The following is a 45,607-nucleotide window of genomic DNA, read 5'->3' on the forward strand; positions in this document are numbered from 1 at the left end:
GTTGTGGTTTGATGTAAAACAGCTAAGACTTACAACACAAGAGACAAAACTGGCAATCGAGTGGTTGTTGTGGTTTGATGTAAAACAGCTAAGACTTACAACCGAAGGACAGCCACCATAATTCCAGCAGTAGTTGTGGTTTGATGTAAAGCAGCTAACGCTTACAACTAAATCAGTGCAATTGGTGAAAGCTTGCGGGTTGTGGTTTGATGTAAAACAGCTAACGCTTACAACGCTCGGAGCAGTTTATCAATCAAGCTGTGAGTTGTGGTTTGATGTAAAACAGCTAACGCTTACAACAGGGATATTTTGCAGTCAATACTTTCGGATAAATCTGAGGTCAACACCTCGCGGGCGATGGGGACATGGAAGGCTGGAATACCAGCGAAAGTATTTGATCAACCCGCAAAAGACCGGTCAAAAGCCGGTCTTTTTATATTATACCACTCAAACTTTAGTACGATCGATTAATGGCTCACCGGTCCTTGATGGTGTTGCGCCCCGTTGCATTCAAACTGCAGGGTAATGTGTTCAATGCCGAATTCATCTTTCAGAATATGTGTCAACTCCTGATTGATGGCTTCGGTTTCCGACAGTTTCAGGTCGTGCTGAATGACCACATGCCCTTCAAAGTGAATGGTTTTATCGGTTAGCCGCCAAATATGGATATGATACACCCGCTCCACAGCCTGCTGCCGGGTCAGCCGGGCAGCAATCTCCGCAGGCACAAGATGGTCCGGCGCAAACTGCATCAAAATTTCGGTTGATTCTTTCAGTAGCTTATAGGTATGAAACAGCAGGTAGAGGCTAATCATCAAGGTCACCGTTGGGTCAATCCAATACCAATCCCACAGCCAAATGCAGACTGATCCGGCAATAACTGCCAGCGAGGTTAAGGCATCCCCCATCAGGTGGAGGTAGGCTGCACGAATATTTAAATTCCGGTGCTGGTCGGCATGCAGCAGGAAAACCGAAAAGCCATTGGCCACCAAACCCAGCATTCCCATCCAAAACATCCACCGAAAATCAATCACATGCGGATCGACATAACGTTTAATGGCTTCAACCATCAGGTAAAAGGAAATGGCAATCAGGATGAGTGCATTGATAAAGGCTGCCAGAATTTCAGCTCGTTTAAAGCCAAAGGTGCTTTTAGCCGTTCGTTCCCGATGTCCCAAGCGATCGGCAACATAGGCCAGTACCACCGCAACACCATCACTCAGATTGTGCAGGGCATCCGAAATCAGCGCCAAACTCCCCGAAATTAACCCACCAATGACCTGCGCTAAGGTAATGATCACGTTCAGGGCAATCGTAATTCCCAGTCGTTGGTGCGTATGCATATGATTATGAGCCATAATTCCTTGATTAAAATAAAGTTTATACCTTTAATAGCGTATTCTTTTAAAGGATGAACCTCAATGAACGTATAAAAATACAAAGCAATAACTACAAACCAGAACAAATAAACCCATAAGCCGATGAAACTTTTCTTACAGTTTACCTTGATTCTTTTGGGCATGCTAGCCACACCAACCGCCTTCGCACAAAAAACCATCATTGATTTATACGAATTGTATAAAGGAAGAAATCACCTTGAACCAGCAAATCGTGAGCAAAGCTATGCGGATGTTGCCGGTTCACCCTACGCTCAGCAAGATTTTGTTATCGGCTCCGTGGTGCTAAAAAACGGCGATACCTACGAGGACGTTCCGTTGCGCTACAACACCTATGAAGACCAAATTGAATTTAAACATCCCAATGGCGTTGTGTTAAATCTGAATAATCCGAATAAGCTGAAGCTCATTGCAATTGGGCAACAGCAATACACCTACTTCGAAAAAGAAGAGACGCCCCCCGACGGACTTACCGGCTATTTCGAATTGTTGGAAAACGGCGAGATTCAGCTGTTAAAAAGACAAAATATTATCCTTAAAAAAACATCTCCGGCGAAAGCCTATCAAGATCCCAAACCAGCACGTTTTAAAGAACGCCCCACCGATTATTATATCCACTACCAGAACCAACTGTTTAAAATAAACAGTGAAAAGCAGCTATTCAATACATTTCCAAGCCTGGAGAAAGATTTAAAACCTTTCATTAAAAAGCAAAAACTCAAGTTCCGAAAGGAGGAAGATCTCCGTCGGATCATTGCCCATGCCAACCAGCTCTAGCAAACCGCTTAGCCAAGCTTGCTTTTAAGCTCAATACCATTATTTTTGCATCCCATCAGCAACTAAGCGAAGTCGCTGATTCAGGGCAATATTCAGCGGCATCGTGCCTTTTGCAAAAATATTTTAGCAGGAATGTGCTCTTTTGATGCAACAAATTAATTTCGGCTGCCGTCTTTCAATCAGAAACAGCAATAACATTGGAAGCACTTTACCAAAATATCCATCAAGATGTGATTGACCGCTGCAGAGCAGGCGAACGAGATGCTCAATTCCAGTTGTATAAATTGTATTATAAATCGATGTACAACACCAGTTTGCGCATAGCTGGCAATGCCACCGATGCTGAAGATATTATGCAGGAAGCTTTTTTAAGTGCTTTCAAGAAAATGGACACTTACTCCGGACAAGTAAGTTTTGGAGCCTGGCTCAAAAAAATTGTTGTGAACCGTTCTTTGGACCATCTGAAAAAAAAGAAAGTTCATTTTGAAGAACTGGATGAACGCGTAACTGAAGAAGTTGAAAATCCGCTGATGGAAATTCGTGAAGTGGATATCAGTAAAATAAAAGAAGCCATTTTCCAACTTCCGGAAGGTTACCGGGTAGTCCTTAGCCTCTACCTGCTTGAAGGTTACGACCACGATGAGATTTCAGAAATACTGAACATCAGCAATTCCTCGTCCCGATCGCAACTGTTGCGGGCCAAACGTAAATTACGCGAACGTTTATTAAAAGATGAAGTTTTTTCAATCAACTAAATACCGGATATTATGAACGATTTATTGGAGAAGACAATTCGGGAAAACAAGCAAGCTTTGGAAGAAGATGCCCCCATGGGACACTTCGAGCGATTTGAAGCCAAACTCGATCAGGAGTTACACCATAAAAAGCAATTCAACAGGAAGATTTACCTGCAAATAGCTGCCGCTGTGATCTTTGTTCTGTTACTCGGCAACCAGCTTCGCATGTATTTCTCAACAGAAAAAGAATTAGCTCCAGTAACCTTGGCCTCCGTATCGGAAGAATATGGCGAAGTGGAATTCTATTTCACCTCATCGATCGACCAAAGCATGCAACAATGGGAAAAACTGATTGCCGATGGTTATATATCAGAAGCCAACCAGCAAATGATGGAAAAGGAAATGAAGGAGTTCGACCAAATGGAAGCACAACTTCAAGAAGAGCTTCAGGCCAATCCCGACGATGAGCGGGTGATCAATGCCATGCTGGAATATTACCAGGCTAAACTAAGCGTAATTACGCTGATTATAGACAAATTAAAAGAAGTGAAACAACAAAAAATGACCGATAATGAAACTCAAGTTTAAGTTACTATTCATGCTGGCGATGGTATTTTCGCTGGCTGCCAACGCCCAGGAGTACACCCGGGAAGAACACAGTGCCTTTTTGAAATCACAAATTCAGGCGCTCGATGTCACCAATAAATTTGGAACCATTACCATTAACGATTTTGGAGGTGACTCAGTTGTTGTAGACGTGCGCATTACCGTAGAACACACCGTTGAGAAAAAAGCAGAGTTTCTGCTTGATCAGATCAAGATTAGCACTCGTCGCGTAGGACAAGAGCTGCAGGTAGAAACGGTCATCAACGACAATTTCAAAACCAAACGGAATTTCTCCATTGACTATACGATCAACATTCCTGCCGACCGCGACCTGCAAGTGACCAACAAGTTTGGACATGTGGTTTTAAATAACCTGGCCGCAAACGGAAGCTTTAACCTTAGCTATGGCAACCTAAGTGCCAATGACTTAGCGGCTCCGGCTGGCAATAAAATCAGGCTTAATCTTGACTATGGGAAAGCCGATATCGAATCGGTCAACCACCTGGTTACTGAAATTAAGTACTCCAAACTATTCATTGGCAAGGCAGGGACCGTACAAGCGGAGACCAAATACTCCGGCCTCAACATCGAAGAAGCCGATGAGCTCGATCTGGAGTCGAAATACGATGGGGTAAATATCGAAGAAATAAAAAGCTTAAGAGCAAACTCCAAGTACACCAACTATGACATTGAAGAGCTAGGACAGAGCTTAATGCTTGACACTCAATACGGCTCCGTGAGAGTTGATGAGGTTGGTGAAAACTTTGAACACATTGAAATCACCAATAGCTACGGTGGGCTCGAAATTGGCCTGGATGATGCGGACTATTACCTCGATGCGAACTGCGATTACTGCGATATCAGATATCCGGAAGATCGTTTCTCGGGCAATCGGGAGAAACGCGACCACAGCATTAATTTGCAGGGAGAAGTTGGAGAAAATTCCAATCGCCGGGTGATTATCAAAAGTCGCTATGGAGGAATCAAGCTGAAATAGGCTGAAACTGCTGAAAAAACAGAGACCGTAAGTTTTAAACTTGCGGTTTTTTTTTACTTTTAATGTTTGCATGAAACGGACAGGATTAAGGGAATTCGTTCCGAATGTGTTTTACAATTGTTTTAATCGTGGAAGTTCCATCCAAAACCCAAAAAAATCAAAAATGAACGGATGAATAAAAAGCTGCATATCGTTAGTTTCAACGTGCCGTACCCTCCCAACTATGGAGGCGTTATTGATGTTTTTTACAAGCTGAAATACCTTGCTGCAATGAAGATTGATATCATTCTTCATTGTTTTCATTATGGACGAGACGAAGCTGAAGAGCTGGAGCAAATCTGTTACCAGGTTCATTACTACAAACGAAAACAAGGGCCTCTTTACTTGCTATCGCGATTGCCGTATATTATAAACACCCGCAGTTCGAAGGAGCTACTGCAAAACCTACAGAAAGAGATAGCCCCCATTCTGTTCGAAGGGCTTCACACTTGCTTTTACCTGAACCATCCTTTGTTGGGAGCTTATCAGAAAATTGTACGCACACACAACATTGAGCACCATTATTATCATCACCTAAGCCTTTCAGAAAAGAACCTGTTTAAACGCTATTATTTCTCGCAGGAAGCATTAAAACTGCGCTGCTTTGAGAAACGACTAAAGATGGCTTCTTCCATTTTGAGTATTTCTCCTGCCGATACGCACTATTTTAAAACGAAATACCGAAAAGGAATTTTCATTCCGGCGTTTCATCCTTTTGAGCAGGTAGAAACAAAAGTAGGTATGGGCGAGTATGTGCTGTTTCATGGGAACCTGAGTGTAGCTGAAAATCAAAAAGCCGTTGATTATCTAATCGATCGGATTTTTTCTGAAATCACCATCCCTTTTATGGTTGCCGGAAAGAATCCGCCCGACTACCTTGTTCGCAAAATCGCCGATATTCCTCATGTTAACCTGGTCGCCAATCCGGACAAAGAAACCATGGACTACCTAATCCAGGAAGCACAAATCAACCTGATTCCAACCTTCCAACCCACCGGGTTGAAGCTAAAACTGCTGGCTTCCCTATTTCTTGGTCGTTATTGCGTTACCAACAGCCCCATGGTTGCCAATACCGGGCTGGAACACTTGTGCTATGTTGCTGACAACGCCCAAAGCATGATTCAACTTATTCAAGATAAGTTTGAAAAAGAAATAACACGCGATGAGATCCAACAACGAAAAGAAGTTCTCGAAACCCAGTTCTCAAATCAACACAATGCCGAAAAAATATACGCGCTTATTTAGCTTACTGCTTGCACTGCTTCCTTGGCTGGCCGTTGCACAGACCTCCTCCATTGAAATTCACCTACCCCACCAAGCCAACGATACGGTGGTTTTGGGACACTATTTTAACAGTAAAATTTACGCCAACGACACGCTGATTCTGAATTCAACAGGGCAAGGACACTTTCACTCAAAACAACCCTTACCTCAAGGGATTTACGTGCTTTATCTCGATAAAAACACCTTCTTTGATTTCTTGCTTGGAGAAGACCAGCAATTGTCAATCTCTCAGAATAAGGGGCCCATTCAGCTTAGCGGGGCTAAGGAAAGCCAATGGTTTCAAGACTTCCGAAACTACATGGCGCATCAACAAGCCCAAAGCAACCAATTACGGCAAAAGCTCCAAAAAGCTCAAGTGCTTGATTCCATCCAATCAATCCAACAACAACTCCGTCAACTCGATGAGCAGGTCCTTAGCTTTTGGAAAACTGAAATAAGCCGGACACAAGGCAGTTTTTATGCGACATTTGTAAGCACCAACCTCCCTCCTTCAACCCCCAAAACCTTTCCGGATTCAATCCACCATAACGATAGCTTGAAGGCAGCCTATTTGTACAATTATCGGAAAGTACATTATTGGGATCACTTTGATTTGTATGATATCCGCCTGTGGAGAACGCCGATCATTGAAGCCCGACTAAAAGAATTTTTCAACGAGGTTTTAATTCAGCATCCTGATTCTGTTTTGCCAAGCGCCATTCAATTGATTGAAGGTAGCAAAGCACAGCCCGAGGTTTTCCAAAACCTCACTTCTCTCATTCTCAACAACAGTGCTCGATCCAAGTGCATGGGCATGGAGAACGTATTTGTTGCGCTTGCTCAAAAGTATTACCTGAATGGCGAAGCATTTTGGATTAGCGATAAAACGAAAGAAAACATTGCCCGTGAAGTTCATTTCCGGAAAAACAATTTACTCGGCAACCGGGCAAAAGAACTCCTTCTAGAAGATGAAAATGGCCAATACCAAAGTCTTCTTCAACAAGGCACCAATTATACGGTCATTGTATTTTGGGAACCTGATTGTGGTCACTGCAAGCAACAAATCCCGCAGCTTTTCAATGAAGTGTTTTTAGCGGCCGATCCTTCTGATTTGAGTGTTTTCGCTGTATTCACCGGTACGGATAAACAAGCTTGGACTGACTTTTTGAAACAACACGAGCTGAATGATTGGCTGAATGTTTGGGATCCGCAGCAAACCAGCAACTTTCGAGTAAACTACAATGTTCGGTCAACCCCAATGATTTACCTGCTGGATGCCAATAAAACAATCCTGGGGAAACAGCTTACCATCGAACAGCTGAAAGCTTTCTTTGGAGCAAATCGCTGATTGCCTAGTTTCAATTTTGCTATTCCCGCCAATCATCAATAGCTTTCAGAGTGCCTCTTTGCCCTTTGCTCTAGGCCCTCTGCATTCATCAATCAACAGCTACTCATTTAGGTACATCACGCGGGCATGGTAACGTTTTTTACGTTCCACAATTTTGATGAAATAGTTTCCAGCAACCTGACCAGTAAAATCAAAGCGCAACCATCGGTCGCCCGGCTGATCATACTTCACTTTTACCTGCCGTCCCATCAAGTCAAAAACTTGAATGATGTATGGGTCTATTTCATGCTTAAACTTGATCATTAAAGGTTCTCCGGCAGTTACCGGGTTTGGAAAAACTTCAAACTCCAACTTTTCATTTTTCAAGGTATCATCCGACACCAAGGTATCCACATTGCAAAGCACCACTTCCATCAACAAAGCTGATCCTTCACTGTTGGTCGTTTTTTCCTGGTAGGTGTACCATTCTTGGCCATCCTTGATGTAAAATGAATTCAGTGGCTCCACCTCCCGATCTGCCAAATAAACAGCAAAAGTATCGGCCTCTTCCAGCAATTCCACAGAATAAGCGATAAAGAAAGGCCCCTCTGTCGGCACTTTTTCATAAAATTCAAGGTAGTTCATCACTCCCTCATCCAAGTTTTTCAAGCTAAAATCCTGGCTGTAAAGCAAGGCTTGAGGAAGTTCATCCCCTTCATACACCGAAACCCGAATTTTCCCCTCCGAAAACCTGTTGCCCAATACCGCCTTGCTTACTCCAAGCGAAACTCCGGCAACCTCCGAGCTTACTGTTTTCTCATAACGCTCAGCAAATTCTTCAAAGCCATAATTGTTGGTTCCGCTCCAATAGCCTTGTTTTAATCCACCTTCAACAATGGCGAGCGCCGCATGATCATCTTCATCGCGGAAGTTGGTAAAAGCACCGCACACTTCCTCGCTGGGGTATGGGGAAAGACCATCCCACACCTGCGCATTTGAATTCGCAGGGTCAAGCCATTTTTTGAGTTGTTTATTGTCCTCGTCATAATGATCCCAAGCATGATGAAACATGGCAAAATAATCCCGAAACGGGCTCTCGCACGATGCAGCTCCACCTGTTAAAGAACCAATAATTCGTTTTTTCGAATTGATCAAAGGCCCTCCGGAAGAGCCTCCTTCAGTTGTTCCTTCCTCCCAACCTCCAATAAAAAAGAAGGCATCTTTTATATACTTTTGACTGTAGGACTTAATTTGCGGCGAATGGCGATCAATCGAAATCTTTTTTACATCGCCTGATGGATGATGAATGCTAACACTTGAATCGGGAATTGTTGAGGTTCGGTCCCAACCCAAATAATATGGGCGGTAATTGGCTGGTGGAACAACATTGAGCTCGACCAAACTAAAGTCCAGACTATCTGATGCTGCCCTCAACGAGCTGCCACTAAGCGAATGGCTGGCATCTCCATCAATCTCTCCACAGTAAGGAGACTCATAGTTAAAAAGGAAAACTGACTCCCGGGCATCCTTATCCGTATTAATACAATGAGCGGCTGTGTATAGGTATGGGGTTCCATCATTTCGCGTATTGTTAATCAAGCTTCCTGTGCAGAGATCGATTCCACTTACAATAATACGACAGATACCCTCTGCTGACTGAGCATATTCATCTGCAACATCACAATTGATATTTACATTGCAAGCCCCTGAGGGTATTCCCAAGGGACGCCGATCCGATCGCAACGACTTGATCCCAACAAAATCATGATTCACCTGTGCAATGGAAAGCTCCCCCTGAAATTCCGCATTCAACGGCTCTTCATACTGAATAACCAAGTGGTCGCCAGCAACTGGCGATGTTGCAAAAACTCCCGTTTCTCGATTATTCGCCTTTGTAAATGCTCCAAGCAGGTCAGACTGATCCGGAGAAAACAAAAAGAGCCGGGCATCCTCCGGCAAGTGATAGCGATCAAAAATTAAATTAAGCGATTTGGCTTCCGATGAAACCAACACCAATTGCCAAACACGATAGTTTCCCACTTCACTCCAGCTTCCCGAATTTAATGTACTTAAATCAACCTCAATCGGCTCAGCAAAACGAAATGGTTTAAGCTTGTTCTCTCCCGCCGAAGTCCTGCTCTTTCTTAATAAAGCAGCATTATCTTGTCGCGGCAAGCGTACTACGGTTTGACTTTTTAAAGAGGTGGTATAGCTTAAATCAATCGGCCTCCCTCCTGCTGATTGCTGGCTCCACACGGGAAGGGCACAAGCAATCAGGACTATAAGAATTATCAGTCTTTCTCTCATTTACAACATGCTATTTCGATCAAAAATAGAAAATTATACCTAGACTTTCTCAAAACTCAGGCATTTCAAAATTAAGATGATAATTTTGGAAGACAGAAATACCCCAGAAAAAGTTTATTATGAAAGTTTTGGTTATGTACGTTAACGAGTTCAGTTACACTCCTGCTGAGAAGAACCTGGAGGAAGCTGAAACGATTACTGAAGGAAATTCATTTAAGGATAGTATTCTGGCTTTTATACAAGTGGAAGAACAGGACGAAGAAAAAGACGTTAAAAGTCGAGAGAAAAAGCTAGTCAATCATTTAAAGTGGACAGCTCGCAAAAACGATTGCAAGCGTGTCATCCTCCACTCCTTTGCACACCTTTCCGAATCAAAAGCCAGTGTTGAATTCACCCAAGAACTATTCAACCAAGCAGAACAACGCTTGAAAAATGCAGATTTCGAGACAGCACAAACGCCTTTTGGCTACTTCCTCGATCTGAAAATTGATGCACCGGGCTTCTCGCTGGCTCGTATTTGGGCCAGTTTATAAAGCTGATGAAGAAGTTCGAGGTTCCTGTTATTTCTGGTTGTCCAGTGTTCATAAAGCGCCAAAGTATTTTTAATGGCCTCAAATGGATTGAAAAGTTCGAAATTGTTTGAAATTTTATATTCGGTATTATCCAAAATCTGAGCATCCAACTATCAATATCTTAAAAAGCAAGCCGATGAAATGGGTCAATCTTCATACACATCATCCCTCGGATGAGCAAAGTATCCAGCTGATCAACCAACCGCTGCAACATCCGTTTGCCCCAACCGCTGATGCACTTTACTCCTTAAGTCTTCATCCCTGGGACATTGAAAAAATTAACCTTAACGAGTGCTTGCAGCAGGAAGACCAATTCCTTCGCCACCCTCAAGTCATCGCAATTGGAGAATGTGGACTGGACCGAGTTATCAGCACGCCTCTTGCCACTCAAGAAGCGATATTTTCACAACAGATTGAACTATCTGAAAAAGCATCGAAACCACTGATCATCCATGCAGTCAGAACTTATTCCGATCTTATCCGAATCAAAAAAAGCAGCTCTCCACGTCAAGCCTGGATTTTGCACGGTTACCAAGGGAATAAGCAAACAACGCAACAGCTCTTAAAACACGACTTCTACTTTTCTTTTGGGCCTTCACTTCTTAATAAATCGCCCAAACTGATTGAGTCATTGCTTACTGTTCCTTTTGAAAAACTTTTTTTTGAAACCGATGACAGTGCCGAAAAAGTTGAAACTATTTTTATTTTTGCAGCCAAAATGTTGAAAATATCAGTCGATCAGCTTCAGCAAATGGTTTTTGAAAACTTTCATCGAATATTCAGATATGGCTAAATGGCAGGAACGTACCGCATTGATGTTGGGAGAAGACGGGTTAGAAAAACTAAGGCAATCACATGTTTTGGTGGTTGGCTTAGGCGGTGTTGGAGCTTATGCGGCAGAGCAACTCTGTCGGGCGGGTGTTGGCAAAATGACCATTGTTGATGGTGATGTCGTAGAACAGACAAATCGCAACCGACAGTTGCCAGCCCTCCAAAGCCTGGAAGGTAAACCCAAAGCCGAAGTGCTGGGCGAGCGATTCCTAGATATTAACCCGGAACTGGAACTCCGAATCGTCAATGAATACCTGAAAGATGAACGGATGGTAGAGCTTTTAAATGAAGCTCCATACGATTATGTTGTGGATGCCATTGATACGCTGGCTCCCAAAGTCTTTCTGATTTATCACAGTATCAAAGCCAATCTTCCAATTGTTAGCTCCATGGGAGCGGGAGGAAAATTTGATCCGTCTCAGGTTCAACAAGCTGATATCTCCAAAAGCTACAACTGCAAACTGGCCCGTATGATTCGAAAACGCCTCCATAAACTGGGCATTCATAAAGGTGTCAAAGTTATTTTCTCGCCAGAACAGGTCGATCCTGAACGAGTTCGAATTGAAGAAGGACAAAACAAAAAATCAGCCGTTGGGACCATCTCTTATATGCCTCCATTCTTTGGTTGCTTTTGTGCTTCTGCTGTAATTCGCGATCTTTTGGATAATTAGTTATTTTGGCACTAATTTTGTTCAACTAAGTGCATCTACAAACAGAATAACTACACCATGAAAAAGAAACTCACCCATTTGGGCTATTTGCTGCTTGCCGTTGTTTTAATGCATGCTTGCGCAGCCCCAAAAAGCGTCATTCGTCTTGAACCTGATCGTGAAGATGTAAAGTGGTTGTTTGGCCAATCTTATGTAACAGATTCTCTTTATGGAGTTGTCTTCGAGGTCGCCTTTGACCGTGCCGTACAAAACCAGTACTGGTTTGATTTTAATATCATCAACCACTCCAACATGCCCATACTCATTGATCCGGTTAACTTTACCTATATGGCTTACGATAGCTTAAACAACCGAAAATTGGTTCAACCACTTGCGGCCATCGATCCAGAAGAACAATTGATGTCCATTGATAAGGAACTCTCGCGGAATGATGCAAGAGCCCAAAATCATTTGGGGATTAGCCTGGTTGCTGCGAGCGTTGATATTGCTACCGGCGTAGCAACCTTGAGCGATGATAATCCGAACAACGATTACCTTCGAACCAACATGTACGAAGAAGTACAGAATGAAGCCATTGACAATGAAATAGAAACCCAGAACCTGAATTCCATGCGTGAAGAGTGGTCACAAGGAACCATTCGAAAGACAACGCTAGGAAGCAATTATTCCATGCAAGGAAAAGTTTTCTTTAAGTCCTATCCCACCGCCGACTATATCAAGCTTTTCATTCCCGTAGATGATAGTCGTCTGGAGATTATTTTTAATCAAAGACATCACCGACCTTAAAAATACAAACAGCCTGATTGTGTAACGATGCAACACTCATTTACACAATCAGGTTTTCTTTTCAATCACCTCTCTCTTCTCATTCGTCAACCTCCAAACGATGCAGCTACCGCTGTTTTCCCTGTACTTTAAATATTCCACTCGTTGTTTAAACTTTTTCTAAATAACTTTTGTTTTTTAGAAAAAATATATAGGTTTGCAACATCATAAAAGGCACCAGATGGACAATTATTTCACATACCAGCAACTTTCTTTCACTCATTCCACGAGTAATGCTGTCATGTCTATGCCATCCATGTCTATGTGTATGCGATAGCCTTCATTCAGTATTTTTTATCACATACGGTTTGAAGGCTCACCATTAAGATTTCCCTTTTTTTTCGCTATCATTTTCGTTTAATCAAATTTGCAATTTATGTCTGTTCATGTCATTAGGCTTGGAGGAAATAATATCAGTAAGCCATCAATCATCGAATCATTTTTGTCGATTCTAAATCAAAGTGAAGATCAACATATTCTGGTTATTTCAGCATCGGAAACCATTCAACAAGTTCTGGTTCAAGGAGTCGATCTGTTATGTACTAAAATAAAAACACATACCGATTTGCTGAATGAATTGAAGGAAGAAGCTCATCAGGTTGCTCAATTGAATCAGCTAACACAATTGGCCTCCTTCGAAGCTGCATTAAGCCCGCTTGACCGTTTACTTAGAGGAATTCAATATACCGGAGATTACTCCTTAGCTCTAAGCGACCAAGTCCAGAGCTATGCCGAAATTTTAACGACTGCCTTACTCCAGGATATTTTAACTCAGCATCAGCAAGCAGCAGAGCTTTTGTTACCTGAAAAGCTGGGGCTGATTGTTAGCTCCGACTATGGGAATGCCAGTGTGCTTCGTGAGCCATCAACCGCAAACATCAAATCCTCTCAGTGGGGCAAAGCAACGCTAATTCCGGGCTCCTATGGAAAAACCAAGGATGGGAAAATTGCCCGCTTGGGAAAACGAGCAGCAGACTATACGGCAGCGGCACTAGCCTCAATTTTAGAGGTCGACCAACTTCAGCTTTGGGGAATCAGCAAAGCATTTAAAACAGCCGATAGCGAAATCCTCCCCCAAGCTTCCTACATCGAAAACCTAACTTACGCTGAAGCTTCCGAACTCGCCTACTTCCACCACTCCTCCATCCATCCCCGCATTGTTGAGCCACTTACCGAGCAACACATTCCAATTAAGGTTTACGAATTACATCAAGCTGAAAAGCAACTGCGCACGACGATCAACTCCGCTAATGTTGAGAAAAGCCAACAGATAAAGAGTGTTGCTCACAGCGACAACATTGCCATTTTGAAATTAAATGGGCCAGGCGTTGGGTTCAAACCCGGTATTTTATCCATTCTGACGACCGCTTTTGCGAAACACCAAATCAATATTCGCTCAGTTATTACAGCTCAAACCAGCATCAACATCATTTTTAATAAGCATGATATTGCCAAAGCGCGCCAAATCAGCCAACAAATAGAGCTTCCCTCTGTTAATCAAGTGGAGATTGTTTCTGATATCTCCCTCATTGCCATTGTTGGTCACGGCATGCAACAAAACCACGGGATATCGGCCCAACTTTTTTCAGCCGTTGCCAAGCACAAAATCAATGTGCTAATCAGTGGTTCCGGAGCATCTGACCTGGTTAGCTACCTGGTGGTAAAGGAAGAAGATAAATGCAAAGCGATTCAAGAAATTCATAAGATATTTTTTCATCATTAACACCTAAAAATTAGTACAATGACTACCGAAAAACTAAAATTTGAAACCCTGCAGCAACATGCAGGGCAAGAACCGGACCCGACTACCGGATCGAGGGCAGTGCCCATTCACCAAACCACCTCTTACGTTTTTAAAGATGCTGACCATGCTGCCAACCTTTTTGCATTGAAAGAGTTTGGAAACATCTATACTCGGATCATGAACCCAACTTCCGATGTGTTTGAGCAACGAATTGCCGCCTTAGAAGGAGGAGTTGGCGCTTTAGCAGTTGCCTCAGGGCATGCTGCTCAATTCCTGGTTATTAACACCTTGCTTGACATGGGCGACAACTTTGTAAGCTCTCCCTACCTGTATGGAGGAACATACAACCAATTTACCGTTTCGTTTAAACGCCACGGAATTGATGCTCGTCTAACGGAGGATTTAAAGCCCGAATCATTTGAGAAACTGATTGACGAAAAAACCAAGGCCATTTACCTGGAGACCATTGGAAATCCGGGATTCGTTATTCCTGACTTTGATGCAATCGCTGCTTTGGCAAAAAAATACGATATTCCTTTTATTGTTGATAACACGTTTGCAGGCGGTGGTTACCTTTTCCGTCCAATTGAGCATGGAGCTGACCTGGTTGTTGAGTCGGCAACCAAATGGATTGGCGGTCACGGAACCAGCATTGGCGGTGTTATTGTTGATGCAGGAACTTACAATTGGGGAAATGGCAAATTCCCAGGTTTCACAGAACCTTCACCAGGCTACCATGGCTTAAAATATTGGGACATTTTCAATTTTGACGGGCCATTTGGCAACATTGCTTTCATCATTAAAGCACGTGTTGAAGGACTTCGTGACTTTGGTCCGGCCATTAGCCCATTTAACTCGTTCCTCTTGCTACAGGGGCTGGAAACACTATCTTTGCGGATGGACAGACACGTGGAAAATGCACAAAAGCTAGCTGAATGGTTGGAGAATCATCCAAAGGTGGAAAGCGTTAACTATCCGGGATTAAAAAATAATCCGTCGTATGATTTAGCTAAGAAGTATTTCCCCAAAGGACCAGGAAGTATGCTTTCTTTCATCGTAAAAGGCGATGTTGAAGAAGCAAAAACAGTTGTTAAATCTCTGCAACTGGTAAGCCACTTGGCCAATGTGGGTGATGCCAAAACTCTCATCATTCAGCCTGCTGCAACAACGCACCAGCAACTTTCAGCCGAGGCTCAACTTGCTGCCGGCGTTTATCCTGCTCAATTGCGCGTTTCTGTTGGTCTTGAACACATCGACGATATTATCGCCGATTTTGAGCAAGCACTGAATCAAATTGATTAACCAAGTATAAAACTTTCCGGAGGTAGCGCAACGCTCCTTCGGAAAGGAAAAACAAGAAGTCATGCCATTAAATATACCCGATAAACTACCTGCCATTAAATTGTTACAAGAGGAAAACATCTTTGTAATTGATACGACCAAGGCTTCCCATCAGGATATACGTCCATTGCGAATTGTTATCCTCAACTTAATGCCTTTGAAAGTTTCAACAGAGACCGATTTACTCCGACTCTTGTCCAACACACCTTTGCAGGTTGAAATTGATTTTTTGAAAATCAAAGGTCATAAGCACAAAAATACTTCAGCAGAACACATGCGAACCTTTTACAATAATTTTGAAAAAATCAAGCATAACAAATACGATGGCATGATCATTACTGGAGCCCCCGTTGAACAGCTACCTTTTGAAGAAGTCACCTATTGGGATGAAATGAAGGAAATCATGGACTGGTCAGCACAAAACGTAACCTCTTCCCTTTTTATTTGTTGGGGAGCGCAGGCCAGCTTATACCACTTCTATGGCATTCCAAAATATGATTTAGACAAAAAAATGTTTGGCGTTTTCCAGCAACAAATATCGGATAATAAGCTGCCAATTTTCCGTGGATTTGACGATGAATTCTACGTTCCACATTCACGACATACCGAAATTCGTGCAGAAGATATTAAGCGCATTCCTGACCTTGAGATAATTTCGTCTTCACCCGATTCTGGAGTCAACATGGTGATGGCCAAAAATGGCCGTCAATTCTTTTTAACAGGTCATTCGGAATATTCACGAGGTACACTCGCCAATGAGTATTATCGTGATGTCAAAAAGAAGCTCCCCATTGAGTTGCCTAAAAATTATTTTGCCAATGACGATGACACGCAAAAACCAATCATGAGATGGCGATCGGCTGCTAATTTACTTTTCACCAATTGGCTTAACTATTACGTTTATCAGGAAACACCTTATAATTTGGATGATATTCGCTAAGCATCACTAAATCAATCGCTACTCTTCAAAAGATCCGTATGCGTGCAGTTTTTGGGATAAATCCAGCAATTCATTCTATTTTTGGGGTTGAAGGAAAATCTGTAATTTTAAGGAAACCAAAAAACGCAAGACCATGTCAGAAAAGAAGAAAATAGCTATTGTTTTATCAGGAAATGGTGTTTATGATGGCGCTGAAATTCATGAGGCTACCTTAACCATGCTGGCCATTGCACAACAAGGAGCCAGTTACGAGCTTTTTGCACCCAACGTTGAGCAAGCTCATGTGATCAACCACCTGACAGGCGAAGAAATGCCTGAAAAACGCAATGTCCTAATAGAAGCTGCCCGCATTGCCAGAGGAAATATTGCTGATCTGAATACTTACCAAGCTAGCCAATTTGATGCACTTGTATTCCCCGGGGGTTTCGGAGCTGCCAAAAACTTGTCAACTTTTGCTTTTGAAGGACCAGACTGCACTGTCAATCCAGATGTTGAAAAAGCGGTGAAAGAGACCGTTGCGGCCCAAAAGCCAATTGGCGCTTTGTGTATTTCTCCGGCAGTTATCACCCGAATCTTAAAAGATGTTGAAGTAACGATTGGACAGGATTCAGGCACAGCTGGAGCCATCGAAAAAATGGGAGGGAAACACGTAAACACGACGCACGGCGAAGTTGTGCACGATTCGAAGTACAATGTTTATACGACCCCTTGCTACATGTTGGATGCAAGTATTGATCAGATTGCTGATGGAGCCACCAACATCATTAAGGCCATTCTTAAAGCGATTTAGTTTTTTACCAGAAACTATTTTGCAATAATCTTAAACTCGGTGCGACGGTTTTTTGCTCTTCCCTCACTAGTTTCATTAGAAGCCATGGGAACCGAAAAACCGTAGCCCCGATATTCCAATCGATCCTTATTTACCCCATGCTCTACCAAGTAGCTGTAAACTGACTTTGCCCGGTTTTCAGACAACGACTGATTCATTTCGGCCTCTCCAACCGTATCGGTGTGTCCGCCAATTTCAATTTTCACAAGTGGATTTTTATCCAAAAAGATAATCAGCTTCTCCAACTCAGCTTTGGACTGACTGAGCAAAGCATATTTTCCGGTCTCAAAAAAGATATTACGCAATACGGTTGCACTACCAACCTCAATGGCATTCAGTGGAATATCCAATGAAATCGGATCGCTTGCTTTACGTACCTGTTGTAAGGCAAAATTTTCAGAGTGAAACAAATAGCCCGGATGCGACACATTAAAGGCATATTCTTTCCCCAAGGGTAAACACATCAGGAATTCGCCTTTTTCCCAACAGGATTCCGTTTGTGCAACAAGTGTATTGTTATCGACATCAATCAGTTCAATCTGCGCACACAAGGGGTTACGGTTCGCTTCATCAAAAACTTTCCCCTGAACGTAGGATACTGGTGTAGGACGCATGCCTGCAGCTAACTTAAACTGGTAAATATCCAAGCCCTGTGACCCGGGCCGATCCGAAGAAAAATAGGCTCTTTCTCCAACCGCATCCACAATCAACCCCTGCTCATCTTTATGTGTATTGATTGGAAATCCCATGTTGACTGGTTTGATCCAACATGAGTCATTCACCAGTCTCGAAAAGAAAATGTCAAAGCCCCCTAATCCCATATGCCGATCAGAAGCAAAGTAAAGCGTGCGTCCATCAGCGTGAATAAACGGAGAGGTTTCGTTTCCCGGCGTATTGATCGAATCACCCAAATTTTGAGGCTCACTCCATCTTGGAACTCCCGAGCTGTAAAAGCCGTTCAGCTGGCATCGCCAAATATCCATACCTCCCTTTCCTCCTTTTCGGTTGCTCGCAAAATAAAGATATTCACCATTAGCTGAGATTGATGGTTGAGATTCCCACGCTGCTGAGTTTACTGGCTCACCAGCATTCTGAGGCTTCGACCACACTCCTTTTCGGTTTCGAGCATAGTAAATATCACAACTTCCATAGCCATCAATTTGAGTGCAAGCCGTAAAAAAAAGCAATTTTCCATCAGCAGAAATACTTTGAGCTCCTTCGTTATAGTATGTGTTGATTGAGCTCATTGGGCTAGCTGCCTGCCATTCTCCATCGGCATTATTTGACACAAAAAAGTCTTCTTGAAAATGACGTCGTGCCTGCTGTCCGGTAGCAGGGACCAGCCGGGTATAGATCAGTGTTTTCCCGTCAACAGTCAAGCTCGGCCAATACTCATCATACTCCGAATTTACCATTGCTCCCATATTCTTAGCCTGAGCATTTCCCGACTCTTTTCGCAAGGTAATGGCAAAAAGGCAAAGCTGTTGTTTCGATTCCGCTTTTTCATAAAATGGATGTGAATCGGATGCTCGACTTAGAAAATTTCGAAAGGCAGTTAAAGCGTCCTGGTACTTGCCTAACCGATAGTTTGCATTTCCAAGAACATAATAAGCCTTGGTTTGATGTGTTGAATTCTGTTGGAGTGCTTTCTCCAAATAAATTACTTGAAGACTATCCTCTTTTAGCTCGTTATACACATCAGCCAACATCAACATGGCCTCAACAAAGTTAGCATCTGCATCCAATGCTTTATTCAACTCTTCAATTGCCGACTGAAATTCGTGAAGTTGATAATGCGAATAAGCTGACTGAAAATACTTTTGAGCTTTCCGGCTCGTTGTTGATAGCTCTTGTGCACTCAGACTTAGTGCTAGCAGAAATAGCAGTATCGTTGTTAAGCTCTTCATAAGTTCTGTTTTATTTAACGTCCGGTTTCACGAATCATTATCAACTGGAATCAAAAAAACAGAAATACTAGGGTGAAAGTACAAAATCTTTGTTGCTGGAACAACCCTTTTTAACTCTTCAAAAAATATTCGTCAGAAACCCTGGAATATCTCTATTTTTGCATCCAAAATCAACAGTTGGTGGCAAGCTTACACAAAATATTTCATTTTAACCCTACTTGCGAAATCGCAATTGCAAATGGCTCTCCATTTTATCAAGCTCCGGCTTTGTTACGTAATTTTGAAGAAGAATTGGCTCCAATCCTTCTCTTCTTTACAAGTTCAAACGATTTCGTTCTCAGTTCTCGCACTCCATCTTCACGGGTTGTTGATACTTATAAAGAATTTAAGCTCTCCCAAGGAGAATTAATTACGAAAGAGAAAGCCCTTAAGCAAACAGCCAATTTTCCCGTTCAGCTGTCCCCTTGGGGTTGGAGTCCCGCAGAGCTCAATTACCTTTCAGAATTTCAACAAACGAATGAGCAGCTCCAACAGGTTCAGCGACTGTTACAAAGCGACTTGTTTCAACGGAAACACGCAGTACAGTTTCTTTCTGACTTTTTGAGTAACCACACGGATCCCATTTTCCCAAGAACCAAGGATCTGCCTCGAATTATGCACACAGTTGACGAGGTAGCCAATTTCCTGGAACAGAAACAGCAAATTGTGCTCAAGTCACCATTAAGTTCAAGTGGAAGAGGCCTCCAGGTAATCCGCAAAAATCAGCTCAACACCTCAAACTTACGATGGATAAATACCATCATCAAGCAGCAGCATTATCTCATTGCAGAACCACTATTTGACAAGCAAGTGGATTTATCCTTTCAGTTCGAAATTACCGCTGATCATTCTATTCGCTATCATGGAATCAGCTATTTCGATACCAACTCCAATGGCCAATACCAAGGACATTGGCTTTATCCTTCTCAGGCAAAAGTAAACCCTTTCTTCAATGAAAACGAGCTCAACCAACTCGCATCTGAACTAATAAAACAATTGGAGAACAGTCCATTTTCAACGATCTACAGAGGATTTATTGGAATTGATGCCTTGATCTACCAAGAAGGACAACAGGCCAAAATACATCCCTGTCTGGAAATAAATCCGAGAATGAACATGGGGATTTTGAGTAAATATATGGAGCAAAAAATTCACCCTGAAAGCTCGGGACAATATCGGGTTTACTACAACCCCAAAGTTCCCTTTATTGACTTTATCAAGCAGGCACAACAAAAAAATCCACCGTTTGCGGTGGATCAAAAGCTTTGCAAGGGACTTGTTCCGTTAACAGCCCCCGAACCTCAAAGTAAATTTGGAGCATACCTAAACTTGCGATAAATAACGCTCAAGCATTGCAAATAAATCATTCAAGCGTACAGGTTTGGATAGAAACTCATCACACCCAGCATTGATGCTATCAAGCTCTTCTCCGGCCATCACATAGGCACTTTGAGCAATAACCGGCACATTTGGACGAAGCGCTTTGATCATTTTTGTTGCTTCAAATCCATTTAGTCCCGGCATATTCAAATCCATCAAAACCAAATCAATTTGTTCATTCTCTTGAAATAATCGCACTGCTTCCCGACCATCACCTGCCATAATCACATCTGCCTGCGCCTTCTCCAATGCAACTTTGAAATAAATACGGCTCACCTCATTGTCCTCAACGACGAGAACAGTCCTTCCCGACAAACTTGGCTTAAACATGCTCATAGCCACGCATTTTTAAGCAAATTAGGAAATTTTGGGACCAAATCCCTCATTTTCGTTTAAAGAACATCTATTTGAGCCAATTTTCCTTGATTATCAAGACATATGAACATATCTAATCAACCTTACGTTTAATACCACAACCTATTGGCTTTGTTTCAGCCTGTGCTATTGGTTCTCCTGCAGCCACGCTCTCGATGGCCATTTTCAACCAAGCATTTTCAACGACTGCCTCATCGTCGTAATTGTCATCAATTGCTCCCTTGTAAACCAATGAAAAATCCTTATCGAATAAGAAAACATGAGGGGTCGTTTGTGCACCATACGCATTGGCCAATAAGCTATTTTTGTCAACCAAATACGGGAACTGATAATCGTGCTCTTTCGCATGCTTTTTCATGGCTGCGAAGGAATCGACACCATCCCGGTTACGGTAATTGGAATTCACGACAAGCAAACCAAGCTTGTGCTCATCAGCCCACTGTTTAACTGCATTATAACGACCTTCCCACTTTTTCACAAAGGGACAAGTGTTACTTGAAAAAATTAAGACGACCCCGTTGGCTTTGCGTGCATCATCAAGCGACAACATTTCACCCGAAACACCTTTCATTTTTACGGAAGTGTGAGACGCTTTATCTCCAATTTTTAACTGAGAACCTCCCGCATATGCCAGAAATCCCATCATGACTAAAGTAAAGGAAATTAAGGTTTTCATATCTCTAAACAGTTTGATTCATAAATAATAACAAAACTTTTTTTTGACTTGTTTGTCCATAGTTCTAAACAAATGTAAATGCTAAGAGATATTCGAATTAATTATCAAAAATATCAGCTGGATGAATCATCGCTACCATCCAGCCCTATTGAACTATTCGACGAATGGATGCAGGAAGTAATTAAAAAAGAGGTGACTGAACCTACAGCAATGGTTTTATCAACCTGTTCTGCTGGAGTACCCGACTCGCGAATCGTTCTTTTAAAAGAAGTTGAGAATGGTAATTTCTTATTCTACACGAACTATGCCAGCTCAAAAGCGAACCAGTTAGCAGCCAACGAACATGTGGCCTTAAACTTTTTTTGGCACGAACTTGAGCGCCAAGTGCGAATAAAAGGAGTGGCAAGTAAAGTATCGGAACAACAATCCGCTGACTATTTTCAATCGCGTCCCCGCGAAAGCCAGCTTGGTGCATGGGCCTCGGCACAAAGCCAAGAGGTTGCAAACCGACAGTCTCTGGAAGAAAGCTTTCGGGAAGTGTCTGAACGGTTTAAGGAGCAAGCAATTCCGAAACCTCCACATTGGGGGGGCTTTCAAATCACTCCAACTGAGATTGAGTTTTGGCAGGGCCGTCCGGGACGCTTACATGATCGCATTCGATATTTCCTAGGCGAAAATAACCGATGGAAATTTAAACGATTAGCTCCTTAAGCTTCTGCTTCTTCAACTAATTTTTAAACATCCCAAACTCAACTAATCATGAAATTTGGTAAAGTAGATAACCCCGATCATATTGACTTCACGCTTCCTCCAGACCATCCGGATACGGCAGCTGTTTTGCAAAAACACCAGCAAACAAACCCCTTAAACATTTATGTAGGATGTGCCAAATGGAACCGGCAGGATTTGAAAAAATTCTATCCACGAGGCACTAAAGATGAACTGGCCTATTATTCATCTCAATTTAATTCCATTGAATTGAATGCAACCTTCTACCGGATGTTTGATGCCAAACAAATCCAAAACTGGAAAGAAAAAACGCCTGATGATTTCAAATTCTTTCCCAAGATAAACCAGTCCATCAGTCACATGCGCCGTTTGATCAATGTAGAGCAGCTTACTGAAATCTATTGTGACAACATTGTTCATTTTGAAGAAAAACTTGGAATGGTCTTCTTGCAATTGCACAATAACTTTGGCTATAAAAACTTTGATCGTTTGGCAACTTTTATTGAAAACTTCCCCAAGGCAGTCCCTTTAGCAACTGAAGTCAGGCATCAGGAATGGTTTGGCGATGCGGAAATTGCAAAAGCCTATTACCAGCTTTTGGAACAACACCAGGTAAGCAATATTCTTGTTGATACAGCAGGGCGACGTGATTTACTGCATATGCGCTTAACAACGCCAACAGCTTTTGTTCGCTACGTTGGTGCCAATCATCCAGACAGTGAGTACAAACGGTTGGATGACTGGGTTGACCATTTGGAAAAATGGGTCGATTTAGGGCTTCAGAACATTTACTTTTTTGTTCATCAAAACCTGGAAAAGGAGTCCCCCACGTTGTCGGCCTATTTCATCAAAAAAATCAACGAGCGACTGGGAACGCAGCTTAAAGCTCCAACAGTCCCCGCTGGTACTTTATTTTAGACAAAAAACACAGCGGAAAACCAGAAGAATAAAGTAAGCTCTTCATGATTTCCACTGTAATGATCAACCAGAGGCTTTTAGTTGGATAAACCAGATTCAACCAATTGCCCAAAAGTTTGGTACGATTTATAGATACGTTCGTATTTCTCGACATGTTCGGGAATGGGATGATAAGTATGTTCAAAACCACTGCCCATTTTTTCCTGTGCTTCAGCAACCGAGGAATATTCTCCGGCCACCACTGCAGCCATCATTGCCGCTCCCAAAGCACAAGTTTGCTCAGACCGTGCCACTTTTATTGGCCGGTTAAGCACATCGCAAACAATTTGCATCACCAGAGGCGATTTTTTGGCCACTCCTCCCAAAGCAACCACTTCATCAATTCGCATTTCTGCTTCCAAAAAACGATTCATAATCGCTTTTGAGCCAAAGGCCGTAGCTTCAACAAATGCACGAAAGATACGCGGAGCATCGGTTCCAAGCGACAAGCCGGCCATGGCTCCTTTCACCGTTGGATTGGCATCAGGCGTCCGGCGCCCGTTCATCCAATCCAAAGCCAACACACCACTTTCTTCTATTCCAATCTTATCTGCTTCTTCGGCTAACTCTTTCATCAGTTGATCCGCCATTTCCTGAATTAGCAATTCACGTTGCTCTTCATTCACTATGTTTGTCTTTGCCAAAATGCGCTCAGCAGGCCACATCAATAAGCGTTTAAACCAAGCATAAATATCCCCAAAGGCAGCCTGTCCAGCCTCCAAGCCAAGCATTCCCGGTATTATGGATCCATCCACTTGACCGCAAATTCCTTCAACCACTTTCTCTCCGGCTTCCTCCATCGGAACCACCAACATATCGCAGGTTGACGTTCCCATCACTTTACTCAGTCGATATGGTGCCACCTCACCTCCAACTGCACCAATGTGGGCATCAAAAGCACCAACACCAACCAGCACATCTGTTGACAGCCCCAGCTTCTCCGCCCATTCGTCGGACAACTTTCCTACGGCAACATCACTCGAATAAGTTTCGGAATATAAACGTTCGCGCCATCCTCCAAGCATCGGATCCAGTGCCATCAAAAACTCCTCGGAAGGCAAGCCATTGAATGCTTCATGCCACATGGCTTTATGCCCGGCAGCACATCGGCTCCTTTTTAACTGACGCGGCCTTGTTCGTCCTGTTAATAATCCAGGAATCCAATCACAATGCTCAACCCAGGAATTCGCAGCTCTAAATACAGCAGGATCTTCGCGAAGCACATGCAATAGCTTTGCCCAAAACCATTCAGGAGAGTATATTCCACCTTCATAACGAGTGAAATCGACCTCCCACTTTCGAGCTAACTCGTTAATTTCATTCGCTTCCTGCAATGCTGTATGATCTTTCCACAAGATGAACATCGCATTCGGATTGTCCTCAAACCCATGAGTTAAAGCCAAAGGCACACCTTTTTCATCAACAGCAACAGGAGTCGATCCGGTAGTATCCACCGAAATTCCAACCACCTGATTGGCTACTTCCGCTGAAACCTGCTTTAAAGCTTCGGTAATTGCAAGTTCCAATCCTTCCAAATAATCTTTAGGATGCTGTCGAAACTGATTCTTATTCGCATCGCAATACATACCTTTTTTCCACCGAGGATACTCAAAAACGGCTCCTGCCACTTCTTCTCCCGTTTCCACATTCACGATTAATGAGCGAACCGAGTCTGATCCATAATCGAGACCAATCGTATACATCGTTTCTTTTTTATTCATTCAGCTTAGTATTTTATCATCTAATTTAATGGATGTTAGCTATAGTTTAACAATTCTTTCTTTTGATGTTTCTTCTGATTTCTTCTCGGAATAAGCATATAGAAAAGCTCCTTTTTTAGACCCTTTAGGATCTTTCTTGTCCGATTTCTTTAGAAGACCTAAAGACAATATTTTCTTCCGAAAATTACCAGGATCGAACTCCCGCTGAAAAATGGCTTCATATAAACACCGTAGCTCGGTTAGCGTAAAAAGCTCAGGAAGCAAGGCTGCCCCAATCAAATCGAAACTTGCCTTTTGCTGAAGCTTAAGCAAAGCTGACTGGACCATCTTCGCATGATCAAAGATCAGCTCTGGTAAATCGACAATTGGACACCACTCTGCTCCAAAGTGCTTTAATTGCTCTAGATGATAATCATCGGTACGCACCAAAGCATAATAAGCAACACTGACGACCCGAGCCAGTTCTTCCCTATCTGGTTCTGAGAAAACAGCCACTTCCTCCATAAAAATATCTTCTAAGCCGGTTGTTTTCTTCAAAACCCGCCTGGCTGCCTTTTCAGCGGATTCACTTTCCTGAACAAAGCCTCCCGGTAAAGACCAACTCCCTTTGGCAGGTTCAAAACTGCGAGGATAAATCAATAATTTCAGCTCACCATCCTGGTAACCAAAAATAACACAATCAACGGCTAAATAGTGTTTTGGGTGTTTATACAGCATTTCTTCAGGCTTTCAATATTCGTTTTTGCAGCTTACCAAAATTATAAAAGTATTTTTTACAATTAATTAAGAGTCCTTGCAAGCCTGAATGTTGTACAACACCTCCTAGATAAAACCACTCCGTTTATCAAGTAAATACACTTTTATGGACTGCGGGAAAAACGATCACAAAATGATTTTACTGTAGGGAAACCTGCTAAAAACAGAAATAATTTCGATAAAAAGACCGATGAACCAATCACATTTTTTTTATATTTGCATCGCTTTAAACGAAAAGCCGGACAAGTGTGGAAATTCAAACTCCACCTTCCGAAATACACGTATTGCCCAGATGGCGGAATTGGTAGACGCGTCAGGTTGAGGGCCTGGTGGGAGCTTTTTCCCGTGCAAGTTCGAGTCTTGTTCTGGGCACAATGTAAAAAAGCGCTTGAAGATTAACTTCAGGCGCTTTCTATTTTTAGCCCACTCTCCTCAAAAAAATAAGCTACTTAACTCCAGGTCGACTATGACTTCTCTATACTTTAATTCTTAACCACTTTAATGGATCGCACTACTGCATCAATCGGGCTTCGAACATTTAGGAGGTATAAACCCGAAGGCCATTCAGCAGTATCCAAAATAGTCATAAAATCACGAGAGCTTGTTCCCTGATAGATACAAACTCCTGTTACTGTATAAACTGCAATCTGACTATCACTCTCAACGCCTAAAAGAGTCAGCTGCTCCCTTACAGGGTTTGGATATACTTTTAGTGGTTCATGCTGGAAATCCTGAGCAACAGAAGTACTATTCAATGAATAAATCTTGATATTTTTAAAACGGATTTCATTTTCTGGCCCCCAGCTTACTCCTGAATGTACTTGCAAGCCAAAGTATCCATCATTCTCAAGGCGCAACTGATTATCCGTATATTCATTCACTTTCCAACCATTAATCCAAACATAAATTGTTGGTGGATTTCCTTCAATTCGAATACGAAATTGATTCCAATCATACGGATTCCAAATATACGACCAGGCATTGAGGTCAATCCAAGCAGGGTTCCCTTGAATATGGTATCGGTCTTTAGTTGTGAAGTCCCAAAAAGAACCGCCACCTAGTCCCTGTAAATATACTCCTCCAACCGAATAATCATCGTGATAATCAACGGTCACCTGATAGGCTTTTGCTCCATCTCCTGTTGTTCGCAAAAAAATGCCAGAATCAAAGTTATAATCAGGCCACACATCTAAAACGACTTCAAAATCACCATATTTCTTCTTGGTCAGTAAAATTCCACCTTGGTTGCGATCTTCTGGCAATTTTCCTCCAATAATCCAATCTCCATTTTGCTCCCAACGAGCACCAGTACTTGTCCAGTTGTTCATATTTGGAGACAAACGTTCTCCAACTCGACTTCGCTGAATCTGCAAATTTTCGAAATAATCAGTATGCGTTCGTCCATCCACGGCATTTCCATCCCAACCAGTCCAAACCTTACTGACAAAGTCGAGGTCACCATCCTGCTCCACATCCCCCATCAAAATATCGTGCCCCCCAAGTTTTATATCAAAAAGAACCTCTTCTTCCCATCCCGAAAAGGTTTGGTAATACATATACCATCGTGGATCATGAAGATCTTCTGTCAACATATCTTCTTGGTCAACCGTCAAAATATCAACTAAACCATCCTGGTTAAAATCAGCCACTTGTAAACTATGCAACGAACTTCTGCCACCAGGAGCATTCTGAGGAAGCAACTCCAATTGCCACTCAGATCCATCACCACGAATATTCTTCAGAATTCCAATTTTGGCATAAATCTTATCGCACTCGCTAAAAACAACATCATTATCCCCATCATTATCGATATCAATAACCACACTTCGCATTGACTTACCATAAGGTAGGGCGCCTTGAAACAACTCGTCAAAATACAGGCTGTGCTTAATCCACTCCTGCCCATTTGAACGGTTTTCAAACCACGCATTCGTCCGAAAAATATCAGCATCACCATCTCCGTCCAAATCACCAATTCCATTAGGCGAAAAACCACCATGAACCCGATCCTGGGGATTAGGATACGCTTCTTCTACAGTAACACGTGTCCAGCTATCGGTTGGATCTTCAGGAATTTTATACCAATAAAAACCCGTTTGATCCCCCATACCGGCAATATCCTTTTTCCCATCACCATCCAAATCAGCCGCCACTAAATCATGGAATTCATTCCCTTCAACAAACACCGGATCGTAGACATGCACTGTTGCACTTGTCCCTTGGTTGTTTTGATACCAAACTCCAGCACCAACGATGTCGATCCAGCCATCATGATTGACATCCATCGAAACCGCCCCTAACGATTGAAAAGGAATGTCCGCTAAGCGCTGAGAGCTCCATGAGTCACCTTCATTTTTTAGTAGAAATAAACCATCATACTTAGAACCGATAGTCATATCCATCAATCCATCATTGGTATAATCAGCCAATGTTTGCATGCCGATAAAAATTCCAACTGGCAGCTTACTGCCTATGGAATGATGCTTAAAATTGAAACTCACAACAGGATCTTCTGCTTTTTCAAAAGCAATCCAATCAAAGTCAAAATCGTTGTTGACATTCTTTAATTTTAGAATTCGATTCTCGCCACTTTCCGCAATTCTGACATTTTTAATGACTCGGCTAGTCACTTCATAACTTCCAGTATTGGGAATCTCATAGCGGGTGAGTAACACCTCATCCAGGTAAATCTCCAAATGCTTCCCATTTTGTGGTGTGCCGACCTGAACGGTCACATTGTACATCCCAGCGTCAACGTCAACCGTGTATTCCAACCATTCTCCGTCCTTAAACCAGCCGAGCACACCATCGGCATTGATATCGACCCCCTCATCGACACGGTAGGTACTTCCTCCCGAAACGCCGTTATTTTCAGGATCTACATCGTGGTAGGCCACACCTTCCCCACCTACATCAAAATGTTCAATCTCTATTTTTCCTGGAATTTTACTGTTGGTTTCGTTGTAAGGAGCTTGCTGGGCTTTACCACTAACCAGCAGAAGAGAAAGGAATCCCAACAAAATGCTTTTTTTAATCCAAATTAGTTGATACATGGCTATTGCTTTTCAAGGTGAAAAGTCAACGCTGAGGTATCTTTTTAAACAGAATAGATGCTTTGAAGGTTGCACAAAACGAATTAAAAATAAGTTACTTTTGATCGTAACCCGAAAATATCAGGTGCCTCCAAATCTGTATCAATTTTCAGTAACTAAAACATTGGGAGTTCCAACCACACCATCAATCCCAACTTCATAATTTTTGAGATAATTTACAACAAACAGTCCTCGATTCATGTAACCACCATAACGATTTACCTGATCGAAGTAAAACTCTCCCTGAGTTAAATCAACATGATGGTAAGGCAAGCAGTCTTTAAAATCTTTGCCGTATTGAAACAAAGCTGACATGAAATAGTAAGCAACATCGTAGCCTTGAAAGCTAAACTGCGTTGGTTCTCCCGAAAAGTTTTCACGAAAATCCTGTATAAACCGATTGGTTAGTGGCGCATAATAGTCGATAAAATAGGGGCTTAGCAGGTGTAAATTAGCATGATGAAAATAATCAGGCTGAATACTTTTATACCGCTGAAAATTTGAAAGCCCCACCAAAGTCACCGGAAAATCTTCAGACAATGAATTAATATTGGAAACTGCAACACTCACCTGAGCTTCAGTTTCGGAAGGAATGATAAACACATTCTCGCGCGTTTTACTCAAAATCCGACGTAGGCCCCAATAGCCCTCACGCTTAAAGTTGTATTCGTGGAACCGCACTTCGCGATCTCCTTCTAAAAATCCGGTTGAAAAGAATTTCTCGCGACACAAGTTTACCAAAGTAGCTTCATCTAAATGTTTGTACTCTCCCATTTCAAGTACAATCAAGTTTTTATTGAAATATTCTTCGCCAATATAATCAGCTGTTTGTCTTACCAAATAGTCTTTAGTCGGGTTAACTTTAAAATACCACGGATTGCTACTTTCAAAATTCCCGGCAGAAGATAAAGGTGAAACCATCGGTATTCGATTTTGATGAGCAAAGTCGGCTACCGGTTTCTGTAAATTTGGAAACACCGGCCCAATAATCAAATCCAGTTTGTTGAAAAGATCCAACCGGACCAATGAATCAACGACTGCATATTCCTGATTGGTATCAAACACATGTAGTTCGATCTTCATTCCGGCCTTCTTCAGGCTATCAACAGCCAGCAAAACACCTTCGTAAAACTGAATGAAATTCTCAGACCGAGGATAAACAATCACATCCTCCCTAATTTTAAAAGTATCTTCTGGAAGTTGAGAAGCATCCTCAAATTGACTCATCCAAAGTGAGTCCTGCAACATCTCCTCGCGAGTAACAGGAATCTGATTGACCGTTTCATTCTCTTTCAGATAAAGAGGCAAAAGCAAAGCCACATCATATTTTTCGTAGGCTGCAGTAAAATCAGGCTTACAAACTTCGGGCAATTCCCGGTGAACGACCTGAATGGCATGTCGCAATGGCCTTATTTTCTCAACTGTTTCTGGCTCTTCTACTCTTACCAAGGGTTGATCATTCTCTTTGGGTTGATCCACCGCCACGGCTTCTTGTGGTTGAATAACTTTTGGCACCAAAATAAATTCACCTGCCATTAATCCGCGATACGCCAATACCGGATTGCTTTTCTTCAGATCACTTATTTTTACCTGATAGTGGTTTGATATGCTGTATAAGGTTTCCCCTTTCTTAACCTGATGCTTAACAAAGGCATTGTCATCCACTGGCTCCACCTCAATATCTGGCAACTCTTCCGATACCGGGATTCGGATGCGTAAGCCGGCTTGTAATCCATTAACCAAGGCTGGGTTGTATTTTTCCAGCACATCACGCGCTACATGATACTCACGCTCCAAGGCCCAAAACGTTTCGCCAGTCTCAACCAAGTGAATGAAGAAACCTCGATCTTTCACATCCTCCGCTTTGACTTGTACTTTTTCCTCAGGAATAATTAACTCCATTCCAATGGGCAAGCCATTCTTTGCCTCGGGATTAGCCTCCAAGAGTGCTGCAATTGAACGGTCGTATTTCTTGGCAATCGAGTATAATGTTTCCTCCCCACTAACCCGATGTGTTTTAATTACGGGAGTACTCTTCTTTTCTTTTTGTGCTTTAGCCTGCGCTTGTCGCTGCTTTTGCTCTTCCCGGATACGCTTTAAATCATCGGCATCAGGAATTGCTAATTCCATCCCTCGCTTTAAGCGTTCTTCATTCAAACCCGGATTATATTTTAGGATATCTTCAACTTCAACATGATAACGCTTGGCAATAAAATGTAGTCCATCACGTCGTTTTACCCGATAAGTATGAAACTTAGGAAGTTCTTCTTTTTGGGGTTCAAGTATAGGCTCCTCCTGCGCAGTCTCTTCAACCGGAATGCGCAACTCCTGACCTGTTTTCAAGCCAAAAATCAAGTCGGGATTCGCATTCAGCAATTCCTTCTTATTAAGTTCGTAAGCTTTGCTCAACGAAAAAATTGTTTCTCCTTTTTGAACCACATGAATCAGGTAAGTTTTTCCATTTTCCTGAATGCGACGTTCCTGTGCGTTAAGCTGTAGACTACAGCATATCACCAATAAAAGAAGTACAATGCGATGCTTCATATTTTTTCTATCCTTTTTTTCGAGGGGCAACAAAAACGGCCCAGTTATAAAACCCCAAAAATAGTGTTTCTCTCTGGGGTTCCATCCCAAGAACGTGTTAAAAAGCGTTTAATTGTATTTATCCAGAAGAAGCTAGGAATAGCTCTTTCCTCCAAAATACTTCATGAACTGAGCTCGTTCATAAATCACAACATCCTTTTTCTTGTTGGCCAATTTCCCTTTAAAATCGTTAATTCTGTCGTAGCCTTTTTTATCCATCCAGCTTTTAATCTGCTCATTCATTTTGGCAATATAATCAGGGCCTTCCTGATACAAAACCGAAGCAACCTGCACTACTCCAGCACCAGCCAACAACATCTTAATTGCTGTTTCGGCCGTATGCACTCCGGTAGTCGCTGCCAGCGGACAATCAACCTGGTCAGCCATCAAACCAATCCAACGCAAAGGCATTTGGTAGTCGCTAACCTGGCTTAAAACATCGGCCGTTACTACTTGTTCATTCAGAATGTCAATATCCGGAGCGTAAAAACGGTTAAAAAGCGTGATTCCAGCAATTCCGGTTTTCGATAACTTCTGAATCATTTGACCCAAGTTCGAAAAATAATGGCTGATCTTGATTGTAACTGGAATACCGACATTTTCAAGCACTTTGGTAATCGCATTAAAATAAAACTGCTCATTAGCTGCACTATCTCTGGAAATATCAGCCGGCAATAAAAATAAGTTCAGTTCCAATGCATCGGCTCCCGCCTCTTCCAGCTTCCTGGAAAACACCACCCAGTCAGAAGCGCTGATGCAACTAACACTGGCAATGACAGGAACATCAACAGCCTGCTTGGCTTGCTTAATCAGGTTGGTATAATTTTTCAGGTTTTCATCTTTGATGATATAGTCGAAGTAATCCATATATTCAGGATCAGGCTCCAACGCTTTTCGCTCAGATAATTCTTCTTGAAGCTGTGCATCGATTTCTTCTTCAAATAAAGATTTCAAAACAATTGCACCAGCACCTGCTTTTGCCAGGTTTTCTATTTGTTCAATATTTCCGGTTAAACTGCAACTTGCTGCCACTACCGGACTTTTTAATTCTATTCCAAAAAATTGGGTTGTCAAACTAGCCATCGCTCTATTTTTTCCAAGTTAATCGAAGTTTTTTCTAATTTACACAAAACGGAATTAATTTGCTGCCGTTTCATTTTTTTGACTCAGGTATTTATGCATTCCTGCAGCAGCCTTACGACCGTCTCCCATTGCCAAAATTACAGTTGCTCCACCACGCACAATATCACCGCCTGCAAACAATTCAGGCTTGCTACTCTGCATCGTCTCCGGATCCACTTCGATGGTTCCCCAACGACTCACCTTCAATTCAGGCAATTCCGAAGGCACCAAGGGGTTTGGAGAAACACCAATAGCCACCACAACCACATCAACCGGGATATCATACTCCGATCCTTCAACAACAACAGGGCGACGGCGACCGGAAGCATCTGGTTCTCCCAGTTCCATGCGTTGCACACGCATCTTGCTTACCCGTCCGTTTTCATCCGCAAAATATTCAACGGGGTTGTTTAAATTCAAAAACTCAATTCCTTCTTCTTCAGCATGTAAAACTTCTTCCACACGAGCCGGCATTTCTTCGCGCGAACGACGATAAATAATCATTGCTCTTTCAGCGCCCAAACGCTTAGCTGTACGTACGGAGTCCATCGCAGTGTTTCCACCTCCGATAACAGCCACGTTTTGACCTTTCAACACGGGTGTGTCAAATTCTTCCTTGGCAGCATTCATGAGGTTGACACGCGTCAGATACTCGTTGGATGAAAGAATCCCATTGTAATTTTCGCCAGGAATATTCATGAAACGAGGAAGTCCGGCACCACTGGCAACAAAAAATGCCTGATAGCCTTCTGCTTTTAAATCGTCAAACGAAGCTGTACGGCCAACGATAAAGTTACGCTCAAACTTCACCCCCATTTTCGCCAGGCTTTCAAGCTCCACATCCACCACATGGTTGGGTAAACGAAACTCTGGAATACCATATTTCAAAACGCCACCTACTTCGTGCAAAGCTTCAAACACGGTGACATCGTATCCCAATTTGATCATATCGCCAGCAAAGGACAGCGATGCTGGCCCAGAACCAATCGCAGCTACTTTCACCTGTTTTTTAGGAGCTGTTTCGGGTACAGATACAGCACCACTTTGCTGCTCAAAATCAGCAGCAAAACGCTCCAGGTAACCAATTGCGACCGGTTCCTTCTTCAATTTCAGAGTATAGAAACACTGTGCTTCGCATTGTTTTTCCTGCGGGCAAACACGACCGCATACTGCAGGAAGCGCCGAAGTTTCTTTCAAGGTTTTAGCCGCCTCAAGCACCTCGCCACGTTCAATGTTTTTTATGAATTTGGGAATATTAATACTTACCGGACATCCTTCAATACAGGTTGGATTTACACAATCCATACAACGAGAAGCTTCTCGCTGGGCCTGCTCCATGTTCAAGCCCAAATTAACCTCCCGATCCTGATACTTAATTCGTTCCATTGGATCGAGGCTCGTCATTGAGACCCGTTCTTGCGTTGTCCGCTCTTTATTTTTGATTTTCTTGCGTAACTGGTCACGCCATTCCTGGTCACGTTCTATCTTAAGGTATTCTTTCATTGCTAAATTAACTGTGGGGTTCAAACTACGAAAAAACAAACACTAGCTATTGGCTCGTTCCCAAGCTTGCTTCTCTTCAGCCTTATAGCCTCCCAAGCGAAGAATCAATTCATCAAAATCAATCTGATGAGCATTGAACTCCGGGCCATCGATACAAGTAAATTTGGTCTGTCCTCCGACACTTGCCCGGCAGGCGCCACACATCCCTGTTCCGTCAACCATAATGGCATTCAAGCTGGCTTGAGTCGGAATCTCATACTTTTGGGTTAGCAGAGCCACAAATTTCATCATCACCGCTGGGCCGATGGTTACACACTCATCAACTTTTTCGCGTTTGATTATTTCTTCGGCTCCCTGAGTAACCAAGCCTTTTGTTCCGTAAGAACCATCATCAGTCATGATGATCACCTCGTCAGACCATTGCCGAATTTCCTTTTCCAGAATAATCAACTCCTTAGTTCGGGCAGCAAGCACAGTGACAACACGATTTCCGGCCTTTTTAAATCCTTCAACAATGGGTAAAAGCGGAGCAATTCCCACACCTCCACCACAGGCTAGTACGGTACCAACCTCGCTGATGTGTGTCGCTTTTCCCAAGGGGCCAACCAAATCCAGGATTTGATCTCCAACGTTCATAGCACACAAACGTTTGGAACTAACACCTACATTTTGTACAACTAGCGTAATTGTTCCGGCCTCAATATTGGCCTCTGCAATTGTCAACGGGATGCGTTCGCCTTTTTCGTCGATACGCAAAATTATGAAGTGCCCGGGTTTTCTTGAACGAGCAATGCGAGGGGCGTGAACCACCAACTTGACAACGTTCTCCGAGAACTGCTCTTTTTGAACTATTTGATACATGGTTAATCGATTCTTTTTTTATGCCACAAAAACGGCTTTGCAAAAATAACAATGTCAGCCGACTCTTTACCCTCCAAAACTACTTTTTGCGGAATTTTTATTCTGTCTATATAATAATAGATCGTTAGATTTTTACTTTTCAGACTATCATACATTAATTAATATCTCAATTCGAACAATAAAATAACACTAAAAGCAAGGCGATTATAAAAAGTCAACCCGCTATAGTCCCATTCGTAAATATCTGATTCAAAAACAGAACGACACAGAGGCTAAGTTTTTCCTGCAAAGGCAACTTAAAATCTGATTCGAATCAGGCCCTGCCCCGCAAAATTCATGTATATTTGAGGTTCATTTTTTGAAACCTGAAAATTTTCTTCCGGTATTTTTTTAAAGCAAGTTTTTTTGGCATGGCCCTCGAACTGATTATAGGACTGACAGAACACCGTACATTTGGAAATATTTTCCAAGCCTTTTTAATTGAAAAAAGAGTTTCATTTTACAGCATTGCAAAACTAGTCAAGCTGCATGATCTTCCAGAGCTGAAACTAAATCAGCACCAGGAAGAATTGGTCAGACTATGCAATCAATACAGCGATGAAGCACTGGTCAAAAAATTCTCAAAACAGAAAGAATCTGGCAAGTTCTTTCAGGAAATGGATCACACCCTTTTTCAGGATCATATCAGTCCGTACATTGACCAATACATGCGTCAAATCGCGCTACTCCTGATGCAGCAAAAGACCAGGCTCTTTTTTAAACAGGTTAAGTATTCAAACCTATATGATGAAGACCGGATCGAAGTGCCGGAGACCTTTTCACTGGCAACCTTTTGTTTTGAGCGAAATGACGAAGGTACCCGTTACTCATTGGCCATCGAACATGAAGGAAAACCGCTCAACATCAGAAACAAGAACCTGGCCATCGTGACCAGCCAACCCTGCAGTTTTATATGGCAAAACAAAATGTTTCTATTTCGTCATATCAGCGCTAAAAAACTCCTGCCCTTTTTAGACAAAGAGTTTATTCAGATTCCGAAAGCTGTGGAGGATAAATATTTTGAAACCTTCATTTTAAATACGGTAAAAAACTATCCGGTAAAGGCCAGTGGATTTACCATCGAAAACTGCGACAGCCACAAAAGCATGCTGCTATCCATGGAGCCCAACCTGCAGATGGAACCTGTTTTTGTCCCTCGTTTTAAATATGGAGAAGCTGAATACTTGCCCAACAACAAGTCAACCGTATTTGTCAACCTCCAAAAGCAAGGAGATAATTACCATTTTAAGAAATACCGAAGAGATTTTGACTGGGAAACGCAACAACTTCAATTTCTGAAGCAGCTTGGGCTGGAAGAAAAAACAGGCACCTTATTACCCAAAGGACTTGACCTGCTGGATCAGACCGACCGTCTGTTTGAACTATTAAAATGGATTGGCAAACACAAGCAAGAGTTGCATGAAGCCGGTATCGACATTCAGCAAAATCAATTTGAAAAGCGCTATTCAACCGCAACTCAAGACCTGGATGTTGAAATAAAAACCAGCGAGGATTGGTTCGACATCTATGCCAAAGTCAGGTTTGGCGACTTCGAAATTCCTTTTATCAAACTCAAGCGAAACATTTTGAACGGAATCCGTGAGTTTGAACTTCCTAATGGTGAAGTGGCCATTCTTCCGAAAGAATGGTTTGCCGAATACGAAGATCTACTTCCTTTTGCCAAGCAGGAAGGACAAGCGCTAAAGCTTCGAAAATACCATTATCAGTTACTCAAAAAGCGACTGAAGGGAATCGACAAAACCTTCTTTCAGCGACTGGAGAAAATTGGACAAACCGCAGCTCATCCCGTTGCACTTCCGGCCAATATTCAGGCTACGCTTCGCTCCTATCAAGAAGAAGGTTTTTCATGGATGTATCATTTGTACGAGCATCAGTTTGGAGGTTGTTTGGCCGATGACATGGGACTTGGAAAAACCTTGCAAACCCTAACCCTGTTGCTCAAATTAAAACGAATGAAGCGGCAGGTTTTAGTTACCGATCCGACTGAAAGCAAAGAGCAAGGTGAGTTGTTTGAAGAAAACTCAGACGAGCAAATACAACCTGCTGCACTAATTGTGATGCCAACCTCGCTGATACATAACTGGGAAAACGAAATCAAAAAGTTTGTCCCTTCAATGAAAGCCTACAAATATGTTGGTGTTCAACGCAAAAAGGCGCTCAACCTCAAAGGGATTATTTCTTACTACGACATCATTTTAACGACATACGGAACCGTCCGTAACGACTATGAATTACTAAAAGAACACGAGTTCTTCTACCTAATTCTGGATGAAAGTCAAAACATCAAAAACTCGGGATCAAAAACTTATCAGACCATTACAAAACTCAATGCCAAACACCGCTTGGTTCTTACCGGAACTCCGATTGAAAACTCTTTGTCGGACCTGTGGTCACAAATCAACTTTCTGAATAAAGGACTTTTAGGCAACCAAGCTTATTTCAAGCGCGAGTTCATCACACCAATCGAAAAAAAGAGCGATCCGGAAAAACAAGAGAAGTTAAAAACACTGATCCGGCCTTTTGTCTTACGACGCACAAAAGAAGAGGTCGCGCGCGATTTGCCGCCGTTGACTGAGCAAATTCGCTATTGTGGCATGTCCAAGGAACAGCACAAATCGTACGAGCGGGAGAAGTCAATCATTCGAAACAGCATTCTCCAGAATATTGAAAAAGAAGGAATGGAAAAGTCAGCCATCGTCATCCTTCAAGGACTGACCAAACTGCGCCAGCTAGCCAATCATCCCTCCATGGTGCAAGGCAATGAACAAGCTGAATCTGGTAAGTTTGATGAAATATTCAGAAGCTTGAAAAACCTGATGGCAGAGAAACACAAAGTTCTCATTTTCTCCTCATTTGTAAGCCACCTCGAACTACTTAAAGAAAAGATTGAATCAGAGAAATGGAAATATTCCATTCTGACCGGGCGCACGACCAAACGGGAAAAGGTCATTCGGGCTTTCCAAGAAGATCCAGAAAACAGAATCTTCCTCATTTCATTAAAAGCAGGAGGCGTTGGACTAAACCTCACTTCGGCTGACTATGTCTTTATTATTGACCCATGGTGGAACCCAGCAGCCGAAAACCAAGCCATCAATCGGGCACACCGTATTGGGCAAGACAAAAAAGTTTTTGTTTACCGATTTATTACCGAAGCGTCCATCGAAGAAAAGATTCAGCTCTTAAAAGAGCGTAAATCGACACTGGCTGAGAAATTTGTCAACTCAAACAACCCGTTTCAGGCCATTACCCAAAAAGAAATCATTAATCTACTAAGTTAAACGCCATTTAAATCATAAGAATTCAGAACTACTGAAACATTTCCTGTTAAAGACTTCAAATAAAAAGCGCCTATAAAACTGTAATAAAAACTTGTCTGAGGAAACTCATGAAGCAGTTTTCTCAAATACATTTACTTTAGCGTCTCAATAAATAATTGTCGGAATATCCGAAAACATAGCAATCTAATACCCAACATCGAAAAATCGAATATCTTATAAAAAATACAAACAGATGAAGATAAGCTACCTATTTATTTTGCTTAGCTTGCTGGCAACGGCAACATTAGCTCAAAAAAAACAATTAACGCTTGAAGATGCCGTGATGGGCAGTCGTACTTACCTGCGCCCCGAAAGCCCAAGATCACTGCAATGGCTCAGCAACGAACACTACATTTTAGTTGAAAACGATACACTCTTTCAATATTCAACAAAAAAAGACAGCAAAACAGTTTTATTAACGATTGCTGATTTAACCCAATTGACTTCAGCGAGTCCACTTCCATTCAGCTATTTCCCTTCCGTACGGGTTGTTAATGAAAATACGATTCAGATTCGCAACAAACAGGAATTGTTACTCATTCAGGTTAGTGACAAGCAAATTGAACAGCAACTGTCTATTCCCGCCGAAGCCAAAAACCTGGACTATTGCGATGCTAGTCAGAGCCTGGCATACACCAAGGGAGAAAACTTATTTATCCTCAATAATGAAGGCGAAAAACAAATCACCTTTGACAACCAAAAAGGAATTTTGAACGGGCACTATGCACATCGTCGTGAGTTTGGAATCACCAAAGGAATTTTCTGGTCTCCCAACGGGACACAGGTTGCCTTTTACCGAAAAGATGAAAGCATGGTGAAAGACTACCCCCTGGTGGATTACATGACAAGGGAAGCAGAATACACGCCAGAAAAATACCCAATGGCTGGCATGACTAGCCACCAGGTTCAACTTGGTATTTATAACCTGCAAACAGGAAAAACGAGTTTCCTGAACACAGGAGAGCCTGATGACCATTACCTGACAAACATTAGCTGGAGCCCGGACGAACAATCAATTTATATGGCTGAGCTTAACCGCGACCAAAACCACATGCAACTCAACTGCTATGATGTAGCTTCCGGAGCTAAACAATCAACACTTTTTGAAGAAAAAAGCAGCACTTACGTTGAGCCACAGCATCCTCTGGCTTTTGACGAAAATGATCCGACTCAATTTTATTACACCACACGTAAAGATGGTTGGTTCCACATTTATTTATACAATACTTCCGGTGAGCTTATTCGCCAAATCACCAAAGGCAACTGGGAAGTAACTGATTTTTATGGTGCGGACAAAAAGTACATTTACATCCAAAGTACGCAGGAAACACCAGTAGAACGACACCTGTATCGTGTAAAAATTTCGAATGGCGACATTGAAAGGCTAGATATTGCTGAAGGAACATTCAGAGGGAAATTATCACCAGATAAAAGACACATCATTGCACACCGAACCGCTTTTGATGTTCCGGGAGAAACCACTCTACTCTCGACCACAGGAAAACAACTACGCACCATTCACAATGCAGAAGATCCTGCAGCTGACTATCAGTTTGGAGAGAATAAGCTGTTTACAATTAAAGCTGCCGACAATCAAACAGATCTTCACTGCCGGATGATTCTTCCTCCTAACTTCGATAAAACAAAAAAGTACCCAGCAGTTATTTACGTGTATGGAGGACCACATGCCCAACTGGTAAACAACACGTGGCACAACGATGTACGTTGGTGGCAATATTATTTGGCTTCCAAGGGTTTCGTGATGTTCACCGTAGACAGCCGAGGATCAGCTAACCGAGGCGAAGCTTTTGAAAATATTATTCACCGCCGACTTGGAATTACCGAAACTGCCGACCAGATGAAAGGTGCAGAATACCTAATGAATCTACCTTTTGTTGATTCCAACCGAATTGGGGTTCATGGCTGGAGCTACGGCGGATTTATGACCTTAAACCTGATGACGCGCCATCCCGAAGTATTCAAGGTTGGCGTAGCCGGAGGTCCTGTGGTTGATTGGAGCATGTACGAAATTATGTATGGCGAACGCTACATGGATCGCCCGGAGGAAAATCCAGAAGGTTACAACGAAACCAACATGGTTAACCATGTAAAAGATCTTCAAGGGAAGTTGATGCTTATTCATGGAGCCCAAGATGCAACCGTTGTCATGCAACACAGCATGAAGTTTTTGCGTGAATGCATCAAACAAAATAAGCCGGTCGATTTCTTTGCCTACCCCACTCATCCGCACAACGTGCACGGCAAAGACCGCATCCACTTGATGGATAAAATCTGTCAATACTTTATTGATTACCTATAAACGTTTATTCGAAACGAAGCATATCCGGTTTGCGCGGCTGAAAGCTGTAGAACTGGGTTTTGCTTCGTTCATTAAACACCGCCCCTAAACCACCAATATCTGCCGGATGATTCGGATAAAATGACAAACGCAGTTGCAACGTTCGAAACACCAGGTTTTCATTCCGGATCCGCACTCCAGCACCTACACCAGCATAATAATCCTGTGTAAAAACTAAGTGTTTATTCGAACCTATCACGCCAACATCGACAAAGCCGAAAAAAGCAAAGTTAAAATCCAGAATCCTCTTCGGACTGAACAAAACCGATTCAAAACTTAAGGTTAAGCGCTGTTTTCCGGCAGGTTCATCACTGTTAAATCCTCGGATACCGTAATCCCGGTTCAAAAACAAATTTTCCACATCAAACCGCCGGATTCCTAAAATATAATTCAGTTTAATAAATTGCCGAAAGCTCTTTCGCCCAAACGGATACAATCGAGAAATATAAGAACCATTGACTTCGATTTGTCCCTGCTCAAATCGATCAGGGCCAAAGAACCCTCCTATTCCGGCTGATGCAAATAAAAAAGATGGTTTGTACCGAATAAAGTTCCCTGAAGAAAAGTAAAGGTGTGAATACAAACGATCAGTAAATTCATTATCATCGTATCCAATGACTAACTCATGCAAATATCCTTTCGGGATATCTTCCGTAATTCCATAACTGTAAATAAGATAATCCCTGTAATAACTCCTTTTTGACAAGCTCAAGCTAGTCATATAAAATTTTGAATCAGCAAAGTATTGTCGGTTCCCGATATCAGGCTCTGGTCTTTTAAAGAAATCGTAGAATCTCATTCTGCCCGACCACACCAATTGTTTATTTCGATAGAGTACATCTTTATTCAATTGAAAAGCATAACCTCCCCAAACATCGTAATAACGATAGTCCAAGTCAAAATCCAAAATAATCGGGCCATCATCAATCAAGCGATCGGCCCGCTTCCATCGAGCAGCAGTCAAACCTCCTCCCCACTTGGTCGTGGTTCGCAAAAACTCTTTATCAAACACCAGTGCTCCTCCATGCCTTTCATACGTATCCGCATAGCGCAATGAAATATCCAAAAAGTTTCCGCCAATATTATTAATGGTATAATTAGATTCAAAACCAACATATGGTTCACGGTCAACATGCCCGACTATTTTCCCCGAGATCTCGTGCCCGGCCCCCCAAATATTCTTATTATACATCTCCAGGCTAGCTACTTTCAACCCATTAATGCTCCCCCCAATCCCAAAGGAAAAAACGTCCTTGGTTAACACCGTAACATGAACCATTTCCGTATTCAATGAGTCCTGCCGAACCAAAAAACGAACGTCTTTTATAAAGGGTAAGCGACGAATGATTCGCTCATTATCTAAAACCTGCTCGACATTCAAGGTATCACCAGGATAGACTAACACATTTTTATAAATAATTTTCTCGTTGGTTTGTGTATGTAAGCGGTTTGCTGTTTGCCCCAGCCATGTGTGACTTACTCGACTAGTATCTGCAAAAGAAGGACCAATAATATCCAGCTGCTGAACTTGCACACTGGCAATTGTTTTCCCCTCCAATTGATTTAACTGGAATAATTCCTGTTCTAAAAGCTGCTGATTCGCGACTCCTTTTTGGCTCACCAAGTTATCATACACTAACCGGGTAATCCGGTGACGATAAGCTTTATGCTTTAAGCTATCATAAAACTGCTCGGTAGAAACTGCTTCATTTGACACAGAATCTACCATAAACTCCTGGGCACTTGCCCAATAAGCTGATTCCATCAGCAAAAAGCAAATCAATATCCCTCGATACAGTTTTCTCACTCAGCTAATTATTAAATACTTTTATGCACTTCATAACGAAAGAAAATGGTTGCAATTGTCTCTTTAACCTCATTTAACAGACGATCACCTTTCCCTCCGTCCGCAGGCTTTAATTTACATTAAAAAATGAAAAGACCTTTACATCAAAAAAGATTTAGATAAAAAAATCGCACCTCAAAATTCCCTTTTCACTCCGATTAAGGGCTTTTTGTTATTAACTTTGCCCACGTATGGCAAAAATCAAAAAGTTATATAAGCAGAATATTTATGGCGTTATCGGAACCTTGCTATTTCATATTCTTCTGTTTGGCAGTTTTCTGCTTGCCGAAGTTAATCTAAAAGGCAAAGTTAAAGAAGAGCCAATTATCATTGATTTTTCAGCCATTGAAGAGTTGGAAGAACCTGAACTTGAAAAAGTGGAAGAGGAAGCCGAAGACGAAAATACGCCCTCTACCCCAAACGAAACTCCACAACAAACCAGCAGGAGCAACAGAGCTGTCAATGATGCTCCCACTAAAGATCCGTTTTTTGACGAGGATTATCAACGGGAAATCGCAGAAGCCCAGAAACTGGTTTCTGATGTAAACAGCCAATTGTCAAAAGAAGTCAAAAAGATGGAAGAATTTACGATGCCCGAAGAAACCACCGAAGGTATGGATCCTGATTCAATCAAAAATACGATTTACTCCGGAGAAAGTAACATTCATTACTTTCTTGAAAATCGATACCATGTTCGCTTACCCATTCCTGTATATCTAGCACAAGGTGGAGGCTTGGTTGTTGTTGATATTGTCGTCAATCAAAGAGGTAAAGTTATCCAAGCCGAAGTACGAAAAAACAACAAGCTAAAAGATCCGATGCTTGAAGTATATGCCAAACAGGCTGCAGAACGAACTCGTTTTAATGCAGACGCTTCTGCTCCCACTCAGCAAAAAGGAACCATTTCCTATACTTTTGTCCCGCAATAATCCACTTTTTTGAGGGGAAACAATTTATTTAACATCAATTAACAAATTTTTAACTCGAGTTAATGTTTTAGAGCATATCTTTGTAGTACGTTTTTTTTCATAAGTTTAGGTTTAGTTAGGTTAGTTAGTTTAGTGAGAAAAGGTAGGCCAGAGGGTCTACCTTTTTATTTTTATAGTATTTTCTCACCTCCCCCATTTCAACTACCTGCTTTGAGTTTATTCCTGCACCAAAAACAAACAACAACTTTTTAAAAAGATCAAACTTCAATTCACTCCAACTTACAATTTCAAAAGTCAATTTGTGACGATTTTCCCCTACAAGACAAATCCCACGATTGTATTTTGTATTTTTATCATCGAAACACATGGAGCAAACATCTATAAAGTTACGATTGTCCGTTGCTCAAAAGGCGTATATCATTTGCTTTTTAGACATTTTATGGGCATATTTAACCTGAAAATGTATTTGTGTGGTTGAAGGATTTGGCGAAGAAATATCCGTCTTTTTCGGATAAAAACATTTAAAGAATTAAATAGCGAAGATGATAAATTATACGAACGAAGAACTTCTAAATGGAATTCTGAGAAACGACAATTTAATTCTCCAGTACATTTATAAAAATTTCTTTTACAAGATTAACTTCTTTATAAAAAAGAATAGCGGGGATGATGAGGACTCAAATGATATCTTCCAAGAAGCCATTATTATCATTTATCGCAAACTAAAGGCCAACGATCTGGTACTTGACTGCTCATTTGAAACCTATTTGTATTCAGTGTGTCGTTTTTTATGGCTAAAACAGCTGGAAAAAAGGAAAAACGAACGAGAAAAGATTCAAGATAATCATCAGTTTAATGAAGACATTTACGACCGCAGCTTTGAAGAGACGGCCGAAATGAATGAAAAATACAAGCTTTACCAAAAACATTTTAAAAATCTCGGCAAAGATTGTCAGAAAATACTTCAGCTCTTTTTCGACAAAGTCCCATTAAAGCAAATTGCGCAGGTAATGGGCTACCAAAGCGAAAAATATGCCAAGAAAAGAAAATACAAATGTAAAGAGTACCTTGTAAAAAGCATCAAGCAAGACATTGAGTACAAAAAGATTCTGGAAGATAACGCCTAGCGACGACTACTCCTACTTGATATTCCTATAGCAAGCCTGGACTTGAAGAAAACAATACAATATTGGCACACAAAGATGTGAGCTGCCTCTCTGTAGAATGAAGGAAATAGCATTCGGAGGGTTACCTTTTGCGAGTTTCAGGAATAAAGGTTTGAAAATGATAAAATACACAAGCCGGAAGTTCAATCTCGAAACAAAGGCATGATTTCTGATCCTTAAGTAATTCTACAGGAACTAAAATGGATTACATTCTTGTTGCAAATACAAAAAACTAAAGCAACAGGCATACTCTTTGCAGTAATAGATTCCGGAATGTAATTCGATTGCTCACTCTTTTTTAATACAAGCACGGGGAATATAGCAAACCAGCAGGTTACAAAGAACGAAGACACCCTGTTTTTAACATGCTTTGTAAAAAGGAAAAACGGATCCTTAAACCAGCATGGAAGCGAAACGTAAAAGAAATCGTAGAAAAAATATTGTGAAGATGATACGGAAAAATAAAATAGAGCTAGTTGATAAGTACCTTAGCGGAGAGCTGACCGGCCAGGAGCTAAGCGAATTCAAGGCAGAACTGGCATTCAGTTCAGAGCTACAGGAGGAAGTCAGGCTACAAGAGCAAATCCAGCAAGCCATTCAGGAGAAGGATATTCAGAACCTGCGCGACAAGCTGAAAAACATCAGCATGGAGCAAGCCAATTCGCAGGATGTTGAAATGAACAGCGATGAACAGGAGTTCAGCTTTGAATTATCCGAAGAACTATCATCTTTTAAAGAATTCTCTCAACCGGTCAGCATCAATGATTTAATCAGCATGAGCCAGAGCCTGCCTAAAATTCACCTGGCACAGCACAACATCGCTTCCAAAGAAAATATTCATCATTTTTACAAAGAACAACAGCAGGAAAACGCCTCTGCAAACGAAGAAAATGAGCTTAGCCCCATGGACGAAGCCATCTTCAGAGACATTCAGGATGCCCTGCAGGAAAAAGATATCCAGGACTTACGAGCTAATCTTCAACAAATTGCTGCCAGCATTCCTGCTCACCAACGATCGGTTCAGGA

35 protein-coding genes, 1 tRNA gene and 1 CRISPR repeat array are annotated in these 45,607 nt (G+C 42.0%); of the genes, 23 read left to right on the top strand and 13 right to left on the bottom strand.

Annotation, left to right across the window (positions count from 1 at the left end; genetic code table 11):
• Positions 1–300: direct repeats of the CRISPR family, unit length 36 nt; unit sequence GTTGTGGTTTGATGTAAAACAGCTAACGCTTACAAC.
• 167 nt (positions 301–467) lie between these two features.
• Positions 468–1,358, bottom strand: a complete 891-nt coding sequence (locus BM156_RS13810; protein ID WP_093920478.1) for a cation diffusion facilitator family transporter — start codon at positions 1,356–1,358, stop codon at positions 468–470.
• 123 nt (positions 1,359–1,481) lie between these two features.
• Here BM156_RS13810 and BM156_RS13815 point away from each other — a divergent pair, with 123 nt between their 5' ends.
• From BM156_RS13815 to BM156_RS13840, 6 genes are all read left to right on the top strand, one after another.
• Positions 1,482–2,174: a hypothetical protein gene (locus BM156_RS13815; protein ID WP_093920479.1), complete on the top strand. Its 693-nt coding sequence runs from the start codon at positions 1,482–1,484 to the stop codon at positions 2,172–2,174.
• A 197-nt stretch (positions 2,175–2,371) separates the two neighbouring features.
• Positions 2,372–2,929 carry an RNA polymerase sigma factor gene (locus tag BM156_RS13820; protein WP_093920480.1) on the top strand — a complete coding sequence of 186 codons (558 nt, stop codon included), beginning with the start codon at positions 2,372–2,374 and terminating at the stop codon, positions 2,927–2,929.
• Between the two features lie 12 nt (positions 2,930–2,941).
• Positions 2,942–3,499, top strand: a complete 558-nt coding sequence (locus tag BM156_RS13825) for a hypothetical protein (RefSeq protein ID WP_093920481.1) — start codon at positions 2,942–2,944, stop codon at positions 3,497–3,499.
• Positions 3,483–4,514 (top strand): DUF4097 family beta strand repeat-containing protein, encoded by a 1,032-nt coding sequence (locus BM156_RS13830; RefSeq protein ID WP_093920482.1) that lies wholly within the window; start codon positions 3,483–3,485, stop codon positions 4,512–4,514. Before BM156_RS13825 ends, BM156_RS13830 begins: the two co-directional genes overlap by 17 nt.
• A 171-nt stretch (positions 4,515–4,685) precedes the next feature.
• The gene (locus tag BM156_RS13835; protein WP_093920483.1) at positions 4,686–5,798 is read left to right on the top strand and encodes a glycosyltransferase family 4 protein; all 1,113 of its coding nucleotides are present in this window, start codon (positions 4,686–4,688) and stop codon (positions 5,796–5,798) included.
• Positions 5,770–7,164 (top strand): DUF5106 domain-containing protein, encoded by a 1,395-nt coding sequence (locus tag BM156_RS13840; protein ID WP_170846962.1) that lies wholly within the window; start codon positions 5,770–5,772, stop codon positions 7,162–7,164. The genes BM156_RS13835 and BM156_RS13840 overlap by 29 nt, the downstream gene beginning before the upstream one ends.
• 99 nt (positions 7,165–7,263) lie before the next feature.
• Here BM156_RS13840 and BM156_RS13845 read toward each other — a convergent pair whose 3' ends face one another.
• Entirely contained in the window at positions 7,264–9,450 is a 2,187-nt protein-coding gene (locus BM156_RS13845) for a T9SS type A sorting domain-containing protein (protein WP_093920485.1), read from the bottom strand.
• 119 nt (positions 9,451–9,569) lie between these two features.
• On the opposite strand from BM156_RS13845, the gene BM156_RS13850 reads away from it, so the two are divergent.
• The 8 genes from BM156_RS13850 (at position 9,570) to elbB (ending at position 17,164) form a co-directional block, all read left to right on the top strand.
• Complete coding sequence (locus BM156_RS13850; RefSeq protein ID WP_093920486.1) at positions 9,570–9,983, top strand: threonyl-tRNA synthetase editing domain-containing protein; 414 nt, start codon at positions 9,570–9,572, stop codon at positions 9,981–9,983.
• A 175-nt stretch (positions 9,984–10,158) separates the two neighbouring features.
• Positions 10,159–10,815, top strand: a complete 657-nt coding sequence (locus BM156_RS13855) for a TatD family hydrolase (protein WP_139218286.1) — start codon at positions 10,159–10,161, stop codon at positions 10,813–10,815.
• The gene (locus BM156_RS13860) at positions 10,808–11,524 is read left to right on the top strand and encodes a tRNA threonylcarbamoyladenosine dehydratase (RefSeq protein ID WP_093920488.1); all 717 of its coding nucleotides are present in this window, start codon (positions 10,808–10,810) and stop codon (positions 11,522–11,524) included. The genes BM156_RS13855 and BM156_RS13860 overlap by 8 nt, the downstream gene beginning before the upstream one ends.
• Positions 11,525–11,581: 57 nt before the next feature.
• Positions 11,582–12,310 carry a hypothetical protein gene (locus BM156_RS13865; protein ID WP_093920489.1) on the top strand — a complete coding sequence of 243 codons (729 nt, stop codon included), beginning with the start codon at positions 11,582–11,584 and terminating at the stop codon, positions 12,308–12,310.
• Between the two features lie 415 nt (positions 12,311–12,725).
• Positions 12,726–14,072, top strand: coding sequence for an ACT domain-containing protein (locus BM156_RS13870; RefSeq protein ID WP_093920490.1), 1,347 nt, complete (start codon positions 12,726–12,728; stop codon positions 14,070–14,072).
• An 18-nt stretch (positions 14,073–14,090) separates the two neighbouring features.
• The gene (locus BM156_RS13875; protein ID WP_093920491.1) at positions 14,091–15,395 is read left to right on the top strand and encodes an O-acetylhomoserine aminocarboxypropyltransferase/cysteine synthase family protein; all 1,305 of its coding nucleotides are present in this window, start codon (positions 14,091–14,093) and stop codon (positions 15,393–15,395) included.
• 61 nt (positions 15,396–15,456) lie between these two features.
• Entirely contained in the window at positions 15,457–16,374 is a 918-nt protein-coding gene (gene metA, locus BM156_RS13880) for a homoserine O-acetyltransferase MetA (RefSeq protein ID WP_093920492.1), read from the top strand.
• A 133-nt stretch (positions 16,375–16,507) separates the two neighbouring features.
• Positions 16,508–17,164 carry an isoprenoid biosynthesis glyoxalase ElbB gene (elbB, locus tag BM156_RS13885; RefSeq protein WP_093920493.1) on the top strand — a complete coding sequence of 219 codons (657 nt, stop codon included), beginning with the start codon at positions 16,508–16,510 and terminating at the stop codon, positions 17,162–17,164.
• Positions 17,165–17,178: 14 nt separating this feature from the next.
• Here elbB and BM156_RS13890 read toward each other — a convergent pair whose 3' ends face one another.
• Positions 17,179–19,110, bottom strand: coding sequence for an OmpA family protein (locus BM156_RS13890; RefSeq protein ID WP_093920494.1), 1,932 nt, complete (start codon positions 19,108–19,110; stop codon positions 17,179–17,181).
• A 180-nt stretch (positions 19,111–19,290) separates the two neighbouring features.
• Here BM156_RS13890 and BM156_RS13895 point away from each other — a divergent pair, with 180 nt between their 5' ends.
• Positions 19,291–20,487 (top strand): hypothetical protein, encoded by a 1,197-nt coding sequence (locus tag BM156_RS13895; protein WP_093920495.1) that lies wholly within the window; start codon positions 19,291–19,293, stop codon positions 20,485–20,487.
• On the opposite strand, the gene BM156_RS13900 is transcribed toward BM156_RS13895, so the two are convergent.
• Complete coding sequence (locus BM156_RS13900; RefSeq protein WP_093920496.1) at positions 20,473–20,865, bottom strand: response regulator; 393 nt, start codon at positions 20,863–20,865, stop codon at positions 20,473–20,475. The two genes, BM156_RS13895 and BM156_RS13900, sit on opposite strands and share 15 nt — an antisense overlap.
• Positions 20,866–20,977: 112 nt before the next feature.
• Positions 20,978–21,580 carry a thioredoxin family protein gene (locus BM156_RS13905; RefSeq protein ID WP_093920497.1) on the bottom strand — a complete coding sequence of 201 codons (603 nt, stop codon included), beginning with the start codon at positions 21,578–21,580 and terminating at the stop codon, positions 20,978–20,980.
• A 78-nt stretch (positions 21,581–21,658) separates the two neighbouring features.
• On the opposite strand from BM156_RS13905, the gene pdxH reads away from it, so the two are divergent.
• Both pdxH and BM156_RS13915 read left to right on the top strand, forming a co-directional pair.
• The gene (pdxH, locus tag BM156_RS13910; protein ID WP_093920498.1) at positions 21,659–22,291 is read left to right on the top strand and encodes a pyridoxamine 5'-phosphate oxidase; all 633 of its coding nucleotides are present in this window, start codon (positions 21,659–21,661) and stop codon (positions 22,289–22,291) included.
• A gap of 48 nt (positions 22,292–22,339) precedes the next feature.
• Positions 22,340–23,227, top strand: coding sequence for a DUF72 domain-containing protein (locus BM156_RS13915; protein WP_093920499.1), 888 nt, complete (start codon positions 22,340–22,342; stop codon positions 23,225–23,227).
• A gap of 77 nt (positions 23,228–23,304) precedes the next feature.
• Here the strand turns inward: BM156_RS13915 and BM156_RS13920 are convergent, their stop codons facing one another.
• Complete coding sequence (locus BM156_RS13920) at positions 23,305–24,987, bottom strand: ribulokinase (protein WP_093920500.1); 1,683 nt, start codon at positions 24,985–24,987, stop codon at positions 23,305–23,307.
• 39 nt (positions 24,988–25,026) lie between these two features.
• Entirely contained in the window at positions 25,027–25,704 is a 678-nt protein-coding gene (locus BM156_RS13925; RefSeq protein ID WP_093920501.1) for an NUDIX hydrolase, read from the bottom strand.
• Positions 25,705–26,029: 325 nt separating this feature from the next.
• Here BM156_RS13925 and BM156_RS13930 point away from each other — a divergent pair.
• Positions 26,030–26,115, top strand: a tRNA-Leu gene (locus tag BM156_RS13930).
• 110 nt (positions 26,116–26,225) lie between these two features.
• Here BM156_RS13930 and BM156_RS13935 read toward each other — a convergent pair.
• The 5 genes from BM156_RS13935 to BM156_RS13955 form a co-directional block, all read right to left on the bottom strand.
• Positions 26,226–28,796: a 3-keto-alpha-glucoside-1,2-lyase-like domain-containing protein gene (locus BM156_RS13935; RefSeq protein WP_093920502.1), complete on the bottom strand. Its 2,571-nt coding sequence runs from the start codon at positions 28,794–28,796 to the stop codon at positions 26,226–26,228.
• Between the two features lie 141 nt (positions 28,797–28,937).
• The gene (locus BM156_RS13940) at positions 28,938–31,379 is read right to left on the bottom strand and encodes a LysM peptidoglycan-binding domain-containing protein (protein WP_093920503.1); all 2,442 of its coding nucleotides are present in this window, start codon (positions 31,377–31,379) and stop codon (positions 28,938–28,940) included.
• Positions 31,380–31,511: 132 nt separating this feature from the next.
• Positions 31,512–32,501, bottom strand: coding sequence for a dihydroorotate dehydrogenase-like protein (locus BM156_RS13945; RefSeq protein ID WP_093920504.1), 990 nt, complete (start codon positions 32,499–32,501; stop codon positions 31,512–31,514).
• A gap of 54 nt (positions 32,502–32,555) precedes the next feature.
• Positions 32,556–34,043: an NADPH-dependent glutamate synthase gene (gene gltA / locus BM156_RS13950; protein WP_093920505.1), complete on the bottom strand. Its 1,488-nt coding sequence runs from the start codon at positions 34,041–34,043 to the stop codon at positions 32,556–32,558.
• A gap of 42 nt (positions 34,044–34,085) precedes the next feature.
• A complete protein-coding gene (locus tag BM156_RS13955; protein WP_093920506.1) occupies positions 34,086–34,904 on the bottom strand; it encodes a sulfide/dihydroorotate dehydrogenase-like FAD/NAD-binding protein in 819 nt (272 codons plus the stop codon).
• A 410-nt stretch (positions 34,905–35,314) separates the two neighbouring features.
• Between BM156_RS13955 and BM156_RS13960 the strand changes: the two genes are divergently transcribed.
• Positions 35,315–38,242: a DEAD/DEAH box helicase gene (locus BM156_RS13960; RefSeq protein WP_093920507.1), complete on the top strand. Its 2,928-nt coding sequence runs from the start codon at positions 35,315–35,317 to the stop codon at positions 38,240–38,242.
• 232 nt (positions 38,243–38,474) lie between these two features.
• Complete coding sequence (locus BM156_RS13965) at positions 38,475–40,601, top strand: S9 family peptidase (RefSeq protein ID WP_093920508.1); 2,127 nt, start codon at positions 38,475–38,477, stop codon at positions 40,599–40,601.
• Positions 40,602–40,605: 4 nt separating this feature from the next.
• Here BM156_RS13965 and BM156_RS13970 read toward each other — a convergent pair whose 3' ends face one another.
• A complete protein-coding gene (locus tag BM156_RS13970) occupies positions 40,606–42,447 on the bottom strand; it encodes a BamA/TamA family outer membrane protein (protein ID WP_139218287.1) in 1,842 nt (613 codons plus the stop codon).
• A 230-nt stretch (positions 42,448–42,677) separates the two neighbouring features.
• Here BM156_RS13970 and BM156_RS13975 point away from each other — a divergent pair, with 230 nt between their 5' ends.
• From BM156_RS13975 to BM156_RS13990, 3 genes are all read left to right on the top strand, one after another.
• A complete protein-coding gene (locus BM156_RS13975; RefSeq protein ID WP_093920510.1) occupies positions 42,678–43,415 on the top strand; it encodes a TonB family protein in 738 nt (245 codons plus the stop codon).
• Between the two features lie 542 nt (positions 43,416–43,957).
• Complete coding sequence (locus BM156_RS13985; protein WP_093920512.1) at positions 43,958–44,542, top strand: RNA polymerase sigma factor; 585 nt, start codon at positions 43,958–43,960, stop codon at positions 44,540–44,542.
• 487 nt (positions 44,543–45,029) lie between these two features.
• A partial coding sequence (locus BM156_RS13990; protein WP_139218288.1) for a hypothetical protein occupies positions 45,030–45,607 on the top strand: 578 nt, incomplete at its 3' end.

This window comes from Sunxiuqinia elliptica (assembly GCF_900113005.1).
Taxonomy (GTDB): domain Bacteria; phylum Bacteroidota; class Bacteroidia; order Bacteroidales; family Prolixibacteraceae; genus Sunxiuqinia; species Sunxiuqinia elliptica.

Excerpts from the sequence above, each read along its gene's own strand:
- BM156_RS13810 (WP_093920478.1), bottom strand. The coding sequence starts at position 1,358 with ATGGCTCATAATCATATGCATACGCACCAACGACTGGGAATTACGATT.
- BM156_RS13815 (WP_093920479.1), top strand. The coding sequence starts at position 1,482 with ATGAAACTTTTCTTACAGTTTACCTTGATTCTTTTGGGCATGCTAGCC.
- BM156_RS13825 (WP_093920481.1), top strand. The coding sequence starts at position 2,942 with ATGAACGATTTATTGGAGAAGACAATTCGGGAAAACAAGCAAGCTTTG.
- BM156_RS13830 (WP_093920482.1), top strand. The coding sequence starts at position 3,483 with ATGAAACTCAAGTTTAAGTTACTATTCATGCTGGCGATGGTATTTTCG.
- BM156_RS13835 (WP_093920483.1), top strand. The coding sequence starts at position 4,686 with ATGAATAAAAAGCTGCATATCGTTAGTTTCAACGTGCCGTACCCTCCC.
- BM156_RS13840 (WP_170846962.1), top strand. The coding sequence starts at position 5,770 with ATGCCGAAAAAATATACGCGCTTATTTAGCTTACTGCTTGCACTGCTT.
- BM156_RS13845 (WP_093920485.1), bottom strand. The coding sequence starts at position 9,450 with ATGAGAGAAAGACTGATAATTCTTATAGTCCTGATTGCTTGTGCCCTT.
- BM156_RS13850 (WP_093920486.1), top strand. The coding sequence starts at position 9,570 with ATGAAAGTTTTGGTTATGTACGTTAACGAGTTCAGTTACACTCCTGCT.
- BM156_RS13855 (WP_139218286.1), top strand. The coding sequence starts at position 10,159 with ATGAAATGGGTCAATCTTCATACACATCATCCCTCGGATGAGCAAAGT.
- BM156_RS13860 (WP_093920488.1), top strand. The coding sequence starts at position 10,808 with ATGGCTAAATGGCAGGAACGTACCGCATTGATGTTGGGAGAAGACGGG.
- BM156_RS13865 (WP_093920489.1), top strand. The coding sequence starts at position 11,582 with ATGAAAAAGAAACTCACCCATTTGGGCTATTTGCTGCTTGCCGTTGTT.
- BM156_RS13870 (WP_093920490.1), top strand. The coding sequence starts at position 12,726 with ATGTCTGTTCATGTCATTAGGCTTGGAGGAAATAATATCAGTAAGCCA.
- BM156_RS13875 (WP_093920491.1), top strand. The coding sequence starts at position 14,091 with ATGACTACCGAAAAACTAAAATTTGAAACCCTGCAGCAACATGCAGGG.
- metA (WP_093920492.1), top strand. The coding sequence starts at position 15,457 with ATGCCATTAAATATACCCGATAAACTACCTGCCATTAAATTGTTACAA.
- elbB (WP_093920493.1), top strand. The coding sequence starts at position 16,508 with ATGTCAGAAAAGAAGAAAATAGCTATTGTTTTATCAGGAAATGGTGTT.
- BM156_RS13890 (WP_093920494.1), bottom strand. The coding sequence starts at position 19,110 with ATGAAGAGCTTAACAACGATACTGCTATTTCTGCTAGCACTAAGTCTG.
- BM156_RS13900 (WP_093920496.1), bottom strand. The coding sequence starts at position 20,865 with ATGAGCATGTTTAAGCCAAGTTTGTCGGGAAGGACTGTTCTCGTCGTT.
- BM156_RS13905 (WP_093920497.1), bottom strand. The coding sequence starts at position 21,580 with ATGAAAACCTTAATTTCCTTTACTTTAGTCATGATGGGATTTCTGGCA.
- pdxH (WP_093920498.1), top strand. The coding sequence starts at position 21,659 with ATGCTAAGAGATATTCGAATTAATTATCAAAAATATCAGCTGGATGAA.
- BM156_RS13915 (WP_093920499.1), top strand. The coding sequence starts at position 22,340 with ATGAAATTTGGTAAAGTAGATAACCCCGATCATATTGACTTCACGCTT.
- BM156_RS13920 (WP_093920500.1), bottom strand. The coding sequence starts at position 24,987 with ATGAATAAAAAAGAAACGATGTATACGATTGGTCTCGATTATGGATCA.
- BM156_RS13925 (WP_093920501.1), bottom strand. The coding sequence starts at position 25,704 with ATGCTGTATAAACACCCAAAACACTATTTAGCCGTTGATTGTGTTATT.
- BM156_RS13935 (WP_093920502.1), bottom strand. The coding sequence starts at position 28,796 with ATGTATCAACTAATTTGGATTAAAAAAAGCATTTTGTTGGGATTCCTT.
- BM156_RS13940 (WP_093920503.1), bottom strand. The coding sequence starts at position 31,379 with ATGAAGCATCGCATTGTACTTCTTTTATTGGTGATATGCTGTAGTCTA.
- BM156_RS13945 (WP_093920504.1), bottom strand. The coding sequence starts at position 32,501 with ATGGCTAGTTTGACAACCCAATTTTTTGGAATAGAATTAAAAAGTCCG.
- gltA (WP_093920505.1), bottom strand. The coding sequence starts at position 34,043 with ATGAAAGAATACCTTAAGATAGAACGTGACCAGGAATGGCGTGACCAG.
- BM156_RS13955 (WP_093920506.1), bottom strand. The coding sequence starts at position 34,904 with ATGTATCAAATAGTTCAAAAAGAGCAGTTCTCGGAGAACGTTGTCAAG.
- BM156_RS13960 (WP_093920507.1), top strand. The coding sequence starts at position 35,315 with ATGGCCCTCGAACTGATTATAGGACTGACAGAACACCGTACATTTGGA.
- BM156_RS13965 (WP_093920508.1), top strand. The coding sequence starts at position 38,475 with ATGAAGATAAGCTACCTATTTATTTTGCTTAGCTTGCTGGCAACGGCA.
- BM156_RS13975 (WP_093920510.1), top strand. The coding sequence starts at position 42,678 with ATGGCAAAAATCAAAAAGTTATATAAGCAGAATATTTATGGCGTTATC.
- BM156_RS13985 (WP_093920512.1), top strand. The coding sequence starts at position 43,958 with ATGATAAATTATACGAACGAAGAACTTCTAAATGGAATTCTGAGAAAC.